This is a genomic window from Paraliomyxa miuraensis, assembly GCF_026337845.1.
Taxonomy (GTDB): Bacteria; Myxococcota_A; Polyangia; order Nannocystales; family Nannocystaceae; genus Paraliomyxa; species Paraliomyxa miuraensis.
This window is the reverse complement of the sequence record NZ_JAOVZF010000163.1, coordinates 1-57671: the sequence shown is the minus strand read 5'-3', so window position 1 is coordinate 57671 and position 57671 is coordinate 1. Positions and strand designations below refer to the sequence as shown.

The following is a 57671-nucleotide window of genomic DNA, read 5'->3' as shown; positions in this document are numbered from 1 at the left end:
CCCGTTGCGCTTCTTGTTCAGCAGGATGTCGTTGGCCTCGCCCAGCGACTTCATCTTGCCGGGCTTCATGCGCCGCTTCTTCTTCCAGAACCACTTGTAGAAGTTGGCGGGTTCCGTGTAGCCCTCGAGCGGCGGGGACTTGAACAGGCGGTAGAGGTTGTCCTCGGTCTGCACGAAGCCGAACGCACAGGCGGGGTCTCGGCAGTCGGCGCTGAACGTGACCCACAGGAGCGGCATCCCGTTGAGCTCCTCGATCTTGAGGATGAGGCCCGAGTCGGTCTTGGTGGTGACGTTCTTGATGCGCAGTCGGGCCGAGGCCTCGCGGATCTGTCGGTCGACCTCGAACTGCTCGTTGGCTTGGCCCTCGACGTACACGGTGACCAGGCGCTCGCTGGTGTAGACGCGCAGGGGATCGACGCTGCCCTCGGTCTGGGTCTTGACCTTCTCGAGCTCTTCGGGCTTGAGGGCGAAGCGCTTGGCACAACCACCCGCGGCTGCGAGCGTGAATGCGGCGAGCAGCACGGCGGCCGAGCGACGCGCTCGGGGGCGTTGGGCAGAGCCTGGGAAGGGAGCGCGCATCGGATTGGAGGTTGACCCGATCGGCGGGGGTCCGTCAAACGTTCGGGATCGCGACCGGATGCTCGATCGGGGCCCCGGGGGCTGCGGCCCGGGAGGGCCAGCGGAGGCCGCGCGCACCTGGCGAAAACGGCCAGAACGGCCGGGGATTGGTAGATCGTGGCGCCGAGCGATACAACGGGAGTCGGTCCATGATCCGGATCTCCATCGCCGAGGCGGGGAAGAGCCCGCAGCTGCTGACCTTCAATGCGTCGGCGATCACTCTAGGTCGCGCGAGTCAGCACGAGCTGCCCTTGACCGGCAAGGGTGTATCGAGCACGCACTGCCGCATCCTTCGCGAGGGCGAGGCCTACTTCGTCGAGGACCTCGGCTCGACCAACGGCACCTATGTCAATCGGCAGCGGGTGCATGGGCGACAGGCGATCGGTCCGCAGGACGAGGTGGTGCTCGCGGTCTATCGGCTGCGCGTGCTGGTGGATGCCGAGTCGGGCGCGATGAGGATGCCGTCGGCTGCGGTGCCGATGGCGACCCCGATGGGTTACGCACCACCACCGATGGGAGCATCGGGCGCCAGCCCGGTGATGCCTCTGCATGCTTCGGGGCCGTCGCTACCGAGCTCGAGCCCGTCGCTTCCGAGCTCGAGCCCGTCGTTCGCCGGCTCGGGCCCGTCGCTGCCGGGCTCGGGACCGTCGCTGCCGGGCTCGGGCCCGTCGCTCGCCGGCTCGGGTCCATCGGGGGCGATGGGGCTGGCGGCGGGCAGCGGTGCCGTGCCGGTGATGGGCCCGAGCGGCCGCAGCCAGATCACCCCGTCGTCGGCCGACATGGCATGGGGGCGGGAGTGGGAGCAGATCGACAAGCTCGCCAACGCATGGCTGGCGTCGGGCAAGGGCGCCGATCACCTCCTGCGCGGAGAGAAGCTGGCGCACGCGCGCAAGTGGCTGGCGCAGGGCCGCGGCAAGCAGCCGCCTCCCAAGCCGCTGCACCGCGACTTCATCCTGTCCGGCGCGCGAGCTCGCATGCTGCGCGGGCTGGGCGGCACGATGGTGGGCGCGGTCGTGCTGGGCGGGGTGGGAACGGGCATCTTCTTCGCGGTGCAGCCCACCGAGTCCACCGGCGGCGATGGCGAGCAGACGGCCAAGCTCGACGTGGGCTCGGGCTCGGGTCCGGTCGAGGTCGTGGACCCGCGCAGCGCCGAGGCCTCGGCCGAGCTGGCCACGCGCGCGAGCGGCGAGGGGGATCCGGTGGTGGCGGTGCTGCTGGCCGCCGAGGCGACCAAGCGGCTGCCGCCCGAGAGCGCGACCCCGGACGCGCTGGCGTTCGAGGTGCTGCGCGCCACGCTGCGAGACCTGCCGGGACGGCCGCTGCGCGGGCCCGGAGGCGAAGGGCATCTCGGCCCGGTGGAGCGCGTGGCCCTGTCTCCCGACGGACACTGGGCGATCACGGCGGGGAACGGCGGTGGCACCGGCGGCGGCAACGATGTGTACCTCTGGAACCTCGATGCCGCGGGGGTGATCGAGCCCAAGTCGCTGGCCGGGCATCCGCGTGGTCTGACGGGCATGGCGGTGAGCGAGGACGGGCGCTGGCTGGTCACGGCCGATGCCGACGGGCTCGCGATGCGCTGGAACCTGCTCGATCGCGATCCGGCGGCGACCAGCGTGCGCCTCGAGGACCACCGTGCGCCGATCAGCGCGCTCGACCTGAGCGCGAATGGGCGCTGGCTGGTCACGGGGGACGAGAGCGGACAGGTCAAGGTGTGGGACCTCGACATGCCGAGCCCCAGCGCGTCCACGCTGCCGCGAGGGCACGAGGGCAAGGTCACCGGGGTGGCGATCAATGCCACCGGCAATCGCGTGGTCTCGAGCGGCGAGGACATGACCGCGCGCAACTGGCGGGTGGTCGACAGCCGCGGCAAGAATCCGGTGGTGGTGCTCCACGAAGAGGTGGTGGTCACCGCGGTCGGACTCGCACCCGATGACCAGTGGGCGGTGAGCGGGGGAGCGGATGGCGTGGTGCGGCTGTGGCCGCCGACGAGCACCGTGCCCACCCGCAAGTGGGAGCTGCTGTCGGGCCACAAGGGGGTCGTCTCCACCATCGACGTCAGCGCCGATTCCTCCATGGCCGTGAGCGTGGCGCAGGACAAGGACCTGTGGATCTGGGACCTGCACGCCAAGGTGCCGTCGGCCTCGTCGGTGCGCTTGTCGGGCCACACCGCGCGGATCCACCAGCTCGCGCTCTACTCACCGCCGCCTGGGCTCGCGCCCACGCGCCGGGTGCCCGCCACGGCGTTCACGGCCAGCGAGGACGGCACCGCGCGGAGCTGGGACCTCGACCAGCGCAAGGTGGGGGCGTTCTCGCGGGTGTTCTCGGGCCACCGGGGAGGCATTCGCTCGGTGGGGGTGTCGGGCGACGGCCAGTGGGCGATCACCGGGGGTGCGGACCGAGTGGCGAGAGTGTGGGACTGGCAGTCGATGCCGGTGTCGTCCGAGGCCGAGGAGGGCCTGCCACGGCTGGGCAGCGCCTCGAAGGTGGGCCGCGGGCACACCCAGCCGGTGGTGGCGGTGGCGGTCGATCCGTTCGGCCGGCGCATGATCACCGGCTCGGCCGACGGCACCACGCGCATCTGGGACATGCGGCACCCCACGCGGCTGCGGAGCCTGCCGCTCTCCGACGTGCACACCGATCGCGTGCGTGCGGTGGCGACCTCGACCGACGGCCAGATGGCGGTGTCGGGGGACAACGCGGGGCGGCTGGTGCTGTGGGACATCCAGGCGGAGAGCCCCAGCAGCCGTACCCTCATGGGGCACTCGGGTGAGATCGGGATGGTGGAATTCACCCCCGACAGCAAGCGCTTGATCTCGGTGAGCACCGATCGCACGGCGCGGGTGTGGACGATGGGCGACGACCCCGAGAGCTCGGCCGCAGTGCTCTCCCACGACGACGAGGTCATCGTGCTCGCGGTCTCGGGCGACGGCCGCTGGCTCCTGACCGGCACCCTCACCGAGGCCGTGCTGTGGAATCTCAATGGCTCGCTGGAGTCTCCCGAGCGCACGTTCAAGGGGCACGAGGACGACCTCAAGACGGTGGCCCTGAGCGCCAACGGGCGCTGGGCCGCGACCGGCGCCAACGATCGCAAGATCCTCTTGTACGACCTCGACAAGGGCAAGCTGGCGGGCAAGCTGCGGGGGCACGAGGGCGTGGCGGGGGTGCTCTCCTTCAGTCCCGATGGTCGGCGGCTGGCCTCGGGCGCAGATGACCGGTCGATTCGCCTGTGGGACCTGACCTCGGACCATCCCGACGAGGGCTCGCTGGAGCTCACCGGCCACTCGGGGGGCATCAGCGATTTCGAGTGGAGCCCCGATGGCCGCTGGCTGATATCGTCGAGCAACGACGGCACCATCCGCCTGTGGGACACCCGCAAGGACCCCGTCGACATGATGGAGACCGCGGTGGTGCTCGAGGGCCACTCGAACTTGATCCCGAGCCTGGCGCTGGTGACCAAGGAAGGCCGCATGACCCACGTGGTCTCCGTGAGCTACGACGGCACGGCGCGGCTTTGGCCATTCGAGGTCGACGACTCGATCTCGCTGGCGTGCACTGCGGCGGGTCGCAGGCTCACCGAGGACGAGTGGAAGGAGCTGGTGGGCGGCAAGTACCGCACCGCCTGCGACTGAGGCTCCCTACTTGCGCCGCAGCACCAGGTCGACCTCGACCGGCCGGGTGCCCACGCGGACCTCTTGCTCCGCCTCGGCGTACCCGGCGGCCCGCGCACGCACGGTGTAGCGCCCGCCCTTGGCCATCAAGCGATCGAAGCGACCGTCGCGAGGGCGCGCGGTCCAGCGCTCGCCAAAGCGTAGATCGATCTGGTCGATGACGACCTCGGCCTCCACGGGCTTGCCGGCCTCGTCGCGTACGTGGCCCGAGATCCGCATGCCCTGATCGACCCGCTCCAGCAGCCCCTGCCACACGGGACGGGTGGCGGCGACGGCCTCGGTGCGAATGGTCAGCTCGGGGTTGTGGTAGGCGCCCTCGAGCAAGAGCGCCACCGTGCCGTGCTCGTGCATGTACCAGTCCTGGTCGCTACCGGACACGGGATAGCCGGCGGGCGCCACCCGGTAGGGCTTGCCGTTGCGCTGGGCAGGGGCGGCCGCGGCCAGCTCCTCGGCCACGGTCCAGGCCGCGTTGGGGCGCGGGTTCTTGGTGCCATCGACGTTGTAGGGCACGTAGATCACCCGGCCGATCGTGTGGAACGAGATCGAGGCGGCGAAGCGCTGGCGCTGGGCCAGGGCCATCATGGCCTGGGTCTCGGGCTCGGAGCCGGGGCTGGGCCCGCGGTGGTACTGGCTGGTGATGGCGGGGCTGCCGGCGGTTCCCGCTCGCGCGCCCCAGCCGAACGGATAGTTGCGGCTGAGGTCCACACCCTCGAAGGGATCGACGCTGCCGTCACCGCTGCCGTCGCGGCCGTTCTTGCGGATCACCCACTGGGAGCGCTCGATGAAGTAGGCGTTGCCGTCGGGGTTGACCATCGGCACGCACCAGATCTCGAGGCCATCGACCCAGCGGGTGACGGCGGGATCGCGGCCGTAGCCCTCGAGCAGGCCCTGCACCACGTCGAGCGCATACTCGGTGCTGAGCAGCTCGCTGGCGTGGTGCATGGCGTTGAACAGCACCGCGGGCTCGTCCTCGTCCTGCTCGGGGTGATCGGAGATCTTCAGGCCCCAGATCGGGCGGCCTCCGTGGGTACGGCCGAGCTCGTGCAGCTCGCTGATCTCGGGATAGCGCTCGTGGTAGGCCCGCAAGAGCTCCTCGAGCAGCCGAGGATCCTTGTAGCTCTCGTCGACACGAAAGCCGCGAGCGGTGGGAGTGGGGGGCTTGCCGCGTCGCTCGCGATAGGCGGCGTCGAACAGGCCCCAGCCGGCCGTACCGTCGATGGCGGCGATGGTGACGTCGGTGCGCCGCAGCTGCTCGGCCTGCACGGTCGACAGCTCGAGCACGGCCTGGCGCGTGCCGTCTGGGGCCACGTGCTCGCCGGTGGCGTGGCGGCGCAGCGCCGAGGGGAGCTGCGGGAGCTGGTCGTGGGGGATGAAGGCGAAGCGAGTGTCACCGAACGGGGTGGTATCGTCGGCGCGATCGGGCCCCCCCAGCGATGGGTAGAGCCGCCGGGCGGGCACGTGTTGACCCACGCCGGACTTGCTGGCACGCGTGGTGTCCATCACCGAGAGCAGGGTGAGCGCGCCGCCCTGGGCCTTGGCGTGGATCCGCACCCCCACGCGCCCATCGGCATAGGTGGTGTCGTGGGCGGTCAGCGTGCCGAGCAGGGTGAGCTTGTCGCCGTCGTAGACGGTGGCGACCAGCTGCGGGCCCACGAGGTGTACGACGAACTCCAGCGTGCTCGGCGAGCCCTTGATCTTGACCGCGTCGCCCATGGGCTTGGCCACGCCGCGATCCCATCGCATCAGACGGACCTTGTCCTTGAGCACGCTCAGCTCGTAGCCGCACACGAGATCCCAGCCCTGACCGGCATGGGCGCGGACCATGAGGCCGAGGTCGGCGCGCTTGCCCGGCTGGATCCGGAACCTCACCAGGCCGTCGCCGATGTGGGCGGTGGCGCCCTTGGCGAGCCACCACGCGTTGGTGACGGTCTCGGCCTCGGCCCGGCGCAGCACGCCGTCGGTCTGCTCGAAGGTGCCCACGGTCTCGGCGGTCCCGGCCACCGCGGGGTCGCCCGTGCGGACGCGGCCGATCACGATCTCCTCGCGCTTGGCGTCGAAGTCGGGGAACGCGGTGGCCGGGGAGGGGGCCAGCCACAGGCTCGCGGCCAGCCACAGGCTGGGGGGCAGCCCCAGCCATCGAGGGATCCGGGAGCGCATCGCGGTCAGGATGCCACGGATCGGTCGAGCGTTGGCGGTCGCTTCCTACGGTTGATTGCGAGCACTGGGCAGCCCCAGCACGGTCAGCGCATCGTCGTCGCCGGGGATCCGCCCCTCGATCAGCGTCCACACGTCGTCGTAGCCGGGCAGCTGCAGGCGCTCGTGCAGCAGGCGACCCCACTGGACGTTGTGGTGCCACTTGGTCTTCTGGCGCAGGCTTCCGCCACCATCGGTGGTCTGCAGCACCACCGAGAGCCGATCGAACGGCAGGCTCAGCACGTTGCGACGGTAGGCCGGGGTCACCTCGCCGCCCCACGCGGTGGGGGCATTGGAGGTGTAGTAGATGCGCACGGGTACGCGCAGCTCGCGGGCTGCGGCCCCCATGGCTTGCATGGAGCCGTCGAGCAGCAGGTCGCCCGCCTTGGGCGCGAGGCGGCCTTGCTCGTAGAGGGTTCGGATGTAGCGGTAGTTCTCGTCGTTGCGCAGCCACCCGAACTCCGGGTGCGTACGGGAGCGGGCGCGCTGGGCCTGGAAGTAGCCGTGCAGCTCGGAGCGCGTGGCGCGGTAGCCCCAGCGGATCGCGTTGAACTGCGGGTGCTCCCCGAGCGCCTCGTCGAGGATGGCCAGGGCCTCGTGCTGGCCGGCCTCCGAGAACAGCGCCACGAAGTCGTCGGCGGTGGGCGAGGCGAGGATGAAGGCGCGCAGGCGCAGGTGGTTGTGGACCACGCGGGGGTCGTAGTCCATCACCCACGCCCACTGCGCGCGCGCGGCCGCGATGTAGCTGTAGTTCTGGTCGCTGCCGATGCCCACGTAGGCCCCGCCGAGGTTGCGGATGTAGCCCGCGAACACGAAGCCGCGCGGCTCGTTGGTCTGCAGGTACGAGAATGGATCGCGACAAGTGGGCTCGGAGCGGCCGCCCTCTTGCTGCGACTCGTGCCAGCCCTCGCGTACCTTGGGGGGGCAGATCTTCTTGTCCTCGACGGGATCGTCGGGCACGCGGGCGAAGATCTCGAGCTCCTCGTCGGTGGGAGGCTCGGGCAGCGGGAGGTCGGGTCGTGGCTGCTCGAGCAGCTGGGGCGGGAAGCGGGTGAGGAACGGACGGTCGGTGGCGCAGCGCAGGCCGGCGGTCGGCTCGGGGCTCGCGGCGCGGGCGGCCTCCTGCTCGGTGGGCACGCGCTTGCCGGACCAGGCGCAGTAGGCCCTGGCGCGTGCGGGATCCATGGGCATCACCCGCGTGTCGGCGGGGCCGGTCGACGCCGATGCGGCGCGGGGAGGCGCGCCGCGTCGGCCACGGCAGCCGTAGGCCACGTAACACGCATCGTAGTCGGCGAACGTCACCTCGCGCTCGTCGATGTAGAAGGTCGGAACGGTGGGCTCACCGTCGGTGGTGCCCGGGATGCAGCGCATGCCCGTCGGAGGCTCGACGCAAGGAGCCTGGGCCGACGCGAGCACGATCGCAGTGGTCGGTGACGGGGCGGCCGCGGCGAGCGGCGCGAGCTCGCTCGCCGGGCGATCGTCGGGGAGGTCGATCTCGAACTCGGCCTCGCCATCGGTCGGGGGTGGGTGTAGCTGCGAGCCGCTGCGTGCCTGCGTGATCTCGGCGGATGCGGGCTGTGGATCCACGATCACCCGAATCGGCCGGCCTGCGCTGGCCAGCACCGCACGGACGTGGCTCACCGGAGCATCGGGAGCGAGCGTCACCACCAGCGGTCGGGCGGGCTCGTCGAGCTCGGCCAGCGCCGCGGCGAGCTCGGGCAGCACCCGCGTGGGCCGCAGCTCCTCGTCGAGGATGCCGGGGGCGCTCGCGGGCCGGGCCGTCGCCACGGCGACGTCACCCCGCTGGATCTCGTCGCCGACGATCCGCACGATCGTGACGGAGGCCTCGGGCTCGGGGGGCACGGCCGCGCCCGCCTTGGGGGCGGCCTCGGGCTCGGGGGCAGGGGGCAGCGTTGCGGCCTCGTGGCACGAAGGCAGCAGGCCCGCGAGCGCGAGGGCGGTGAGCAGCGAGGAGCGGAGCATCGCGATGGGCTGTTCTTACCGCGGGCGCCTCGCGGACATCAAATCCCGCTCGAGCCGACCCCACCCTGGCCTCACAGCGCGTCCTTGGAGATGCGATTGTTGCAGCGCTTCTCGTACGGCGCGCACTTGAAGCGAACGTGCATGTGATGGGTGTGCCCGGGCGCGTGCATCACGATGCCCTTGGCGCTGTGCTCGTTGCGCGGCCACTGGATCGCGTAGTCGAGCTCTTCGTCGCTCACCCCGAGGTACCTGGCCGCGTTGTAGATGTTGGGCTGGATCTCGTAGGTGATGAAGATGTCCTGCACGGACTTGGTGTCGAGCAGCGCCTTGATGAGACCCCAGGTGGCGAACCAGTCGACCTCTTCGGGGTTGGGGCGGCGGCCGAATTTCTCGTCGCCCTCCTCGGTGAGGTACTTGGCCTTGAACACGCCGCGCAGGGTGGGCAGCCAGATGTCGATGTCGCGCCCCGCCTGGTGGGAGCGGTGCGGCGGGTAGAAGTCGCCGCCGCGCTGCTTGGAGATGTCGGCCAGCACCAGCGTGCCGTCGAAGTCCATGTCCTGGCGGAACTGCGCCACCGCCTTTTGTACGTTGGCGATGAGGAAGCCCGAGCCCCACATGATGTAGGGGTAGCGCCGGATGTAGAGCGCATCGTTGTCCGGGAGCTGGATCCCGTTCTCGAGGTTGCCCTGGTTGGGCGAGCCCACCGACTGCGCGTTGGTCTCGGGCACGTAGCTCGGGATCGCGGTGCGAGGCTCCTTGGGCTTGTAGGGGCGCGGGTCGACCCAGATCACGACCTCCTGCCCCCGCTTGAGCCGCTCGACGTCGGGGTTGTAGGCCCGCAGCTTCTTGGCCGAGACGCCGAAGCGCTTGCTGAGCTTGGTCCACGAGGTGTCCTCGGGCTCGAGCTCGTACTTGATCTGCTGCTGCGGCAGCGGGCGCATCTTGGGGCGCTTGACCTCGACCTTGGTGCCGGGCGGGAGCAGCTTGACGTCGGGGTTGAGCAGGTTCCACTCGGCGATCTGCGCCACCGACACGCCGTAGCGCCGCGCGATGTCTTCGAGCGATTCCTCGGGGATCACCTCGTGGACGATCTTCTCCTCGATGGCGACGCGTGGGCCGTCGCCTCCGTCGTCGCCGCCGTCACCGTCGTCGTCTCCTGCGAGCCCATCGTCGCCATCGTCGTCGCCGAGCCCGTCGTCCTCGTCGGGAGGCTCGGGCTGGGCGCCCCCGTCGGCGGCATCGGTCTGCGCTTGGTCGGCGACATCGTCACCCTCGGGCCACAGCACGACGACCCCGGTCACCAGCCCCCCCAGCCCCAGCACGCCCGCCGCGACGAGCAGCCCGCGCTTGGCGGCGATGCGCTTGTTGGCCCCCGCGCTGGCCTCGATGAACTCGCGCAGGGTCGGCGTGATCGCATCCTGGCGCTCGGGAGGGGTCTGGGCCAGCCAGGCCTTGGCCTTGCGCAGCTCGACCGGACGCAGGGCGAGGTGATCGGCTCGCCCTCCTTGCTCCCACTGCTCGGCGTAGCGTGCGATGCGGTTGTGCTCGTCCCGCCAGCCCCGATCCTCGCGCTGGATGAGGATGCGCGGTGCCCCGGGATCGAGCGGCACCGGAGTCGCGGCTGCCATCAGCTGGGTGGGTGGATGGGCTCGCACGCCGCTGAACACCACCTGCAGCAGGTACTGCCCCACGTAGACCCGATCGTGCTCGGCCAGCGGCTGCGATTGCTGCATCTGGGTCAGCGGCGCGTTGTTGACGAACGTGCCGTTGGTCGAGCCGCGATCGGCCACGGTGGTCTGGCCGGCGTAGACCGTGAAGGCGCAGTGGTGCGACGACACGCCCGCGCCGTCGAGCACCAGGCCGTTGTCGGGTGCACGGCCAATCGTGAGCTCGTGACCCTTGAGGGGGACGACGCGGACGCTGCCGTCGGGAGCGGTGACGCGGAGACTCGGCATGGGAGCGGCGCCGCAGGTCGGGGCTTGGGCGGGCGGGGAGCGGCGCACTGCCCCGAGCCCGTCGGGCCATCACATCTTGTAGGTATTCTTCTCGGTCTGCAGCGCTTGCTTGGAGGGCACGAAGCGAGCGTTGTTCTGGACCGCCGAGGCCACGCACTTGCCGAGGGGCGAGCTGCGGCTGGGACCGGTGGCGTTGGCCGAGAGCACCTGGCCGTTGCTCTTGATCGCCGCCTCGACCGTGATGCTCTGTCCCGGGATCGCGCCGTGGGTCTGGCCGCAAGCCTTGGCGGCCTTGCCCGCGCGTGAAAAGCCCTTGGACAGGTCCTTGCCGCTGCGGACGTCGACCACCTTGGCCGTGTTGTTGGTCTTCGGGGTCTTGGGGGTCTTCGGAGTCTTCGGCTCGGGACTGGTCTGCACGGACGAGCCGTCGTCGGCCGCCGCACCGTCGTCGCCTCCGTCGGCCGCCGCACCGTCGTCGTCATCGAGCACCAGCACGCCGTCGTCGGCCCCTTCGCCTCCTACGCCCCCGTCGGCCTCGGCCTCCGGGATGGGATCGGGCGGGGTGGGGTCGGGCGCGGGATCGGGCGTCTTGGTCTCGGGCTTGGGGTCCTCGTTGGCCTTGGCCACGACGGGCGTGGAATCGCTGGAGGACGTGTCGGCCTGCTCGCTGCTGGTGAGCAGCCATGCCACGAGGCCACCGAGGCCGATGGCGGCCACGGCCCCTCCGGCGATCAGCGCGATGAAGCCCTTGCGAGACGGAGCCTCGCCGTAGTCGCCCGCATAGGTGGGATCGCCTCCGAGGGGGGGACGGGTCTCGGGGTTCGGAGGGTTCGTGCTCGAGCCGAGGCCGAGCGGCGGGTTGCGGGTGATCGCGGCCGCACCCGGACCCGCGGGCAGCACGTCCTGCCCCATGCCGTCCATCATCATGGTGCCGCCCGGCGCGTCCGAGCTCCACCCGATGGGCCCCTGCACGCCCGGCTGGTTCATGAAGTCCGGCGGGGCGCTGTCGCCATCGAGCAGCAAGGTGCCGCCCCGGCCCTCGGGGGGCTGGCTGGGCGGCCCGTGACTGGCCTGCGGACCCAGCCACTGCGTGTGTCCGGGAGCATCGAGGGCCGGAGCGCCCGAGGGCGGGTTGGTCGCCATGAGCGGGGTCGAGTACGACATCCCCATCATGGCGCCGCCCGAGCGCAGCGTGCCGTCGGGTCCGAGCGCGAGCAGGGCCTCCTCGAACTCGGCCATGCTCTGGTAGCGGTCCTCTCGCTTCTTGGACAGCGCCTTGACGACGATCGACTCCACCATGGGAGGGATGCCGGCGTCGGGCGCCATCGTGCTGGGAAGCGTGAGCGGCTCGGTGAGGTGCCGCGACAGCACCCGCATGAAGTTGTCGCCGTCGAACGGCACGACGCCCGTGAGCAGCTCGTACATGAGCACGGCCGCCGCGTAGATGTCGGTGCGCTGGTCGGCTGGCTCGCCGCACGCCTGCTCGGGCGCCATGTACTTGGCGGTACCGAACACCGCTCCGGTGCGCGTGAGGCCCTTGTCGTTCTCGGCGTCGGTGACCTTGGCGATGCCGAAGTCGAGCAGCTTGATGAACTCGCGACCGTCGGACTTGTTGATGACGAAGCAGTTGGCCGGCTTGAGATCGCGGTGGACGATGCCCTTGTCGTGCGCGGCATGGAGGGCGCGCACGATCTGGAGCATGAAGTTCTGCACGCGGAGCCAGGGCATGCGGCCATCGCGTTTGAGGGTGCCCGCGAGGTCGCGCCCCTCGAGGTACTCCATGGCGAAGAACACGGAGCCGCCGGGGACGTTGCCGAAGTCGACGATGTCCACGATGTTCTCGTGCTGGATCATCGAGGCCGCGCGCGCCTCTTGGAGGAAGCGGTCGACGTGGGTCTGATCGCGGCACAGCTCGGGGTGCAAGACCTTGAGCGCCACCTTCTTGCGCAAGGTGACGTGCTCGGCGAGGAAGACGCTGCCCATGCCGCCGTCGCCGATGACCTTCTGCACCTGGTAGCGATCGGCGAGGATCGTTCCCACGAGGTCTTGCGGCGAGGACCACATGCCCTCTGGTGCTCCGCCGTCTACGGTCATGTTGGGGTCTTCATCCTCGGGGAGCCGAGCATACCGCAGATGCCCGCGGGTGCGATCGGCCGGCAAGCAGCGTTCGTGGGGCTCGACCCGCGACCGACGGGGCCCGTGGGTCGGGGCGGGTGCGATTCCCGGCGCGGGCTCGCTCCAAGGGGATCTCGGTCACGGGGGTGGGAGCCGCCCTCACAGGTCGGAGGAGAATTCGAACGAGGTGCCAGCCAGCGCCGCGCCGATCGAGGCCTCGACGCCGAGCTTGCCGTCCTCGTCGGTGCGGACGGTGAGGGCCACCGCTCCGCGGGGGCTGCGGGGGAGGAAGTTGGTGGAAGCCTCCGTGATCCGAGCCGCAACCTCCTGATCGGTGGCGTGCGGCGGGAGCTCGTCGCGGATCGACTTGGCGAAGCGGGCGGCGCGGCCGGCGAGGATGCGGCCGGGGAGCTGCAGGTCGTGACGCCCGCCCGCGTGGACGGTGGGCGCCGCGGCCAGACGCAGGCGATCGCTGCCACGCTCGCTGCCCAGCACCAGCACGCCGCGCTCGGCCAGCGCGCGCTGCTGATCCACGGTTGCGAGCCGCTGGGTGGCGATGGTCTGCCCCTGTGCCGACCCGTCCAGGGCGTACGAGGCGGGGCTCACCAGCGCGCCGGCTCGCCCGAACACCTGACCAGGACCACCGGTCTGGTTGACGCTGGCCGACAGCATCGCGGCCAGGCCCCACACCGGGCTGCCGAACACGACGCGGTGCGTCTCGCCGACCTCCTCGTTGGCCAGCACCACCGCATTCGATGCGGCAAAGAGCCAGGTGGTGGCGGAGAGCTCGCGCAGCTGCGCCCACGTCTCGGGCACCGGTGGAAGCTCGTCGTCTCCGAGGCGCGCACCGGTGGCGGTGTCGGGCACCTCGACGATGATCGGGACCGAGCGTTCCTCGCCGAGCTCGGCCAGGGCGCGCAGGATCTCGGGGCTCGCGATCGACAGGGCCACGAACACGGCGTCGGGCCGGTCCATCGGGGGCAGATCGAGGCGATGGCGCAGGCGGGAGACGAGCTCGTTGCCGTCGCTGTCGAGCATGTCGAGCGCGAGGTCGTCGGCGCCCGGTGCTTCGGAGACCACCATGCGAAGGCCCCGCCAGCTCGACTCGAGGGTGGCGATGGCCGGGCTCGCCATCACGTCGAGCGCGGTCGCATCGACGGCACGGCGGATCAGCCGAGCGACCTGCTTGGCGAGGGCCTTGTCCTCGGACTTGGTCGCGGGCTTGGCGTCGCCCTTGCCGCCGCTGCGCATGGCTCCCACGAACGCATCGAGGCCCGACTTGGCGGCGGCGGCGACGTCGCCACCCCCGGAGGTCGGCGCGAGATCGGCCTTGCCGAAGATCGCATCGACGGTCGTGCCTTCTTGCTCGGGGGTCGGGCTCGAGGGCGGCGACGCAGCAACGGGTGGTGGGGACGCGACGGGGTCGGGTGCGGGCTCTCCGTCGATGACGCGCTTGGTGGCGTCGAGCAGTGCCCCCTTGCCCACCAGCGCCTCGAGCTTGCGCAGCACGGGCTCGGTCGCGCCGCTGCGCTCGACCCCGTCGGCGAGCTCGCAGAGCCGCGCGAGCACGTCGATGCGCTTGACGACCTCGGTCAGGCGGAAGTCGCGGGGACGACCGAGCGCGAGGGTGATGCGGCGGGTCTGGCCCGCGCCCAGTCCATCGGGGATCTCCACGGTGGCACGCGGGCCGAGCCTGGACATGAGCGATTGGAAGCGCTCGCCCGAGGCCGCCGTGAAGCGGCCGGTGGGGGGCACGCTGAACGGGGCCGCGACCAGCCAACGCAAGGGGCGAGCATGTCCGACGGCGTGTGGCATCTCGAGGGCGACCTTATCCACGCCTGCGAACGCCTGACAAGACGGTCGATCGAGGAGGTGGATGTGGGATGTAGCGGAACGGACGTGCCCTGCGAAATCGAGCGCGCACCTTCTCGCCTCGCCGAGCGCCTCGCCGATTCGCGCTTGGTGGACCGTCTGGCCTTGGTATCGTTGCAGCACGGTGACGTTCGGTACGTTCGGGTCGGTCCGCCGGTCGGGCTCATGCGCGGGGAGGCAGGGGCGTGGCGCTGCTCGATGAAGCGGCGCTCGAGCTCGCGGCGCTCGATCGGGCCCAGATCGCGCGAACCGAGGCGGTGCCGGCGATCGCTCCGCTGCCGCCGGTGCACACCGTCATCTGGCCCGCCGATCGATTCACGCCCGAGACCGTGTCGCAGCTGGGCGTCGAGGCCTGGACGGCGCTGGCTCGCTACGGTCCCGACCCCTACAGCTTCGGCGAGGCGCTGGGCATCTACGGTGATGGGCACGAGTCGCCGCGCTCGTCGGTGCGGGCGGGACAGATGCGTCGCTATCGCGAGGACCCCCAGGCGCTGCGCCGCGAGGATCTCGCGGCATGGTCGTTGCTCGAGGTGCACGCGCGGGTTCACAAGCGCCTGCAGTCGCGACCGGTCGAGGACGTTCGCGTGGACTTCGAGGGTGGCTATGGCACGCGCGAGGACGTCGAGGAGGATCGGCACGCGGTCTCGGCGGCCGAGGCGATCGCGGTGGCGGCCGAGCGCGGCACGTTGTCGCCGCGGGTGGGGCTGCGGCTCAAGCCGCTGTCCCGGCACGCGACCGGTCGCGCGGTGCGAACCCTCGAGCTGTTCTTCGACACGCTGGCGGGCGCGATCAAGTCGACCATTGCCGTGGGCGATCGCCATGCTTGGCCGTCGTGGGGGGGCGCGCCAGGCGAGCTGGTGCTCACGCTGCCGCGGGTGTCGCTGCCCGAGCAGGTGTCCACCGCCGCGCGCCTGCTCGAGCTGCTCGAGACGCGGCACCGCTGGCCCCGCGGGCGCATTCGCATGGAGCTGGTGGTGGAGACCACGCCCGCGCTGTTCGACGAGGCGGGCCGCTGCGCGCTGCCCCGGCTGGTGCGGGCGGCCGGGGGGCGCTGCGTGGCGGTGCACCTGGGGAGCGAGGACCTGGCACAGGCGTGCGGTCTGGCCCCCGAGGTCGCCGATGGGCAGCACCCGCTCAGCGATCTCGCCCGGGGCCTGCTGCGGCTGGCGCTCGGCGGCACGCAGGTGACCCTCAGCGACGACACCACCGGCCCCTTGCCGGAGGGGCCGCATCCCGAGGACCCCTCGCTGTCGGCCAAGCAGCGCGCCGACAACCTCGCGGCGGTGCACCGTGCGTGGCGGCTGGGCCACGCCCAGATCCTCCATGCGCTGCGCTCCGGGCTGTATCAGGGCTGGGATCGCCATGGCAGTCAGCTCCCGGTACGATATGCGGCCAATCACCGCTTCTTCCTCGAGCGCTTCGACGACGCGGCGGCGAAGCTGCGCGAGCTGCTGACCCGCGCGACGTCGGCCCCCGTGCCCGATCGCCACGGGGACGATGCGCGACGAGGCCAGCGCTTGCTGGACTTCGTGCGCCGGGCCCATCGCTGCGGCGCCGTGGGGCGGACCGCGCTGGAGAAGGTGGGTCTCGAGCCCCACGAGCTCGACCAGCCGCGCTTCGTGGCCCTGGTGGCCGAGCGCCGTGAAGCCGCCCTCGAGGGCTCGGATCCGGAGCTGACGTAATCGTTTCTCTGACCAGCGCGTGGGCCACGAGACTCGTTGGGTGTGGCCTGCGAGTGGTCTATCCTAAACGTTGCGTAGCGGAACGTATGGGGTTGGATACGGCACACACGACCTTCGGAGCCCTCGGGCTCGCGCTCGGGCTCGCAGGGATCCTCGCGGTGGGGTGCACTCGGCTCAATGCGTCGCACTGCGGCAACCAGTCGGGCGATCTCACCTGCGAGCAGCGCGGCGGGAGCACGCCCTTTTGTGACAAGTGCGAGGCCGCCAACGATGGTTGTGTGGCCGAGCCGGTGACCGAGCTCGGCTGTGGCTTCGGGATGGGCAGCGGCTCGGGAGGGGCCAGCTCGGATGACTCGGGCGTGGGTGGCTCGGGCTCGGGCTCGGGTGGCTCGGGCTTGCAGACCACCGATGCCGTCGACTCGTCCGGCGATGGCGGTCCCGCGTGTGGCAACGGGATGATCGACGAGGGGGAGGAGTGCGACGGCGACACGCTGCCGGAGGACGCCACGTGTGCTTCGCAGGGCCATGGCGATGGCTTGCCCGTGTGCGCGCTCGACTGTGCCTCCATCGTCTATGCCGTGTGTCCTGGCTACTCCGACTGCGGCGACGGAGCGATCGCGCCGGGCGAGGAGTGCGATCTCGACAACCTCGGCAACGAGACCTGCGATCACTACCCCAACCTCACCGGTGACGGGCTCGCTTGCACCGAGCAGTGCACCTTCAACACCAGTGCATGCATGAGCTGCCAGGAGAACCAGCAGTCTTGCGATGCGGGAGAGTCGTGCTGTGATCCGCAGGCCGAGTGCAAGTCCACCCTGTTCATGGGCAAGCGCTGCTGCATTCCAGGGGCGCTGGGGGCCTGCTCATGATCGACGAGTACCTCGTGCCCGGCACGCTCATCGCCGATCGCTACCGGATCGGCACGATGCTGGGTGAGGGCAGCATGGGAGCGGTCTACCAGGGCGAGCACGTGCGGGTGGGGCGGGCCGTGGCAGTCAAGGTGCTGTCGCGGCGCTGGGGGGGGCAGCCCGAGGTGGCCCGCCGCTTTCGCGACGAGGCGCGGGCCGCCAGCGCGGCCGGCCACCCCAACATCATCGATGTGTTCGACGCGGGTGAGCTGCCCGACGGCCGCCCCTATCTGGTGATGGAGCACCTCTCGGGGCGCGAGCTCTACGACGTGATCATCGAACGAGGGTGCCTCGAAGTGGAGCGCGCGTGCCGAATCCTGTGCGACGTGGCGAGAGCCCTCGAGGCCGCCCATGCCGCGGGCATCATCCACCGCGATCTCAAGACCGAGAACGTGATGCTGGTGCGGCGCGGTGGCCAGGAGATCGTCAAGGTGCTCGACTTCGGGATCGCGGCCAACACGATGGGCGCGCGCGCCACCATGGCCGGTCAGGTGATGGGCACACCGGCCACCATGGCCCCCGAGCAGACTCAGGGCGCGCAGGCGACCACGGCGTTCGACGTGTATGCGCTCGGTGTGATGCTCCACGAGGCGATCGCCGGGATCACCCCGTTTGGCGGCCGCGATGGTCTCGACCTCATGGCCGTCAAGGTCAACGAGCCCGCGCCGTCCATCGCGACCGTGGTGGACGACCTGCCGGCGGACCTCGTGGCGTTGATCGACGCCTGCTTGGCACGCGAGCCCGAGGGTCGGCCTTCGGTGAGCGAGGTCGCGGAGCGACTCGACGCGATCGGCCGGCGGCGCCCCGCCGCCGGGCCCGGCATGGTCGCGCTGGACATGGCCACGACCTCGTCGAGATCCCCGCGGTGGATCGTTCCCGTGGCGGTGACGGCGGTGGTGCTGCTGGCCGGGGTGGGGGCGTGGGCATTGTTCGGCGCGGGGCACGAGGTCACGCCCGTGGCGGAGGCAAGGCCGGTCGACGCGGCACCGGTCGACGTCACGCCGACCCGGACGAAACCACCGGACGAGCCGCCGCCAGTGGTGGTGAGCCCGCCGCCGGAGGAACGGACCCGGCAGCCGCGGCCGACGAGCGATGGTGCTCCCACGCCCGATCCGTCTCCCAAGCTCGCGCCCGCGCCGGCCGAGCCCGCGCCATCCGAGCCCGCGCCGGCCGAGGAGGCGACCCCCTCCGACGACGCGTCCGCGTCCCACCGCAGTCTGTGCTGGCGCACGCGCAAGCAGGCGCAGCAGGCTCGCGAGGCGCATGATTGGTCGGGCGTGCTCCGCCACACGCGCGAGGGCTCGTGCTGGAGCGAGCAGCGAGCCGAGCGCGGGCGGCTGCGCACCAAGGCGTTCATGGAGCTCGGCCGCTGGAGCGACTGCATCGGGGCCAGCCGTGGGCTCGGCGACGAGCAGGTCGAGACGTGGCGGCGGGTCTGCGAGCGTCGACAGGAGCAGCCATGAGGATCGTGACGACGAGCATCGTGTCCGCCGTGCTGGCGCTCGGTCCGAGCCACCTCGTGGCGGCGGCCGAGCCGGCCTATGCACTGGCTCCCATCTCGGCTCCGGCCACGCGCCACGCCTCGGTCGACATCGACACCAGCGACATCGGCGAGGAAGGGCCGGTGGTCAAGCGCCGCATTCGGGAGCGGACCGACGTGGTCCTGCGCGCCGCTTCCGTGGTTCCCGCTCGCCCCGAGGCCGACGATCCGATGATCCACGTCGACGTCGATGCGCTGCAGGGCAACGAGCCCGGCTACCGCTTCGAGCTGTGGGTCTCGCGGGGAGGCGAGCCGGTGGGCGAGCGGCAGGCGATCGAGTGCCCCCTGTGCACCGAGAGCGAGGTCGTCGAGCGCGTCGAGGCGACCGTGGCCAGCGTGCTCGAGCAGCTCGATTCCTACGAGGTGGTGGCGAGCCCCGAGCCCGAGTCCGACCCCCAGCCCAAACCCGAGTCCGATCCCGATCCCGATCCTCCCGCGTCATCGGATCCACCCGCCAACGACCCGCCACGCGCCAAGCTCTCGGGCCTCGGCAAGGGCGGCGTGGCGATGTTGGTGGTGGGCGCGGCTGGGCTGGGGACCGGGGCGGTGCTCGTGGCCCTGCCGCCCAAGGTCGAGCCCGAGGATCCGCTCTACGAGACCACGACCCACCCGCCGGGCTTCGTGGCCCTGGGCGTGGGGGCGGCCGCGGTGATCTCGGGCGTGGTCATGCTGGTGGTCGATCGCAAGCGCGCCCGGAGGAGCGCCCGCACGAGCACGGCCACGCTGGTGCCGAGCCTGCGGCCGGGTGGGGCGGGGTTGGTGCTGCGCGGGGCGTTCTGAGCGTTTGGCCTATCGCGCGTAGCGGGCCTCGTACACCACGTCGGCCGGCAGCCGCGGCGAGAACGTGCGGGCGGTGATGACCAGCTGCCCCTGCTCGTCGATGCGATGGGTTCGCTCGCCGCCGCCCTGATCGGTCACCACCTTCGACACCAGCGCGTCGGCCTCGATGCGCAGCGAGGCCTGGGCGTCGTCGCCGTCGGACGTCGTGGTGGGTCGCTCGCGGCCGTCCGCCGAGCACACGAACGGCTCGGGTACTTCACTGCGGGTGATGGTCACGATGCCCCGGTCCTCGGCGATCGACAGGACCGCGTCGATGCGCACGGTCTCCTCGAGGCGCGAGCGGGCCACGCCGCGGATGAGCGAGCTCATCGACTCGGTCGCCTGCTCGACCGCCTTCAGCGCGGCGTCCTGCTCCTGCGCGCCGCCCACGTGCTTCCACGACCCGACCAGGCGCTCCATCGTGGCGCGCTGCGTCTGGTCGAGCTGCACCGGCTCGTGCTCGACGGGGGAGGCCTCGGACTTGCCGCACGCGGTCCCCAGCAGGAGTGCGGCCAGCCCCAGGCGGGCCCACGACGAGACACGAACCAAGCTGCTCATGCCACGGAGGATATCAGTCTCCACGCTCGGCACACGCACCCGTCGGCTACTCCACCCGCTCCATCACCGCGCCCGCACCCAGGCCTCCCGCGGCGCAGATCCCCAGCAGTGCGGTCTGCTTGTTCCCGTCGGAGAGCTCGTTGGCCACCGTGGTCACCATGCGCGCGCCCGTGGCTCCGAACGGGTGCCCGATGGCCACCGAGCCGCCGTAGAGGTTCAGCTTGGCCGGGTCCACGTCGCCGACGGCCTCGTCGCGGCCGAGCCGGGCGCGGGCGAAGGCGCGGCTGCCCAGCATCTTGAGCACCGACAGCACCTGGGCCGCGAACGCCTCGTGCATGTCGACCACGTCGATGTCGCCCAGGGTCATGCCCGCGCGGTCGAGCGCCTTGGGCATCGCGAGCGCCGGTCCCATCAACAGCTGATCGGCGGGGTCGACCCCCACGTAGCTGAAGCTGCGGAACGCCGCGCGCGGCCGGTAGCCCAGGGCGCGCGCCTTGTCCTCGCTCATCAAGAGCACCGCTGCCGCCCCGTCGGTCAGCGGGCTCGAGTTGCCGGCGGTCAGCGTGCCCTTCTTGGCGAACACCGGGCGCAGCTTGGCCAGCGCCTCCACGCTGGTGTCGGCCCGCACGAGCGTGTCGGCGGTCACCGTGCGCCCATCGGGTGTCTCCACCGCCGTCACCTCCTTGCGCAGCCGGCCCGAGGCAATGCCCGCGGCGGCGCGGTGGTGCGAGCGCACCGCGAACTCGTCCTGCTCCTCTCGGCTCACCTCGTTGCGGCGCGCCATCTCCTCGGCCGCCTCGCCCATCACCTGCCCGGTGGTGCGCTCGGCGATCTTGGGCATCTTGGGCAGCACCTCGGTGATCGGCATCAGCTGCGAGAGCACGCCCAGCACGTCCATGGGGGTGGCCTTGCCGAAGGCCAGCGGGGCCAGGGCGTGCACCACCTTCTGCGGGAGCTTGAGCTCCGCGTTGCTCGTGGAGTCCGAGCCGCCCGCGATCATCACGTCGGCATCGCCGCGCTCGATCGCCGACACGGCCGAGGTGATCGCCTGCAGGCCCGATGCACAGGCGCGCGTCACCGTGTGGCCCTCGACCCGCGCGGGCAGCCGCAGGTCGAGCGCGATCTCGCGAGCCACGTTGGGGGCGAGCCCGGGCAGGATCACGCCGCCCCACACGATGCCGTCGAGCTCGTCGCGGGGCAGCTCGGTGCGTCGCAGCAGGGCCGCCACCGCGGCATCGCCCAGCGCGATCGCATCCATCTTGAGCAGCTCGGAGAATGCCTTCACGAACGGGGTTCGCACCCCCTCGATCACCACTGCGCGTCGCTTGCTGTCGCTCATCGTCTCGCTCCTGCTCCCTGGCCAGCTCTGCTCAGGCGCCTACCAGCGCTCCACCGCACACCCGAAGCACGCGGCCGGTGATCCCGGCCGCGCCCGGCGTGGCCAAGAACGTGATCGCCTCGCCCACGTCCTGGGGCAGGCCGCCCTGCCCCAGGCTCGAGAGCCGGCGGGCCGCCTCGCGGATCATCACGGGGATCGCCGCCGTCAGCCGCGTCTCGATGAAGCCGGGGGCGATCGCGTTGACCGTGATGCCCCGGTCCGCCAGCTCGCTCGCCAGCTTGGTGGTGTAGCCGATGATGCCGGCCTTGGACGCGGCGTAGTTGGTCTGGCCCATGTTGCCCGCGATGCCGGCGATCGACGAAAGCAGCACGATGCGGCCCCCATCGCGCATGGGCCCCGCGCCGCCCTGGCCGAGCAAGGCCTCGGTGATGCGAACCACCCCCGCGAGGTTGACGTCGATCGTCTGATCCCACAGCTCGGGCTTCATGCGCGCCAGGGTCTTGTCGCGGGTGATGCCGGCGTTGTGGACCACCACGTCGACCCCGCCGTGACGCTGCCGCAGATCGTCCGCGATGCGCTGCGGCGCGCTCGGATCGCTGACGTCGGCCAGCAGCACGCTGCCGCCGATCTTGCGCGCCACCTGGCTGCACAGCGCGTCGTCCTGGGGGCGGTCGAGGCAGACCACGTGGGCGCCCTCGGCCGCGAGCAGCTCACAGGTCGCCGCTCCGATCCCGCGCGCGGCTCCGGTGACCAGCGCCACCTTGCCCTGCAGCGACTGCACCATGGGGATCGAGCCGGGCGCCATCGCGCCGGGCCAGGCCGCGCGCGCGTCCACGTGCACGGGCTGTCCCGAGATGAACGCCGAGCGCGGCGAGAGCAGGAACCGCAGCACCGGCTCCACGCGCGCCTCGGCTCCCTCGGCCACCGTGAGCAGCTGGGCGGTGGAGCCCCGCTTGCCGACCTCCTTGGCCAGGCTGCGCACGAAGCCCTCGAGCGCGGCCGCCGTCGCTGCGGCGCGTGGGGTGCCGGCCGCGGAGGCCGGGCGTCCCACCACCACCACGCGACCACAGTTGGCGAGGCGATGCCCCAGCGGGTGGAAGAAGTCGTGGAGCGCGCGGAGCTGCACCGGGTCGGCGAGCCCGGTCGCGTCGAACACCATGCCCTGGCCGCGGAAGCCATCGGGCAGCTCGGAGAGGTCGATGAAGCGGGCGGGTCGGCCGTAGGCCTCGCCGGGCTCCGCGAACGGCTCCCGCAGCGAGGGCTCGCCCACCAGGTGCACGTCGGCGCCGGCCTTGGCCAGCGTCAGCGCGATCGTCGGGGCCATCGCGCCGCCCGTGGCCGCGCCGTAGACGATGGCATGGTCGTGCAGCGGGCGCTCGGGGTAGGGGCCCTTGGCGCGGCGCAGCGCCTGCGGCATGGGCACGGGCAGGCCCGCCGTCTTGATCAGCTTGCGGGCGGTGGGGTTGCGCGAGAGCTCGAGGAGGAAGTCGCTCATGGTGGAACCTCAGTCCTTGGGGAGGGGATTGGTCTCGAAGGTGCCCACGAGGTAGGCCGGGCCGCCCGGTGCATCGCCGACCCACAACGAGGTGTCCTTGGCGTACAGGCCCACCTTGGCCGGCAGCGTCAGCGGCTTGGTGAACTTGACGTCGAAGACCCGGAGGGCGCGCACCGAGCCCGCGAACAGGGTGCGCTGCAGGCCCTCCATTGCACGCGCCATGGTCGAGAACCCGTGCAGGATGGTGTTGCGGAAGCCAAAGGCTCGCGCGTAGGGGGCGATCCAGTGCACGGGGTTGAAGTCGCCGGTCAGCTTGGCGAAGTCGAGGCCAGCGTCGGCCGACAGCCGCCAGCGCTGCAGCTCCTCGGCGTCACCGGGCACGCGGGCCGGCTCGCGCCTGGCCGCGGCGGCTTCGCCCTTCTTGCCCTTGCCGCGGCCCAGCGGCACCACCGCGTAGAGGTGTCCCACCACCGCGTTGGGTACCGCCCCCGTGCCCGTGACCACGCGCTGGTGGATCACGGCGCGGCGACCGTCGTCGTCGATCCCCTCGAGGCGCGCACGGGCGTGAAGCGCCTCCCCTGCGGGCAGCGGGCCGTTGATCTCCAGCCGGCACCCGCCGTTCAGCACCTTGAACAGCGGATAGGGCAGACCCTGGAGGGTGCGCGACGCCAGCGGAAAGCCCCACTGCGGGAAGAAGTGCGCCGGCACCTGGCCGCGGTAGGCGGCGGGATCGCCTCCCACGTGGCGAACGTAGGCCCGCAGCAGCTCCGACGGCCGCGGTACGATGGTGGCGGTGATCTCGGGCCCGGGCACCTGCGGCGTGGTGCCGTGGGGCGCCCGGCCCAGTCGCTCGTCGAGCTGCTGCCGGATGGCCGACGCGGCGACCGAGGCCAGGGTGGCGATGACGGGACCTTGCTGGAGGACGTGCTTGCTCGAGACGGCCATGGTGGTGGTACCCCCGAATCGACTCGTGTGGATGGACGGGCGGTCGTCGGGCGGCGGCCGTCGTCACTGGTCGTCGTTACTGGTCGTCGTCACTGGGCCGCGCGAGCCGAGTCGTCGCGCTCGCGCGTCCGCAGGGCGAGGCGCTCGAGCAGCCCTTGCCCGGTGTTGACGATGAGATCGTACTGGTGGCGGGCGCGAGGCTCGGCTCGCTCGAGGTAGCGCTCGAGCACCTCGATGCGCTCGGGATGTGCGTGCGCCTGCTCGAGCAGCACCTCGCAGATCGCCACGTCGGCCAGGAGCTGGGTGAGGTGCTCGGCGTGCAGCATGGCGTAGGAGAAGTCGCGCTTGGGATCCCAGTCCTTGAGGAACGCCTGCGGCCACTCGGTGAGCGGACGGTCCTGGACCGCACGCAGCTTGTCGGTCGCGGTGCGGCGCATGAGGTGCTGCTGCGCGTCGAGGCCGAGCACCTGGAGCTTGGCCACCCTGCGCTCGTGCGCGTCGCGGGCCGACAGCGCGCGCCAGCGGGCCTGGGCCAGGCGCTTGACGAACTCCTGGGGCGCCTTGATGATGCCGCCGAGCGTGTCCTTCATGGCCATCAGCGCCTGGATCTGGCTCGTGCCCTCGTAGATCGGCATCACCATCGCGTCGCGCAGCAGCTTCTCGGCCCCGTACTCGGTGGTGTAGCCGTTGCCGCCGTGGATCTGGACCGAGCGGCGCGCCATCTCCACCGCCTTCTCGGCCGCGAGGTACTTGATGAGCGGGGTCACCCGCCGCGAGGCCGACTTGTGGCGCCGCTGCAGACGCTCGAATTCCCGCCGACGCTCGGGCTCGATCTGGATCGCGATGTCGAGCTTGGCCGCCATCTCCTCGTGGAACCCCCCGTACATCGCCAGCGCGCGCAGCCCCTGGATCTCGGTGCGCATCTGGTCGAGGTAGTCGGCGATCATCTCGTGCTGGTCGATGGTCTTGCCCATCGACGGGCGCTCGGCCGCGTAGTCGCGCGCGAGCCGGTAGGCCGCCTCGCACAGGCCGATCGACTCGAACCCCACGCCCAGGCGCGCGTTGTTCATCAGCTGCAGCATGTACTTGAAGCCCTCGCCGCGCTTGCCCAGCAGGTGCGCGGGCGCCCGGTCGAAGGTGAGCGCGGCGGTGCACGAGCCGTGGTGACCGAGCTTCTCCTCGGCGCGATCGAGGGTCACGATGCGGGTGCGGTTGCCGTGCTCGTCCTCGGTGTAGGCCGGCACCAGGAACATCGACAGGCCATCGAGGCCCGCCATGGGATCGGAGCCGTCGCCCGGCTTCTCGGTCCTCGCGATCACGAAGTGATACTTGCCGTGGCCCGAGGTGATGAAGATCTTCTGCCCGGTGACGAACCAGTTGCCGTCGGCGTCCTGCTCGCCCACCGTGCGCAGGCGGGCCATGTCCGAGCCCGCGTCGGGCTCGGTGATGTCCATGCAGCCCCATGCCCGGCCGGAGAGGATCTCCTCGATCTCCTCGGCGAAGCGGGTCTCGACGATGCGATGGTTCTCGAAGGTGGTGCTGCCCTCGCGGATCGAGAAGATCAGCATCGCCAGCGCCATGCCCCCGTGGAAGCCGTGGTGGGCCATCACCGAGACGTCGGCGCGGGCCATCAGCTCGCACACCACGAAGTAGAGCAGCAGCGGGCAGTTCATGCCGTCGAGCTCGCGCGGCACGTTGAGCCGGTGCAGGTCGAGCTCGCGGATCCGTTCGAACAGCTCGTCGAGCTCGGGGGCTCCCACCGCCTCCCCATCGACCACCACGACGCCCGCCGTCTCGATCGCCTTGGCCCGCGGAGCGACCTCCTCGGCCGCGAACTTGCCCACCATGGTCGCGATGTCGCGGTAGAGCTCCACGGCTTCGCCGACGCTCTTGGGGCCGTCCTCGTCCCGCAGGCCTCGCTCGGTGATCTCGACCAGCGGGCCCCAGTCGATGCCCTTGTCGAGGTAGAACAGCAGGTCGTCGTTGTCTTCGAGGTAGTTGGCCATGGGTGAGTGGCGGGGGCGGGTGACGGGAGTGAGTGGCGGGGGTGGGTGAGAGGTGACAGGACGCGTGCCTACTCCGAGGCCTCACGATCCTCGCCCCCCTTGGGGGGCAGCTCGGCGGTGGCTTGCTCGATGGCGGTGGCGGGGGGCTCGGTACGCATGAACAGCCCCGCGCGAGCCACTCGCAGCAGCTCGACCACGTAGCGCGTCGTCAGCTCGCCGCGATCGGTGCTCGGGCTCGCGGGCATCAGCGCGATGATGCTGTCCTGCAGCGCCACGCCGCACACCATCAAGGTGATCATGTGGACGACGTAGGCCTCGGGATCGATGTCGGGGTGGACCCGCCCCTGCTGCTGACCCTTGCGGATGTAGTCGCAGATGATCTTGGTCCACGGCTGCACGTGGGTCTCGATGAGCGGCTCCATCTCCTCGGGTCGATCGAGCAGCTCGCGCAGCAGCAGGCGGGCGCGGTCGGGGTCGGTTCGGAAGAACTCGATGGTCTCGGTCGCGACCGCCTCGAACTGCTCGTGTCCCGACGTGGCGGCCTTGAGCAAGCGTGGCACCACCTCGTTCCAGTGCCCCAGCATGTTCTCGAGCACGCCGCGCCGCAGGTCGTCCTTGGAGTTGAAGTGGTAGAGCAGCGACGGCTTGCGAATGCCCACCGCCTTGGCGATGTCGCGCAGCGAGGCCCCCACGAAGCCCCGCGCGGCAAACAGCCGGGTGGCGTGGGCGAGGATCTGCTGCGTGATGTCGGCCCCTTTGGAACGCTCGGCGGGCATGGTGGCAAGGAGACCACGGCTGGACTACCAACCGTTCGGTTGTTCTCTACCACTCGGTAGACAGGCCGTCAACGCCGAGATTCGTGCGAACTACGCGCAATCCGGGGCACGTGGCCAAGTGGCCCCTATAATGGCGGCGTATGAGCCTCGTGACCGATGCCCTGCACCTGGCGTACCGCGGTCAGCAACGCTCGCTGCATGGGGCGGCGGCGGCGGTCCAGCGCCTCACCCGACGCGTCGCCCTGGGCGACGACCGCATGCCCTCCCGAGCCCAGCAGCGCGACCTTCGGCGGAGCTTCGAACGCTTGCTCGAGCGCGATCAAGCCAACGTCGAGGCCGGGGTCTATCCCCGCTCGCTGCTGTTCCAGATCCCGTACATCACCTACGCACGGGCGCTGCCGCGTCTGGTCCGAGACTTGCCCAACGTCGTCCGCCGCATGAGGCGAGCCGACTACAAGGACCTGCCTCGAGACGTCGACCTCGAGCGGTATCCGCCCTACTACCGCCGCACGTTCCACTGGCAGAGCGACGGCTACCTCAGCCGCCGTTCGGCCGAGCTGTACGACGTGGGGGTGGAGTTCCTGTTCGGCGGCACGGCCGATGTGATGCGCCGGCAGATCATCCCTCCGCTGGTGGCCCATGCCCGCACCTGCCCGCGACCCCTGCGAGTGCTGGAGGTCGCGTGCGGCACCGGTCGCGCGGGCGAGCAGCTCCTGCGGGCGCTGCCCGATGCCGACTACACGGGCGTGGATCTCAGCCCCTACTACCTCGACGTTGCACGCGAGCGGCTGGGCCGTCGTGGTCGAGTCGCGCTCGTCCCCGCCAACGCCGAGGCGCTGCCGCTGCCGGACGCGAGCTTCGACGCCGTGTGCAGCGTGTACCTGTTCCACGAGCTGCCGCGAAACGCTCGGCGCCGGGTCTTCGCCGAGATGTACCGCGTGCTTCGTCCCGGCGGGTGCCTGGTCATCGAGGACTCGATCCAGTCCAATGACACCGGGGGGCTCGACACGTTCATGGCGCGCTTCTCCGCCGAGATGCACGAGCCGTTCTACCGCGAGTACCTCGGCGACGAGCTCGGCTGCGCCCTGGCCGAGGCGGGCTTCGAGGTGGACGGAAACGAGCGCATGTTCCTCTCCAAGGTGGTCAGCGCTCGTCGCCCCGCATCGCCGACCGGGGCGGAGTGAGGGCGCTGCCGATCCCGTAACGTCGCGCACATGAGCACGCTACGGTATCATTTCGGCGGAGCGTAGTGCTTTCCATGACCTGGCAGCTTCGAGCTACCGCGGGCCCCCTCGAAGGCGCCGTCTACGTGCTGAGGAACCGAGCCATCCTCGGACGCGCGGGGGATTGCGACATCCAGATCATCAACGACGGTGTTTCCCGCAAGCACGCCAAGATCGTCGATGAGTCCGGCCGGCACGTGCTGGTCGATCTGCGCAGCAACAACGGCACCTTCGTCGGCGACGCTCGGGTCGAGCGCCACGTGCTGCGGCCGGGCGACGAGTTCCGCATCATGCGGAGCCGCTTCGTGTACGAGGTCATCCCCGAGGGCGAGGAGGAGACGCACTCGGACGTATGGGCGGTGAAGGTCACCAACGGCCGCACGTTGCGCCGAACCCTCGACTTCGAGCGGACTCCTCCGCAGTCCAAGACGCGCGAGACTCCGCCCGATCCCGATGTCTCGCCGTCGGCCTCGGCGGCTCGTCCCGTCGCGCGAATCTTCGAACGAAGCCGGCTCACCGCCCTTCGCCACGATGGATCGCCGTATCGCGGCGACCTGGTCGGAGACATCCTCATCTATCGCGATCTCCAGCTGCGGATGACCCGGCGGGACGTGCTGTCTCCCGTCGAGCAAGGCTTGCTGCGACGGTTCACCGAGGTGTTTCGGCAGACCCCGGACGACCCCAGCCCCTACGCCGGGCTGCGCCGCTTCATGCGGTTTCGCTGCCGATTTCCCGCGCGCGTGCGCTGGCTCGAGGGCTCCAACGAGGACTCGGCGACCGTGGTCGTGCTGGACTTCGGCGTGGGCGGAGCCAAGCTCAACTGGCGCGATCACCCCATGGAAGAGGGCGTGGTCGCGTGGCTGGTCATCGACGTGGCCCAGGGGGCGCGCTCGCGGACGTTGGTGTTTCCCACCCGTGTCGCCTGGGTGACGGGGACCGAATTGGGCCTTCAGTTCGCCGGCGTCGCGGAGTGGGAGGGCCTGCCCGCCTGAGGTTCTGCAGCGTCGTCGGCCGAGCCAGGCGAAATCGATTTCGCGCGTCGACGAACGAATTGCGGGCGTGCGGCCGGGCGCCCGAGACGAGCGTCTTGGGCGGGGGCTGATAGACTCTTGCTCCCCCTCGGCGTCCATGCCACACGTGCTGCGCGCAATCTCCGGCTCCCAGGTGGGGGCTCTCTACGTGCTCGGCGAGCGCACGCTGGTCGGCCGTGCAAGCGATTGCGACATTCAGATCCTCCACGAGGGGGTGTCGCGGCACCACGCTCGGATCTCGTGCGAGGCCGACGGCAGCGTGGTGCTGGTCGATCTCTCGAGCGACAACGGTACGTTCGTCGAGAGCGAGCGAGTGGAGCGTCACGTGCTCGAGGAGGGCGAGGTGATTCGCTTCATGCGAGCCCGCTTCGTGTTCGAGAACCGCGACGACGACGTGGTGACCTCCGAGGTGTTCCAGCGCAAGGTCACCTCGGGTGACTCACTGCGTCAAACCGTACCGCACAAGCGGGAGCTCGCGGCGATCCGGGCTCGCATCACCCAGGGGCTCGACGGCATGGTGGGCGAGAACCTACGGGCTCACTCCCGACCGCAGGCCGCGGCACCAGCCCCCTCGGGCGCGCGGCCCGGTGCCGCCTCGGCGGCCGTGCCTCCGGAGCGTTCGACGGGAGTCGAGACGCGCTCGCGCACCAAGGAGTATCCGGCGCTCTCGGCCGAGGACGCGATCGACCCCGCGTCGATTCGTCGGCCGACCCCGACCACGCCGCCTCGCGGCGACGAGCCGAGCGCGACCGGGCAGGAGCGCTGGCCGCAGCATCCGAGGCATCCCAGCCCTACCAGCCATTCCAGTCATCCCAGTCGGGAGGAGGCCTCGGTCATTCGCGACCGCCGGCCACGTGGCACGGGAGGGCGTGGCATCGATGCGAGTTCCACGCAAGGCCTCGTGGGCACGTACGCCGAGGGGCGAGGACGCCGGGATCGGATCACGGCAATGCCCACGTCATGGCTGCAAGCCACGGGTACGGCCAGCCCGACCCGATCCGAGCGAAGCCACGGCATGGCCCCCGACGGCCCTTCGGGACGCATGGCCCCCGCCGCGCCGGCAGGAGTGGAGCTCGGTGCCGCCGACGCGGTGCAACCTCCTGCCGCGCTGGGAGGAGGATGGGTTCGCGTCCCTCGGCCGCTGATCACTCCGGGCGGCATGCGCCCGGGGGCCACCGCCGCGGGACTGCCGAGAGTCGAGCCATCGCACGCCCCGATGCTGTCCCCGATGCTGACCCCGACGTCGGCTGGCCCGGGGAGCATCCCTCCGCGCAAGGGCATCACCGCGGAGTACGGTGCGATCGTCGATGGACCCCGACTCGCGTCATGCCCGGCGCCAGACCAGGGAGCCGAGGTCGACGCGATGACGACGGTGCCCAGCGTGCGTCGCGTCGACCGATCCGGCGGCTCGGGCACGCCGACCGAGGAGGTGCCCGCGGTCCACGACCCGGCCCCCGCTCCGGTCGCCGCCGACGACGACGACGAGCTCGACGCACGCACGCGGCCGCGGATCACCCGAGCCAAGCGATGGACCCGGCACGCCCCGACGGCCATCGCCTACGAGGACACGCTTCGAATCCAACGGGATGCGGCCCCCGAGGAGGGCGATGGCCCCGCCCCCGAGGAGGGCGATGCTCCCGTGCGCGCCCGCTCGAGCCCATCGGAGAGCATCGCGGTGCCCGGGGAGCCGGTGCCCGGTGGCGATCGCGAGCACCGACGCCGCGAAGGGCTCGAGCGGCTGGCCGAGATCGTGGAGTATCGCGAGCTGCGAGCGCGTGCGCTGCTGGGGCGAGCGCTCGGGCCGACCGCCACCGAGCGCTGTGCCGAGCTCGAGCGCCAGCTGGAGCAGCGCCCCCCCGGAGGCGACGAGCGGGCGGCCATGCGTCGCTACCATCGCTTCGTCTGCGCCGTCCCGGCGCTGCTCGTGCCGCCCGAGGGCATGGTGGCCGGGCCCGCCGCGGTCAAGATCGAAGACCTGAGCGCGGGAGGTGCCAGGATCACCCATGGCGATTGCTCGCTGGTGGCCGGTGACGTCGTGTCGCTCTCGGTCGAGCTCCCCGAGGCCAACGCCGTCGCGCTTCCCGAGTCCTCGGCGCGCGCCATCGTGCTCGACGCCCGCGTCGTGTGGTCGCAGCCGCACGAAGCCGCACTGGGTCTGGTGTTCGTTGGCGCGCCTCGCTATCGCGCACCGTCGTCGGGCTGAGCGCGCACCGCAGAACTCGTCGAGGATCGCTTGGAGAGCGCCTTGCGGATCTCCTTTCGTCGCGCCTTCAACAGGCGCTCGCGGGTCTCGTCGGCGCGCTGCGTGGCGCGCTCGAGCTCGGCGTCGACGCTCGTGCGGGCTTCGTCCTCGAGCTCGGAGAGCGAGATCATTCCCTCCACGTAGCCGGCCAGGCCCCCCTTCACGTAGTGACCGCCCTCGATCATCAAGCCCGTGTCGGTCTTGCGCACCACGCCGGCCGTCATGCCCAGCGCGTCGGCCACGGTCCACGCCTGCATCTGCTGCTCCTCGCTGCGCTGGCGTCGGAGCTGGCGCTTCTTCTGCAGGGCGCGGTCGAGCTGGGCTTGCAGGCGCACCGTGGCCTTGCCGCGAGGGATCGAGAACAGGTCGTCCTCGGGAAATTCTTCGCGCAGCTCGTCGTCGACGTCGGGCACGAAGTCGAACGCGTCGAAGCCCGCGAGGAACGCAAACACGGTCGCCAGCGGCAGGCGGTGGTGCATGGCCAGGCGTGCCGCGCCCGGGCCCTCCGTCAGCCGTTGCCAGGCCTCGGGGTCGACGAGCTGGCTCCCCGCCGGCCCGGCCTGACCGTCACGGAGGCGGCGCAGGGTCGGCAGGTCGTTGCTCGCCACGAGCTGCTTGGCGACCACGCCCACCCACAGCGTTCCCGGTGCCTCCGGAAGCGTGATGACGAAGCCGCCGATCTCCTCGGCGGCCTCGATCCGAACCGAGGATGGCATGCCCTTGTCGTGGTCGCGTTGCTTGGCCACGACTTCCTGCAGCAGCGCCTTGGCCTTGGCCTCGTCCTCGACTCCCACCGCCACGATGCCGCCCAGGGTGCTGGCGAAGTCCTTGGTGCGCGCCTTTGCGGGCAGGGGGCGGGAGGTGAGGGCAAAGGTCGCGCGGCCGTCGAGCAGGGGCCGTAGCTGGCGGTCGAAGTCCAGGCCCAGCCCCTTGCGAGCCTCCTCGTTGACCTCGGCATACGAGGCTCCGGCCGCCAGGGCGGCCTGGGCGAACAGGTCGATCGCCACCCCCACGTCGAGCTCGCCCGACATCACCAGCTGCGGCGCGTCGGTCAGCGCGGCCAGGGCGGCGGGAGGCCGAGGCGAGTCCACGAGCAGGTCGCGAAACGCCGCGTCGGGGCCCAGGGCCAGGTGGATGCGGCCTCGTAGGCCGCGATCGTCCGCGTCCACCGCCAAGCCGATGCCCTCGATCGCGCCCAGGGTTCGCGACAGCAACAGCTCGGCGATCTGCTGCTCGCGCTGCCGTCTCGCCATGAACGCCTGCTGCTGCTGCAGGCTCTGCTGGATGCTCTCGAGCTCCTCGGTCGAGGCCCCGCGCTGACGGGCCTCGGCCAGCATGCGACCCTGGTCGGCCAGGGCCTCCTGCTCGATGCGGCGCGAGTGTTCGAACGCATCGGCCACGAGCCCCGCGACGTCGAGCAGGCCCTGCAGATCGGCCTCGTGGGGCAGGCCGGTGTGCGCGCGCTGCATGGCGTGGGCGTGGGCCAGCGACTGCGCCGGGTCGATGCGGGCGATCTCCCTGGCGTAGTCCGGCATGCCCTGGCGATGGCGATCGACGAGCACCAGCGCGGCCATGCGGTGTCGCAGCACCAGCGTGACGTCCTCGGTCAGCCGCTGCAGCGTGGCCTCGCCCGCCGCCTGCGGGCTCTCCAGCTTCAGGCCCCGCGCTGCGAACAGGCCTCCGATTCCGTCGAGCATCCGCTGGGGGTCGGGGGCGCCGCCGAACAGGACCACCGCCTCGTCCTGGAAGCTCAGCACGGCAAGGCCCATGGGGGCGGTTGGGTCCAACCCCAGGGCCGCCAGCTCGTTGGGGTCGAGTAGGTCGTGGCCGATGTCCCGCTCCATCTCGGACACGAGGCGCTCGTAGTGCGAGGGAAAGCGGCCCATGATCTGGTCGCGTCCCCACACCTGGGCCAGCCGCTGCGGGCTGCGGGCCATCAGCATCACCCGGGCGCGGGCGGGGACGAGCTCGAGGGGGTGGGTCGGATCGGCGGCCGGGGTGGGCTCGCGCGGTTGGGCCGCGGGAGGCTCGGGAGCCTCGGCGTCGGATGGCGTGCTGGGCCCGGGGCCGGGACGTTGGCACGTGGCCAGGACCAACGGCAGCAGGAGCCAGCGAACGGATGGCATGGGCATCCCTTCCTTTATACGGCGACCCGGAGCGCGATCGGTGCCCCCGTGGCTGTCTGCGCGCCTACCAAGGCAAAGGGGCCCCGAAGGGCCCCTCTCAAGCCCCCCTTGGGGGGCACCTGGCTGTTTGCTGTCTACCGGCCAGCGGCTCTAGCCACCCGAGCCCGAGCCACCGCCCGAACCGCCCGAGCCGCCCGAGTCACCCGAGCCGCCCTCGGTCTCGCCACCGGTGGGCAGGGGCTCGTCTTCATCCTTGCAGGCCGGCTTGTTCTCGACGCTGAACTCGCCGTTGCAGAACTTGCCGTCGTTGGGCCACACGCGGCCGTTGGCATCGATGAACGGCAGGTTCTCGGGGTCGAAGTCGAACTCGCAGAGATCGCACTTGTCGCCCAGGCCGTCGTAGTCCTGATCCCAAGGCGGTAGGAAGCACATCTTGTCCCACAGGGCCTCGAGGTCGTCACCCACGTCTTCGGGGGTGAGCTTGGGGTTGTCGCGCGGGTCGATCCCGGCGAGCACTTCGTCGCAGCCCTCGGGCGGGGTGAGCACACCCGGCGAGACGGCCACGGTGGTGGGCAGCTTGCGGCACACCCCGGCATCCTCGTCCGTCTCGCTGCACTCGACCCGGACCGGTGCCCCGGTGGGATCGAGCAGCGGCGGGGTCGGCTGCGGCTCCCCGTCGGCGCGCGGCGGGAGGTTGATGAACAGGTCGCCATTGTCGCCCTCGAACAGCTGCACCGTGCAGCAGTACCCGTTGGCCGCGTACTCGTAGAACGAGAACGGTCGGGAGTCGGTGCGGCGCTCACACGACGAGTGCGTCTCACAGGCATTGCCGATGAAGTCGCCGTCGGTGTCGTCGCCCTCCTGCATGGCGCCATCGGCCACCTGCAGCGGGTTCTCGGTGAACGGGCAGGTGTCGCAGACGTTGCCCACGCCGTCGCCGTCGGTGTCGAGGTGGTCGCAGACGCCGAACGCGGTCTCGCACTTGCGGCTCGTGGGGCAGTCGGCGTCGGACATGCAGGTGATGAGCTCGTCCTGAGTCAGCGCCACCGGCTGGCGGGGGCACGCATCGACCACGTTGGACAGGCCGTCCTGGTCGAAGTCGTCGTCGGGGCCGAGGCCGATCGGCCCGGCGGCAAAGTCGTTGGGCATGGTGCCGTCGCAGACGTCGCCGACCATGTTGGCATTGGCATCGAGCTGGCAGAGCACGCCGTCGTCGTACTCGATGGGGTCACCGATCGACCACGGATTGCTCGGTCCGTACTCCTCGCAGTTGGGCGTGAGCACGCAGTTGTCGCAGACATCGCCGATGCCGTCCTGGTCGCTGTCGTCCTGGAACGGGATGTTGCGGACGGTCATGTAGCCCATGGGGGCTGCATCGTCCTCGTTGTAGTTGCGCGACGCCTGGCGGCAGGTATCGCACTCGTTGCCCACGCCGTCGTCATCGGAGTCGGCGGTGTCGTCGGACGAGCCCGGACGCGTGGGGCACAGGTCGATCACGTCGCCGAAGCCGTCGCGGTCGATGTCGCCCTGGTCGGGGTTGAAGAAGTCCGGCGCGTTGTCACAGCTGAGCTGGACGGTGTCGAGGTCCTGGTCTTCCTTGCACTTGGGCTGGTCGACCGTGAAGTCGTAGAGATGGTCGGGGGTGGAGGCGCCACCGGTGATGAGCGGCATGCCGCAGACGTCCCAGAACGCCTGCTGGTACTTGACGGGGTCGGACATCTCCGACCGGCTGCTCAGGCCCGGGACCCACACGCGGTAGCTGATGCCCGTGTCGAGCACGGGGCCGAACACGGTGGGGTCGATCTCGAGGCCCACCTCGCCGATCGCCTGGTTGCCGACGTCGACCGTGATGCAGGGAACCAGGCTGTCGTTGGCCTCGAGCTCCTCCTTGGTCTCGGCGCAGCCGGCACCACCGGCAATCAGGGTGATGAAGTCGTTGGGGTAGGCGAGATCCCGGTCGATCTGCCAGATCTGGATCTTCTCCAGGTTCTCCGGGCTCATGTCGTACTTGTTGGAGAACCGGATGGAGAAGTCGTTGCAGGCGCCGATGCGGAGGTTGTCGCTCGGGAAGCCGCTGCCCGGCTCCACGTGGAACTCCGGGGTCTGGAAGGTGTAGCTGGCCTTGCCCGCGAGGGTGTTGCCCACCTTGTCCTGGACGAACTGGCCGCCGTCCTCGGGCACCTTGAAGTGCACGGTGTACTCGGAGCCCGAGCACAGGCCGCGGTCGTAGTCCTCGATGTTCTCGGGGGCGAACGTGTCGTTGGCTCGCCAGCCGTCCTCGATGTTGCGCTGGCCGATGAGCCCGCGGTCCTCGGCGCACGACTCGATGTCGGCTCGGGGCACGCCGCCCACGTCGGCGGGGCGCCACTCGAAGCCCTTGATGGCCGGGTCGTAGACCACACCGCCCACGCGGGACACGAACTTCACCGCGTACTGGTTGGCGCGCTCCTCGCGGGCTCGCGCGGAGTCGCCGTTGCTGGCGATGTCGTCGGCCTCGAAGCAGCCCACGCGCACCGCATCGAGGCAGTCGGCGAAGTCCTCGTCGCCCTGGACGTTGCCCCAGGTGGTGCCGCCCGAGGGGCAGATGCAGTTCTTGGTGTTCTCGGGCAGGGTGTCGTTGCGGTCGTAGATGCCGACCGGCCTCACGTTCTGGAAGAACGGGTCGCAGGCCTCGGAGGTGGCGCTGTCCAGGCCGTCTTGCAGCGATGCCTGACAGCACTCGGCCGCCACCATCGTGCCGTCCTCGTTGTGATCGCAGAACGCCAGCCGGGTGTTGGCCGGAGCGGTCGAGCAGTTGTTGCCGTTCTCGTCGCACAGCGCGTCGAAGCTGGCGCGCGAGCGCAAGCAGGCCCCGGCGCCGCGGTCGGAGAAGCGCTGATCGGCGCAGTAGCCCTCGACGGCCTCGGTGGACGGATCGGCGTCACCCAGGGTCTGGGTGTCGGTACGGCAGGTGACGAACCACTCGGCCACACAGGTACCGCCGGTGCAGTTCTCCGGGTCGGCCTCGGGCGAGCACGCCACGCCCTCGGCGGTGCGGCCGATGCAGTCGGTGCCCGGCAGGTCGCGGCCGTTCTCGCTGCGGCACTGGGTGTTGCTGGTGCACGGCACGTTGGCGCGCTCGAGGAACCCGGGCCGGTCGCTCGGGAAGGTCTCGCGCAGCCGGTCGTAGTACGGCGTGGCGTAGGTCCCGGGCTCGCAGGAGGGATCGCTCGGGGGGCAGTCCCAGTAGTACTCGTAGGTGAGATCCTGCTCGCTACGGTCGGTCCAGGGGATGAAGTCGGCGCACTGGCTGAAGATGTCCAGCGTCGGGTCGCAGAGGATGGCGGTGCCGGCGTTGGGGTTGCGCAGCAGCCCCGCGTCTTGCAGGTCGCGCAGGCTGGCCCCCTCGGGCGCGGGGCCGGTCAAGCCGTACTTGGCCACGCCGGTCGACAGCAGGAAGTCGCAGCGCGAGCAGCAGGTGTCGGGGCCTTCCTCGGGCGTGTCGCAGGAGCTTCCGCCCACCGTCCAGCGTCCGGGATAGGACTTGAAGGTCCCTTGCTCCTGCATCTTGCGGGGCAGGCCGTTGGGCCCGACCGCGTTGCAGGGGTTGGTCGTCGGATCCTCGTAGCTGGTGTGATCGAAGGCGATCCCCTCGCCGCGGAGGTTGTCGATGCACGAGAGGTTGACCAGCCGCGTGATGAGGTCGGGCTCCTCGGTGGCGCCCTTGACGAAGTCACCGTTGAAGCGGGTGATCGGCCCCTCGATCTCGAGCACCTGGTGCTTCCAGTCGTAGACCTCGAACAGCTGCGGGTTGTCGGGCCGCTTGCGAACGAGCTCGATGGACGTGGGGTCGAGCAGGTTGTTGAACACGAACTCGATGCCGAACGCCGTGACGAGCGGGGAGATCTTGCAGAACTCCTCGGTGCCGCGGGGCGACTCGAGCGCCTGCTCGGTCTCCTCGCACGGCCCGATCTCCTGGATGAAGTAGGAGCCCGAGCTGAAGTCGGCCGGACAGTCGCTGCCCTCGCACTGCGGGTTGAGGACGTTGATCTTCCGCGAGGCGTAGTTGATGCCCGAGATGCTCTCGAGCACCAGGTTGTCCGGATCGCAGATGCCGCAATCGGAGTCCTCGATGCACCCCGTAGCGCCCACCGAGACCCCGGTCAGCAACAGCGCTCCAGCGACCATCCGCCGCGCGCCCGAAATGCCCTTCGCTGCCTTATTGGTCATGAACCCTTCGTCCGTTCTCGGACCTTCCCCGTTGGGGGTCGGTGACCGGCGTAGCCTACGATACGAGGCCTGTCTTCGTACACACCCCAGGCGGGCCCCCGTCGAGGTCCCCGTCGAGTCTAGGAGAGGTGGGCCAAGGTTGAGGAGGGTACCGGGAGCATCGCGACCCGGTCATGTGTGCGAGTTACCGCGAAACCCCCGCGGACGGCAACGGCCGTGGTACGGATCCCTTGCACGTCCCGAAGGAGTACGCGCTCATGGCGCGATCTGCCGGGGGGTCAGGCAGCCCGAGGCCGCGCCAGCAAGCCCTCGGTGAACGCGATCCACAGGCCGTTCTGGTAGGCCGCGTCGATCTCGGCCACCTGCTGGGGATCCGACTCGTCCTGAACCACGTTGCGCTCCTCGAACCAGTTGCGAATGAGGGTCAGCAAGGCGACCAGCACGAAGCGGGCCGGTAGATCCCGTCGCAGGTGGCCGGCGGCCTGGAGGTCCTCGACCATCGCCTCGCCTTCGGTGTGGAGTTGCAAGAGATCGTCCGAGAGCTTGGCGGGCTCGTCGAGCTCGAGCCAGGCGACCAGCCGCAGCACGTCGGGATGGGTCGACAGGAAGCGGAAGTAGGCGTCGATGGCGGTCCGAAGCCCCGTGGGCTCGGCGGTCACCGCCTGGATGAGCTGCCGCTGCTGCTGTACGTACTGCCCGAAGGCATGCCGGCGGACCTCGGCCCACAGGGCATCCTTGGGTCCGAAGTGGTGGTGGATGAGGCTTTGAGTGACCCCGGCCGCCTTGGCGATGTCGTGCATCGACGTACCGGCATAGCCGGTCGCCGAGAAGCACTCACGGGCAGCATCGAGGATGGAGCGCCGCGAAGCGGCAGGATCGGGTCGTCGTGTCATTGTCGATCGTGGGGGGCAAGCCGATCAAAGAAGGAAGGGAATCCTAGCGCAAAACGCGCGGATTGCAAGGGATAAGTAAGGGGCGAGCTGGCCGTTTGCCGCACCGCAAGCCCGAGCCGGTGCCGGGCGCCAAAGGCAAGCGCCACGAAATGGCTCCCAACACCCCCTTTGGGGGCGAGCTGGCTGCGCCGCAAGCCCGAGCCGGCGGCGGGCGCCAAAGGCAAAACGCCACGAAATGGCTCCCCAACGCCCCCCTTTGGGGGCGAGCCGACTGCACCGCAAGCCCGAGCCGTTTGCCGGGGCGCCAAAGGCAAAACGCCACGAAATGGCTCCCCAACGCCCCCCTTTGGGGGGCGAGCTGGCTGCACCGCAAGCCCGAGCCGGTGGCGGGGGGCTAAAACTAAAACGCGCACTCGACGAGCATCGCCGTGATGTTGTCCGTACCGCCGGCTTCGTTGGAGCGGTCGATCAGTTCGCGGACCGCCGATTCCGGATCGGGGGAGGCCAGCACGATGTCGAGGATCTCCTCGTCCTCGAGCATGCCGCACAGGCCATCCGAGCACAGCATGTAGCGGTCGCCGTCCTCGATCTCGATCTCGCAGAGGTCGACCTCGACCGAGTCACGCATGCCCAGGGCCCGGGTGATCACGTTCTTGTGGGGGAAGTCGCGGATCTCCTCCTCGGTGAGATCGGGTCGTGCATCCTTGTAGTCCTCGAGCAGCGAGTGATCGCGCGTGAGGGCCTGGATGCGCCCGCGCCGAATCAGGTAGCAGCGCGAGTCTCCGACATGGGCCACGTAGGCACGGTCGCCGTTGAGGCTGAAGGCCACCACGGTGGTGCCCATGCCACGCTGGCTGCGGTGCTTGGAGGCCGCGTGGTTGATCTTGGCGTTGGCCAGCCGGATGGAGGACACCATCCGGTTCTCGGCGTAGCTCAGCGTGTTGTCGTACGGGAACGGCCAGGGAGCTTCGGGATCGCGGGTGATGCGATAGAACTCGCCGATGATGTCGGCCGACATCTTGCTGGCGATGTCCCCGGACGCATGGCCACCCATCCCGTCGGCGACGATGAACAGACGCTCGTCCTCGATGAGGGCGAAGTAGTCCTCGTTGTGGGCACGGACCATGCCCACGTCGGTGCGGGCGGCGTAACGGATGCGCACGGCGCGGGGATGATAGCAAACCCGGCGCCCCGTCGACCCCTCCCCATCCGTGCCAAGACCGGTCGGGCCGGCCGAACGCGCGGTGGCGTCCCCGCGGTGGACCCGCCAAGGTAGGATGAGGGAGATGGACGGAGGCCCACTCGAGGGGGACGAAGAGACCCGCCGTACGGCGCTCCCCGAGCTGTTCCTCGAGCTGTCGACCGACGGGACCATCCTCGCGGTGCGCGGACGCCGGGTCGAGGACTTCGGCATCGATCCCAAGGGCTCGGTGGGTCGGCGAATCTCCGATGTCCTCAGCCCCTCGCAGGCCGACGCGATCCGGGATTGCGTCGAGCGGTCGATCCGGACCGATTCGGTGGTGTTCACCGAGCACGTGAGCTCGGCCGGCGGCCGGCGCCGCTTCTGGCAGGCCCGCACCATCCCGCTGGGCCCCGACCGGGCGATGCGGATGGTCATCGACATGAGCGAGCAGCTGCGCTGGCACCAGGCGCTCGAGCGGAGTGAGGCGCGCTTTCGTCAGCTGGTCGAGCAGGCAGTCGACGGGATCTTCGTGTGCGACGAGGACGGCCGGCTGGTCGACGTCAACCGCCAGGCGTGCGACAGCCTCGGCTACTCCCGCGAGGAGGTGCTCGAGATGAACCTCGTGGAGCTGTGCCAGGGCCTGGAGATCGAGATGCTGTGGGAGATGCTCGATCGCCTCGACCCCGGCCAGTCCGAGACGCACGCGGCTGCGCACGTGCGCGAGGACGGCAGCACCTTCCCCGTCGAGCTGCACCTCGGGCCGTTCTGGGACTCGGCGGGCGAGCCCCGGATCCTGGCGCTGGCGCGCGACGTGACCGATCGCCAGCGGCTGGAGAAGGCGGCGCTCGAGGCCGCCGAGCAGGAGGCCCGCCGCATCGGGCGAGATCTCCACGATGGCCTGGGGCAGCACCTGACGGGCATGGCCTTCCTGGCCAAGGGGCTCGAGCGCAGCCTCAACGAGCGGGGGCTGCCCGAGGCGGCCGAGGCCCGCGAGATCGTCAAGCTGGTCAAGGAAGCGGTCGGGCACTCGCGGGCCCTCGCGCACGGCCTGGCGCCGGTCGGCGTGCACGGCACGGAGCTGACGCCGGCGCTCGAGAACCTCGCCGAGCGAACTCGCGAGGTGTTCGGGATCGACTGCGAGTTCCAGGGCGAGCAGGTGGCGCGCGTGCCCGACGACGCGACCGCCACCGCGTTCTACCGCATCGCTCAGGAGGCGACCAACAACGCACTCAAGCACGGCAAGGCCTCGCGGATCACCATCCGCCTCGAGACCGACGCCGACGAGTCCCTGCGCCTGACGATCGAGGACGACGGGATCGGCCTGCGCTCGTCCCGGCCAACCGGTGATGGCCTGGGTCTGCGCTTGATGAAGCTGCGGGCCGAGACGGTGGGCGCCAAGATCGTCATCGAGGACGTCGACGACGACGGGGGAACCCGAGTGGAGTGCGTCTTGCCCAAGGGCGCGGTCGGTCGGGATCGGTTCGCGAACCTGCGGTCGACATCGTCGCCGCTGCCGGCGGCACGCTCGGTCGGCGACGAGCCCGAGAACGAGGATCCGAGCGCCTAGCCGCTGGGCATCGGCGGCCGGGCCGGGAGTCATCGCCTGCGATGGCTGCGGCCGATGGCGCTTGCGGGGTCGTGTCGTCGGCTCCAGGCCCGAGGGATGAAGGCGGTTCCGGACGGTGAAGACCCTGTTTTGGGCCGCCCCGTGCGTCGGGATGCACCGTCGTCCCGGGGGCAGCTTGCCCCGATGGGGCGGGGTGCTACGAATGCCCAGGATACGTGCAGGAGGTCACTTGCGAGCGGTCGCTCGGGACGTCCCAGTGTGAGCCACATGGGGGCTTCCTTCACGGCGCGCCGACTCGAGGCTGCTATATTCGTGACGCACGAGGGGTCAATGAACGAAGCAACGACAGAGGTAGGCACCCAACCGCAGGACGATCGAGTCGGGGTGCTGATCATCGACGACCATCCGCTGGTCCGTCAGGGCTTGGCTTCACTCATCAACAAGAGCCCCGATCTTCGGGTGATCGGTCAAGCTGCCGACTCGCAGGGGGCGCTTGCGCTGATGGCCGAGCAAGAGCCCGACGTGGCGGTGGTCGACCTCTCGCTCGCGGGCGGCAGTGGGCTCGACCTCCTCAAGGAGATCGGCCGACGCCATCCGTCCGTGATCGCGCTGGTGCTGACCATGCACGACGAGCTGTTCTATGCGGAGCGAGCCTTGCGGGCGGGGGCGCGGGGCTACGTGATGAAGGGCGAGGAGACCGACGAGGTCATCGAGGCCATTCGACAGGTTCGCAAGGGCGAGATCTACGTCAGTGAGCACCTGCGCAGCACCTTGATCCAGCGTGCGGCCGAGCCCGGTCCCAACGCGCCGACGTCGGCCGTCGAGAGCCTCAGCGATCGCGAGCTCGAGGTGTTCGAGCTGGTGGGGCGAGGGCAGCCCACGCGGGAGATTGCCAAGCAGCTCTCGGTGAGCGTCAAGACGGTCGAGACCCACCGCCATCGCATCAAGGAGAAGCTCGGGCTGCGCTCGGGCACCGAGATGGTGCGGTACGCGATTCGGTGGGTCGAGCGTGAGGCTGGGAATCCTGCTTAGCCCCCCGCGTCCAGCGGTAGGCAAGCAGGCGGCGAGATTGCCCCCCGAAGGGGGGCATGGTTGGTGGGCGACCGAGGGGGTGTGCTGTGTTCGCCCCGCATGCAGCGGTAGGCAAGCAGGCGGCGAGGTTGCCCCCCGAAGGGGGGCATGGTTGGTGGGCGACCGAGGGGGTGTGCTGTGCTCGCCCCGCATGCAGCGGCCTGAAGGACCATGGTTGACAGCCGAGCGGGCGCTGCGGTAGCCGCTCGACGGGACGATGCATGTCTTGCAGTTCCGCGGCTTCGCAGGCCTAAGCCTGGCCCTGGCGTGGCCCTCGTTCCCCATGGCGCACGCACGACTCGATGCCGCGCCTGCACAGGCGCCGCTCCAGGCGGATGACGAGAGCTCCGCCGTGACCCCCAACGACGACCCGGCGGAGGCGAACGCTGGAGCACCCGTGGAACTCCAGGCGAAGCGCCCGCGGTGGACCCTCCAGATCGATCCACTGACCACCGCGCTCGGCTACGTTCATCTCCAGGTCGAGCGTGCCCTCGGTGATCACGCCTCGATCTACTTCGGGCCCTCGCTCCGCCTCTTCAATGGCCTCCTCGACCTCGACGCGACCTCCAGCTACCGCGGCTATGGGGTCGAGCTGGGTGCTCGCTGGTTCATCCGCGGCGGCGCGCCGAAGGGCTGGTGGGTGATGGCCCGCGGGGTGCTCGCCTACCTCCGCGCGGACTCCGGTGTGACCAACGTCGGCGGCTACGTCAGCGCGCTCGGCGGATACACGGGGATCCTCCGCGGGTGGTTCGTCCTGAGCGGCGGTCTCGGGGTCCAGTACATCCACTACACGGTCGATGGGCTCGGCACCCGGACCTTCTTCCCCGCCGCCCACACGGCGCTGGGCGTCGCCTTCTGAGTCGGCGGGGCGTGGGCCCGTCGGCGCATGAGGGGACGATGCTACGCTGCGGTGGACGTGCCTCGACCTCGATTCGAGCGACTGCCGCCGGAGCGCCGCGAGGCGATCCTCGATGCGGCGGCGGCCGAGGTGGGCGAGCATGGATTCGCGCGGGCGTCGTACAACCGCATCATCGAGCGCGCCGGGCTCTCCAAGGGCGCGATGTACTACTACTTCGACGACAAGCAAGACCTCTACGCGACGGTGGTGGAGGATGCGGTCGCGCGGCTGTTCGATGCGCTGCCGTCGCTGCCGGAGGTCGGCGGACCCGCGGAGTTCTGGGCGAGCATCGAGTCGCTCACGCTGTCGGCGTGGTCGAGCATGCTCGCGCAGCCGCGGGTGTCGATGCTGATGCCGGCGCTGCTCGATCCGCGGGTGTCGGCCGAGGCGCCCGAGCTGATGGCGGCGGTGCACGAGCGCGCGGCCACGTGGATCCAGGGCGTGCTCGTGCGCGGGCGCGAGGCGGGCGCGGTGCGAGACGATCTGCCCGATGATCTGCTGCTGGCGGTCACGCTGGCGGTGGGGGAGGCGATCGATCGCTGGGTGGCGCGGCGCTTGCTGACGGCGTCGGCCGGTGAGGCCGACATCGGAGCTGCGATGGGCGAGGCAGGCGAAGGGCCGACGCCGGCCCTGGTGGGCACGCTGGTCGATCTGCTGCGGCGCGTGGTCGCGCCCGCATAGCGGGCCGACAGCCCTGCTCAGGCGTCGTGGACCTTCTCGGCCACCGCGAGGCGCTCGGCGCTGAAGACCCGGGCGAGCCACGGGTTGCCGGGATGGTGCACGGCCCACTCCGCGTTGCCGGAGTCCTCGCGCATCACCAGACCATGCGCGGCGAGACGCTCGGCGAGGGCCTCGGTGGTCATCGCTCCGTAGAGCGACTCGCCGAGCGCGGCGAAGCCGGCCTTGGTGAGAGCGCCGAGCCCGGGAAGATCCCACGGCACCAACTCGGGCACGGCGTAGGTCACCAGCAAGCGGCTGCCGGGGGCCGAGCGATCGCCGACATCGGCGAGGGTGGCCTCGATCGCGGCGGGATGCAGGTAGGGGGTGACGCCCTCCCAGATCCAGGCGGTGCGCACGGTGGGGTCGTGACCCGAGCTGGCGAGGCGCTCGGCGAGGGCGTCGCGCTCGAAGTCCACCGCAACGAAGCGCACGTCGGCCGCGAGCGCAGGGCGCTGGGCCACGCGGCGCTGCTTGCCGCGCTGGGTGGCGGGATGGTCGACCTCGAACACGGTCACCCCTCGCAGCGTGGCCAGCCGCCACGGCCGAGCGTCGAGCCCGGCACCGAGCACCACGAGCTGGGTGGCGCCGGCGGCGATGGCCTGCTCGAGCGCCTCGTCGATGGCGGCGCGGCGGAGGCTCACGTGATCGACCATGCCCAGGGTCGCCACGCGCAGCGCGGTGCGAACGGCCGGGGGCGCATGGGCGGCGGCTACCCAACGCAGCGCGCGGCCGAGCGGCGGCGGCAGCAGGTCGGGGGCGATGGGATCGACGTGGTCGGAGTCCGTGCCGATGCCGCGCGCGACGGCGACGGCGACGGCGGTGAGGCTGGGCCAGCCTTCGCGCATGGATGGGATGCTAGCAGCGCAAGCCTTGCGGTGTCGTATCGGACGTGCGCGGCCCGGCTTGGTGTGCCGCGTGAGCGAGTCCGGCGTTGACAGCCTGGGGTCGCGCCTTACGTTCGGGGCCACGAACCGGATCCCGGCCCCCAATCCCGGCGGGTGCGGGCGCGAGGCTCGAGAGCAACCACCCACCACGGTGGGCCGCTGGCCGGGCTGGCCAGGCGAAGGAGGCGGCGCGATGGCGAGGATCATCGGCATCGACCTGGGTACGACCAACTCGGTCGTCAGTGTGATGGAGGGCGCGGAGCCCAAGGTCATTGCAAACGAAGAAGGCGGGCGGACCACGCCCTCGGTGGTCGCGTACGAGCCCAGCGGCAACGTGCTCGTGGGGCAGCAGGCGCGACGGCAGGCGATCACGAACCCCAAGAACACGATCTTCTCGGCCAAGCGCTTCATCGGGCGCCGCTTCGACGAGATCGGCGACGACGCCAAGCGGGTGCCCTACACGGTGACCAAGGGCAAGTCCGGCGGTGTGGTGTTCGAGGTCCAGGGCAAGCAGCTCTCGCCGGCGGAGATCAGCGCCAAGGTGCTGGCCAAGCTCAAGAAGGCAGCCGAGGACCACCTGGGCGAGCCCGTGAAGAAGGCGGTGATCACGGTGCCGGCCTACTTCAACGACGCGCAGCGCCAGGCCACCAAGGACGCCGGGCGCATCGCGGGGCTCGAGGTCGAGCGCATCGTCAACGAGCCCACCGCGGCGGCGCTGGCGTTCGCCCGCGAGCAGGCCAAGGACGATCGCGAGCGAATCGTGGCCGTCTACGACCTCGGCGGCGGCACGTTCGACATCTCGCTGCTCGAGATCAGCGGCGACGTGGTCGAGGTGATCGCGACCGGGGGCGACACGCACCTGGGCGGCGACGACTTCGACGATCGCGTGATCCAGTGGCTGTTGCAGACGTTCGAGGCCGACACCGGCCTCGACGTCTCGAAGGACGGGCTGGTCCTGCAGCGGCTCAAGGACGCGGCCGAGAAGGCCAAGATCGAGCTATCGCAGGTCTCGGAGACCGAGATCAACCTGCCGTTCCTCACCGCCGATGCCACCGGGCCCAAGCACATGCAGGTCAAGCTGTCGCGGGCCAAGTTCGAGTCGCTGGTGGAGGACCTGGTCGAGCGCACGCTCGGGCCTTGCAAGCAGGTGCTCGCCGATGCGGGCAAGACCCTGAGTCGGATCGACGAGGTGCTGCTGGTGGGCGGGTCCACCCGCGTGCCGCTGGTGCAGCGCAAGGTCGAGGCGTTCTTCGGCCGGGCGCCCAACCGCTCCGTCAACCCCGACGAGGTGGTGGGCCTGGGGGCCGCGGTCCAGGGCGGCGTGCTCGCGGGCGAGGTCACCGACATGCTGCTGGTCGACGTGACCCCGCTGTCGCTGGGCATCGAGACGCTCGGCGGCGTGATGACGGTGCTCATCCCGCGCAACACCACCATCCCCACGCGCAGGTCCGAGGTGTTCACCACCGCGGCCGACGATCAGCCCTCGGTGGAGGTGCACGTGCTGCAGGGCGAGCGCAAGATGGCGGGTGACAACCGCACGCTGGCCAAGTTCGGCCTCGAGGGGATTGCACCGGCGCCGCGCGGCACCCCGCAGATCGAGGTCGCGTTCGACATCGACGCCAACGGTATCGTCAACGTGTCGGCGAGGGACGAGGCCACCGGCAAGGAGCAGACGGTCAGGATCACGGCCGGCTCGGGGCTCTCGGAGGCCGAGATCCAGCGGATGGTCGAGGACGCCAAGCGCCACGAGGCCGACGACGAGCGGCGCCGGGCCGAGGTCGAGCGCCGCAATGGGCTCGAGGCCCTGGTGCTGCAGACCGAGGCGCTGCTGCAGGGCGAGGTCGCGGGGCGCCTGGGCGCCGCCGCGAGCGACGATCTGCGGACGGCGCTCGTCCAGGCCAAGGCGGCGCTCGACAGCCACGACGACGCCAGGGTGAAGGCGGCGTACGAGCGGCTGACCAGGGCATCGCACGCGGCGGCCGAGGGGATGTACGGCCCGCCGGAGGCGAGCGCGCCCGAGGCCGGGGCCGCCAATGCGCATCCCGACGACGGGGTGATCGACGCCGAGTTCGAGGAGAAGGCGAGCTGAGGAGGGCGGGGCGATGTCGGGGCCACGCGCCCCGGCATCGCCCCTACCGGACCTGTCCCGGCGCCACGCGCCAGATGTCGTCGGCCCGCTGCCGCACGCGCTCGCGGATCTCCACGAACTCGGGCTCGGTCGCGAGCGGCTCCAACACGGGGCAGCGCTCGAGCCAGTCGGCGTCGACGAGCAGGCCGTCCTCGTCGGCGAGGGCGAGGGCTCGCAGCGCGAGGGCCGTGGCTCCGCGCCAGGCCAGCAGCTCCACCGCCAGCTGTCGCCACGTGGTGCGCAGCCGGGGGCTGGCCGCCTGGCCGCAGGCGACGTCGAGCGTGGCCGACAGCGCCTCGTTCGTGACGGTGTCGTCGAGCACCATGCGGCAGGGCTCGAACACGAGCTGGGCCTGGCCGGGGAGGCTCTCGGGCCACCGCACGGCGCGGGCTCGCTGGAGATCGCCCCTCCACAGGGCCACGCGAACCTCGAACAGGTTGATCACGAAGCGCGGCACGATGGGGCTGGCTCGCATGCGCTCGAGTAGCTCGTCGAAGCGGTCGTAGTCGCCGCGCAGCGCGTGGTAGCGCAGCATCGAGGTGCCGCCGCCCAAGCCGATCGTGGGGTCGAGCTCCTGGGCCAGCCGCAGGTGCTGCACCCCCTCGCGCGAGCGGCCGCCGTCGCACTGCAGCAGGCCCAGGTACTCGTGCGCCGCGGCACAGGTGGGGGCGATCCGCAGCGCGCTGTCGAGGTGCTGTGCGGCCGCGCGGAAATTGCCGCGGTTGACCTCGAGCCGGGCCGCCGCCTCGTGGGTCTCGGCCACGTGGGGAGCACCGTCGAGGGCGCGCGCGACCGCGGTGCGGGCAGCCTTGGCCCAGTGCTCTCCGTCGGGGGTTCGCGCCACGAACCAGCGCCGCACGGTGGCATCGGCGATCGCTGCGAGCGGCAATACGAAGGAGGGGGACGCGGCGTGGGCGCGTTCGAAGCACGCGATGGCCAGCTCGAGCGCGGCTCCGGTCACGTCGGGGTCGCGCGCCATGGCACGCCCTCGCAGGTACTGCTCGATCGCCTCGCCGGAGGCCCTGGTGCCGTCGTGCAGCGACAGCTCCACCCGCAGGGCCTCGGCCACCCGCTTGGCCATGCGGTCCTGCAGCTCGAACACGTCCTCGAGGGGACCCGCGAAGCGCTCGCTCCAGCGCTGGAACCCGGTGTCGACCTCGACGAGCCGCGCCACGATGCGGACCTCGGGGCCGCTGCGCTGCACCGTGCCGTCGATGACCGATCCGACCCCGAGGGCGCGGCCCATCGTGCGGGCATCTCGTTCATCGCGGTAGCGCTGGGTGGCCCCGCTGGCGGAGACCCGCAGCCCGCGGGTCATGGCGAGCAGATCGATGAGCTCGTCGGTCAGCGCGTCGGCGAGGTACGCCTCGTCCGGGGGGCCGTGGTAGCGAAACGGCATCACCGCCAGGGTGTGCTTGCCGATCGCGGTGGAGGCGAACAACGTACCCGTGCTCGAGCTGGCCTCGCCGGAAGCAGCACCGCCGGGTTCGTCCTGGATGCGGGTGCGCAGCGTCTCGAGTCGCTCGGCCACCGCGGCGGCGCTCGGAGGTCGATGGTCGGGCTCGCGGGCGAGGCACTGCAGCACCAGCTCGGCCAGCGAGTCGGGGAGCTTGGCCCGGGTGCGGGGATCGGGCGGCGTGCCCATCATTCGAGCCATCGCCACCTCGATCGGGCCGTCGCCCGTCCACGGGACCTGCCCGGTCAGCATCTCGAACAGCATGACCCCCAGGGCGAAGAGATCGGTGCGGCCGTCCTGGGCCAAGCCCAGCACCTGCTCGGGTGCCATGTAGGCGGGCGTGCCGGACATCGGGGCGCGCTCGACGGTCTGGCGGTTCGGATCGAGGGTGGCGTCGGCACCCGATCCGGCGGCCGGCGGAGCCACCGTCGAGAACGCCACCCCGAAGTCGGTGATCACGGCCCGGCCCCCGGGCTCGACCAACACGTTGCCCGGCTTGAGATCGCGATGGACCACGCCCACCTCGTGCGCGGCGTCGAGGCCCCAGCACAGCTGGAGCGCGAGGTCGACCGTGTCGCGGACGGAGAGGACGGGCCGTCGATCGAGCTGCTGGCGCAGGCTCTCGCCGTCGACCAGCTCCATGGTGATGAAGCTGCGGCTTTGGTGCTCGCCCAGGTCGAAGGTGCGGGCGGCATTGCGATGGGTGACCTTGCGAGCCAGCCGAACCTCTCGCCGGAAGCGCTCGAGTGCATGCGCGCTGCTGGCCACGAGCAGCTTGAGGGCGACCCGCTCGTCCACGACCGTGTCATGGGCTGCGAGCACCGTGCCCATGGACCCGCGCCCGATGCGACGCTCGATGCGGTAGCGGTCGGCGAACAGGTCGCCGGGCGCGGGCTCCGGCTCGGCGTCCGGCTGGGCCCTGGGCACCGACTCGCCCTCGGCGAGGGTCTCGATCTCGTGCGGCTTGCCGACCACGTTCGGGGCGAGAGCCTACTATGCTGGCGGCCCCTTCGGGGTGCCGTCGCCGTAGGTCTGATCGAGATACCGGACGATGTCGGCCGACTCGAACATCTCGCGGCCGGTGTTCGGATCGGAGAGCCACGGCACCATCATGCGACCCGAGCGCTCGCGAAAGGCCCGGCGCTCCTGGCTGCCCTTGCCCACGTTGACCAGCTGGTAGGGCAGCTCGAGCTCGCACAGCGCCTCGCGAACGATGCGACAAAACGGCGAGGCCTCGAAGGAGTAGAGCAGCAACGGCTGCTCGGGGGCCCGCGCGGGCCGGTAGCGCATGCCTCGGACCCCGCGCACCACGCTGGCCACCGAGCCCAGCGGCACCGAGACGTCCGAGCGCAGCCACCATGGCGCGGAGCGATTGCCGTAGTGCCGATAGAGGTACTCGATGATGTCGGCCGACTCGAACATCTCCTCGCCGGTGTTGGGGTCGACCATGTACGGGAACTGGGTTCGGCCCTTGGCGGTCACCTGGGGGCGATAGGTGGGGCCGCCCTTGGGGCACGGGTAGATCGTGGCCCGCAGGTCGAGCATGGTCAGGGCCTCACGGACCTTGCGGCAGAAGGGACAGGCCTCGAACTCGTAGATCTCGATGGGTCGCTCGGGACGCGGGCCGGCATGGGAGGCCGTCAGGCCCAGGCCCAGGCGCAGCACGGAGGCCGTCCAGGAGGAGGTGACGTCGACGGGGCGCGGGAGGGGCATCGGGGAAAGTCTCGGACGAGTCCCTACGGTACGGCGGCGTTGGCGGTTACGTTGGTCGGGTGCTCCGACGCGCGAAAGGTCACGGACCCGCGGTCAGCTCCACGCTGCCGTCCGGGGCGATCCGCTCCGCCACGTCGCGCCCCAGCTCGCTCTGGGCGTCGAGGTGGAATGCCGCCTCCTCGTTCATGCGGCGCCCCTCGGCCTCGACCGTGGCCAGCAGCCCCGCCTTGTGCCGATAGTCGACGTGGACGTCGAGGTCCCTGCGCTCGAACGCGGTCTGGCGCTCGAGGAATTCACGGCGCTCGGCCAGCCGACGCTCGTGGATCCGGCGGGCGTCATCGGGCGACTCGAGCACGTGCGGGACCAGCACGACCAGGAGGTTGACCTTGTCGCGGCTGCGCTTGCGCTGCTTGAACAGCCAGCCGAGCACGGGGATCGAGCCGAGGCCGGGGAGCTGGCGCGTGGTGATCGTCTCCTTCTCCTGCACCAGGCCCCCGAGCACCACCGGCTGGCCGTCGCGAGCCACCACCTCTTCGAGCTCGAGCAGACGCTTGGTGGTGGTGGGTCCGCCCGCGCTCTGCTCGCCTTCGATCACTTCCTGGTTCTCGATGTGGATGTCGAGCGACAGGGCTCCGCCCTCGCCGACGTGGGGGGTGATCTCGAGCTTGAGCGCGACGTCCTCGCGGCTGTAGGTGGTCTGGGTCTGGGAGCCGAGCGTCCCGGTGCCGCTGAAGGTGTTGGTGCCGGTGGGCACGGGGATCTTCTTGCCGATCTCCATGCGCGCGGTCTTGTTGTCGGCGGTGTACATGTGCGGGTCGGACACGATGTTGACGTCCTCGTGCTGCTCGAGCGCCTGGATCATCACGCCGAAGGCGGGGAGATCCACGCCGGTGCCCAGGAACTCGCCCGAGCCGATGATGCCCGGGCCCAGCACGCCCGCCGCGAGCCCGGTGAGCACGCTGGTGTCGAGCACCGTCGAGCGGAGATCGCCGGGCGAGCTCGACACGAAGCCGAGCCCGCCGCCGTCGGTCGAGCCGCCGTAGTGGGCGGAGACGTCGGTGCCCACGCCGTGCTTGGCCGACAGCTCGAGGATGTAGGCCTCGATGTAGACCTGCCGCCGCTCGCGGTCGAGCGCCTCGACCACGCGCCGCAGCGACAGGAAGTCGCGGTGCGAGGCCATGATCACCAGCGAGCGCGTGGCTGGATCGGCGGTGACGTGGATCTCGCCGCCGATCGACACGCCGGACATCGAGGGGCTCGAGCGAGGAGGCTGGCCGCTGGCGGCGGCGCTGCCCCCACTGTGGGCCTGGCCGCGGCTGCTGGTGGGCAGGCTGGCGAGCACCGCGGCCACGTCCTCGGGGTCGGCGTGGCGCAGCGGCAGCACGAACAGGGTGCCGCCGTCGTCGGGGACCTCGACGTCGAGGCGCTCGATCAGCCGTCGCACCACGGGGAAGCCGTCGCGGGGGGCGGTGATCACCAGCGTGCGCGTGCGCTCGTCCGCCGTGATCGCGGTGATGCGGGGCTCGGCGGCGTCGCCGGGCCCGGTGCTCGCGGCGGAGCCCCTGGTGCCCTTGTTGGGGGCCGCGGCCGCCTGGGCGCGGCCGAAGGTCTCCTGCACGATCCGGACGAGCTCCTCGGGCTCGGCGTGCCGCAGCGGGTGCAGGAAGATCGCGTCGGCCTCGGTCGGATCCGGGAGGTCGACCTCTTCGATCACCTTCATCAGGCGGGCCACGCTGCTTCCCGTGTCGGTGATGATCACCAGGTCGCCGACCGCGGCGACCGTGCCGCGCTCGCCCTTGAGGTGCTCGACCACCGCGAGCACCTCGTCGACGCGTCCGTCGTGGCGGGGTCGGTAGAGCTGGGTGACGAAGCGATCGTGCACGGGGGCGTCCTGGCCGGGCTCGTACACGGGGAGCACGCGTCGGGTGGCGTCCTTGGACTCGACGACCTTGTAGTAGTCGCCGGTCTGCTCGACGGTCAGGCCCATGGTCTCGAGCGCGGCGTGGAAGGCCGCATGGGCCTGCTGCATGGTGACGGCCTCGGGAGCGATCACGGTGACCTTGCCGTCGCGGATGCCCGTGCCCCAGATGAACTTGCGGCAGGTGACGCTGCTCATCCAGCGCACGAGGTCGGTGAGGCGAGCCTCGCGCTCGAGCGTGATGCGAAAGCGGGACGTGAGCGGCTGCTCTCGACAGCTGTCGTGAGGGCCGATCGCGGGGAGCTCGGCGCTCGGGCTCGGGTCCTCGCTCATCGGTGCGTCCGGTGGTGGCGGGGCGGCGCGCGCGGTCGCGGACCACGAGCCGGACCAGCCGAGCGCCAGCACCAGCACCCACCATGGCAGCCGCCACCAGGGGCGGCTGCGTCGCGGTCGTGGGGGCGGGCGCCGGGGCGCGGTCCCGCGTCGAGCCCAGCGCTCCGACGACGCGCCACGGCGACGCAAGGGACGAGGCCACGAGGATCGGGACGATGATGGCTCGCTCATGCGATCGAGGCCGTAGCAACGGGCGCGCCGGAGCGACCGTGGCAGCCATCTCGCAGACTTGCGGCGCAGGCTCGCCGCCGAGCCTCGATCGCGCCCGCCATCGCGACGGAGGCGACGAGTCCCGCCTGACGTCTCGTCATGACATCGTGTCCTGCGGGCCGAGGCCGAGCCGCGAGGGCACGGTCGGCATGCACGTCAGCGCCGGGCTTCTTCGCGGATCCGCTTCTTGCTCGCCGCCCAGCTGCAGATGGGACACCGCGTCGGATCGTGTCCGCGTGCGGGACAGTGCTCGCGACCGAAGAAGATGATCTGCAGGTGGCGCCGGTTCCACGTGTCGCGCGGGAACACCCGCTGGAGGTCGTGCTCGGTCTTGACGACCGTGCTGCCGTCGGAGAGCCGCCAGCGCGCCGCGAGCCGATGGATGTGGGTGTCGACCGGGAACGCGGGAACGCCGAACGCCTGCGACATCACCACGGACGCGGTCTTGTGTCCGACGCCCGGCAAGGCCTCGAGCGCCTCGAAGTCGGCCGGAACCTCGCCGTCGTGGCGCTCGAGCAGCAGCGTGGCCATGGCCTGGAGGTTCTTGGCCTTGGTGGGGGCCAGCCCGATCTCGCGAATGAGCTGGGCGATGGTCGTCACCGGGAGCTCGGCCAGCCGCCCCGGGGTGGACGCCTTCGCGAACAGGCCGGGCGTGACCTCGTTGACCTTCTTGTCGGTGGTCTGCGCGCTCAGCATCACGGCCACCAGCAAGGTGAAGGGGTCGCGGTGGTCCAGCGGAATCGGGGTCTCGGGGTAGAGTTCGTCCAGGATCCTGCCGATTCGCTCCGCTCGCTCGGCCCGTCGCATCGGCCCCGGTCTGCCACGAAAGCGGTGGCCACGTCACCCCCTGGAGGCCAGCGAACGGCGCCAATCGTCCCGGCGCCCGTGTGTGAGGCGAGGCCGGCGGCGTGGGAGCATTGGCCCGGGGGGCGGGATCCACTTGGGTCGCCGGTCACGGTATGCTCTCGCACCCGTGCCCGCTCCTCGCCTCACGGCTTCACTCGAGCCCGGCGGCTCCACCCCATCGGAGGCCTCGTCGTGATCTGCTGGAGCTGCCAGACGGCCAACCCGGCGGAGGCCAAGTTCTGCGCCAGCTGCGGTAGTCCGCTCGTGGCGGATCCCGAGACCGAGGGTCCGTGCCGGGAGTGCGGCGCTCCGCTGCCCCTCGATGCTCGGTTCTGTGGCAACTGCGGCACCCCCGATCCGCTCGCCGACCTCGCGCCCGATCCCGCAGCCAACCCTGCACCCGATCTCGCGCCCGACCCCGCACCCGATGCGCTCGCGCTTCCCACGGAGATCCTGGACGTGGAAGAAGAGGACGAGGCGACCATGTCGCGTCCGCAGCTCGAGCAGGTGCCGGTGATCGCGACTCCCGGGCCCAAGTCGCGCGAGCATCTTCGAACCGAGCCGGCCAAGGTCGCTTCGGCGCGCACGCTGGCCGAGCGGCTCGGCCGAGGCCCGGTGGCTCCGGTCGGCGTCTACTCCAAGCAGGGACCATCGCTGCGCAAGGCCGAAGGGGCGGTCGGTGCAGGGCCCGGCGCGGGTCCAGGCCCCAAGCCCTCGGCCATTCCGCCGCCGCCCACGACCCTGCGCAAGGCAGGCCTGCCCGCTCGCCCCGTGCCGGGCCCCAAGGTCGATACGCATCAGAAGCTGCCCCGCCAGGGGCTGCCCGAGCGCGCGCTTCCGGGTCCGCCGCCCATGCCCGCGGGGCCTCGCAACCCGCAAGGCGCTGGGTTGGGGGTGAGGCGAGCCGCGCCCGGTGAGGCTGCGCCGTCCAGCGCGATCCGTCCCGAGGGCGTGGGCCGCCGTCCGCCGTTGGGTCGCGCGCCCGGAGCCGCCGGCCCGTCCAAGGCCCCGTTGCCGAGCCCGAGCCCGGGCGAGGCCGCGGCGCTGCTGGCTGCGCCCAAGGGCTGGCCGGACCTCACCGACGAGATCGCCGAGGTGCGCTTCTCGGCGCTCCAGGGGGTCGACACCGGGGTCCTGGCCGAGTTCGAAGCCCTGCGGCGCAAGCATCCCGGGCATCCCGACGTCGAGGCGCTGGCGGTCGAGCTCGGCATCGGCCCCGGAGGCTCACCTGCGGGCAAGGCCCCGCCTCGGGGCCGCTTTCCCGCCGCCGCGCCGGTCGAGTCCGACGGCCCCTCCCGGCGGGCCGGCGCGCCCGAGTCTGCTCCGCTCGACACCTCCGACGAGCTCCTGGGCATGGAGCCCGGCGAGCTCGACGAGCTCGACGAGCTCGACGAGCCGGATCCCGGCGATTCGATGACCGATCTCACCCTGGTCGATCGCTTCGATCTCGACATCGACCTCGGCTCGTCGGACGACGTCGAGCCGGAGGACGACGAGTTCGTCGATCGCACCCTGATGACGCCGAGCCCTCGGCCGACCGCGCCTGCGCCGGGCGCGTTGCCGGGGCCGCTCGAGCCACGCTCGCTCGTGGAGCGCGGGGGTACCTTGCCGCCGGGCTTCGAGCTGGTCGACGACCGGCGCAGCACCACCCTGGCGCCGGGCACCGACCATCTCGACGACGACGAGCGCAGCACCACCCTGCCGCCCGGTGGCTACGTGATCGAGCGCGAGGAGCCCACGCTCGCCGGGGTCTCGTTCGATGCCGACCGTGCGTCCACGCTCGCGGGACTCGCCTACGATCATGAAGATCCGCCCACGCTGGGGGGCGGGATGACCTTCGATCTCGAGGAGCCCACGCTCACCGACATCGATGCCAGCGCGCTGTCGTCGTTCGGTGCCGAGGAGCCGTACGACGGGGCTGGCGGCGAGCCGTCGCCCGAGCCCGGCATGCTGGTGCCCGACCGCGACGCGGCCGAGGCGGCCGAGGTCTCGGGCACGTTCAACGTGGCCGACCTCGGGCTCGACGACATGCCCGATCTCTCGATGGGTCTTCCGCCCGAGGACGTGGACGCGCCGGGGCAAGCGACCAACGAGAGCACCGTGGTCTCCCGCAATCCGGTTCCGCCCGCGCCGTATGGCCAGACGGCCGCCCCGGTGCCCGTGCTCCCGGTGCTGCTGGTGATGCTGGGACCGCGGGGCGAAGCGGTGGCCGAGGTTCGCATCGAGCCCAACACCTACCTCGACGTGGGCCGGCAGCCCGGCACGCCGTGGGCCGAGGATCGGCGCATGCAGCCCTTGCACGCGCGCCTGTTCCCCGGCCCCGGAGGGATCGTGGTCGACGACTTCGGTCAGCCCTACGGGGTGTACTCGCAGATCTTCGACACCATCGCGGTGGACGATGGCGACGAGTTCAAGGTCGGGCAGGCCCGCCTCGCGCTCCAGCGCTTCAACGGAGCGGACGGGAGCTGGGGGCAGCTCACGCTCGCACGGCACGACTCGTCCGTGCCCGAGTCGGTGGTGCTGACCAGCAACGAGATCATCCTCGGGCGCGAGGAGGGCGACGTGGTGTTCCCCACCGACACGTTCGTCTCGGGCGATCACTGCCGCTTCGTTCGCGAGGGACACGCGGTGTATTTGGAGGATCTGGGCAGCTCCAACGGCACGTACGTGCGCGTGCGGGCCGGGCAGTGCGTGGCCTTTGGGGGGCTGGTGTTGATCGGGCACACGCAGTTCGAGGTGCACCCGGGGTAGGCGGGCAGTGGGTAGGCGGGTTCGTTCCGCCGCGGCCAGTGAGCACGGGCAGGGCAGGCGCTGCGGCCGGCGCGATCCGAATTGATCGAAATCGACGACTCCATCTTGCGCGGGTTCGTCGGGGTGTCAGCTCGGAAATGTGGGTGATGCTCGATCTGCAATGATGATCGTGTGGATGCTCGGCGGACTCGGCGGATGTGTGACCGAGGAGCGGGAGCGCAGTGAAGAGCCGACGAATGCAGCGGCCGAGCGGCTTGGCTTCGTGGTCGATGGGCTCGAGCGGGCGAGCCAGGGCTGCGATGGAACACCGCTGCCCGCCTGCGATGGGCCGTTTACCGGAGCGGCGTGCGATCTACCGTGTTCGTTCGCGCTACCTGGTTTGCCGCCGCTCGAGTGTGGGATCGATCGTACCTGCCACTCCGACGGCAGCACGTACGGCCTCGCCGCTCGCAACGCCGTCTTGTATCCCGCCTCGGCCGATGATCCCGACGAGGCGATCCAGGCGGATTTCGAGGCGTGGATCGTCGAGCATCCCGCGGATCTCGGTCTCTCGGCGGGGCTGACGGCGGATGATCTCGAGCTCCACCGCATGAGCGACTTTCGCTCGTCGGCCGGAGCGCTGACGATCCTTCGCTTCTCGCAGACGTACCGCGGGATCCCGGTGCTGGCGCCGGATGGGATCGTGACGCTGGTCTACGGACCGGAGGGAGCAGTGTCGATCACGGGCGCGATCATCGATGGGCGCACGCCGTACGAGCACGCGGAGGCCCGGGTCCATGCCGCCAAGGCGATCCACTCGATGAAGGTCCACGCGGGCGCGCAACTGAACGAGGCATCCGCACAAGCGCTGGAGGTCGTACACGCCACGCCCGTGGCGATGCCCATGACGCAGGCGATCGGCTGGGCGGGCTTCGTGCGACGACCCCAGGGGTCGATGCTGGCGCGGGTGATCGTGGACGCGGATCCGACGTTCCCGGGGGCGGTGCAGCCGCTATGGAGCTTGCGAGAGCTGGCCGTGTCCGGGCTCCCGGACACGCAGGGGATCACGGTGCGCACGGTGGACGGCGGCGGCGATTTCGTGTCGCCGGAGTACACCGACCTGGACGTGCTGACGACCGGGACGGCGCTGTTGGGATCGGTGGAGGACGCGACGCTGGAGATCCAGCTCGCAACGGAGCGGGTGGTGCTGCTGGCGCTCGGCGGGGAGTCGATGAAGGGCCAGAGTCTGGTCGCCCACGCCGCGCGTGTGCTCGAACCCACCGGTACCTTCGCCGAGAACACCGAGCCGGAGCTCGCCGCCCAGTCGGCCTATCACCTGGTGCAGAGCTGGTACGACTTCATCGACGCCTTCATGACCGACCCGGTGACGGGGTCCAAACGCTGGCACTCGGCGAATCTGGTGTACTCGAACGGGATGTACCCGAGCAACACGCCGCCGGGGACGTATTCACCGCGGGTGCTGGTGTTCTCGAACACGAGCTCGGCCGACTGTTCGTTCTTGGGGGTGGCCTGCGCGGAAGCGTCGGGATACAAGGCAGGGAAGCCGGACGCCTTCGCGTTTCCGGAACTCGTGCACGTTCCAGCAGGTGCCTCCAACCAGGAGACGACCGGCAGCATGATCCTCCCCGGCGAAGGGACCAGCCCGAGCACCTTCGCCCACGAGTTCGGCCACATCGTCGACCTCTTCACGGGCGGTGGCATCACCGCAAAATTCACCCCCGACTGCGGCGACCTGTG

General features: G+C 70.7%; 36 protein-coding genes (1 of these 36 running past the window's edge). 15 read left to right on the top strand and 21 right to left on the bottom strand.

The features are described 5' to 3' along the window. A protein-coding gene (locus tag OEB96_RS40450; RefSeq protein WP_266222278.1) for a hypothetical protein crosses the window boundary here: on the bottom strand, nt 1-579 show its 5' portion. It extends 87 nt beyond the left edge of the window; only the first 579 of its 666 coding nucleotides appear in the window; it begins with the start codon at nt 577-579; its stop codon lies off the left edge, out of view. A 188-nt stretch (nt 580-767) separates the two neighbouring features. Here OEB96_RS40450 and OEB96_RS40445 point away from each other — a divergent pair, with 188 nt between their 5' ends. Continuing rightward, nucleotides 768-4247: an FHA domain-containing protein gene (locus OEB96_RS40445; protein WP_266222277.1), complete on the top strand. Its 3480-nt coding sequence runs from the start codon at nt 768-770 to the stop codon at nt 4245-4247. A gap of 6 nt (nt 4248-4253) precedes the next feature. Here OEB96_RS40445 and OEB96_RS40440 read toward each other — a convergent pair whose 3' ends face one another. The 5 genes from OEB96_RS40440 to OEB96_RS40420 all read right to left on the bottom strand — a co-directional run bounded on the left by OEB96_RS40440 (nt 4254) and on the right by OEB96_RS40420 (nt 14317). Next, the gene (locus tag OEB96_RS40440; RefSeq protein ID WP_266222276.1) at nt 4254-6443 is read right to left on the bottom strand and encodes a M14 family zinc carboxypeptidase; all 2190 of its coding nucleotides are present in this window, start codon (nt 6441-6443) and stop codon (nt 4254-4256) included. A gap of 45 nt (nt 6444-6488) precedes the next feature. Continuing rightward, nucleotides 6489-8462, bottom strand: a complete 1974-nt coding sequence (locus OEB96_RS40435) for an LIC_10091 family protein (RefSeq protein ID WP_266222275.1) — start codon at nt 8460-8462, stop codon at nt 6489-6491. Nucleotides 8463-8533: 71 nt separating this feature from the next. Further along, complete coding sequence (locus OEB96_RS40430; protein ID WP_266222274.1) at nt 8534-10417, bottom strand: penicillin-insensitive murein endopeptidase; 1884 nt, start codon at nt 10415-10417, stop codon at nt 8534-8536. Nucleotides 10418-10486: 69 nt separating this feature from the next. After that, nucleotides 10487-12511, bottom strand: a complete 2025-nt coding sequence (locus OEB96_RS40425) for a serine/threonine protein kinase (RefSeq protein WP_266222273.1) — start codon at nt 12509-12511, stop codon at nt 10487-10489. A 180-nt stretch (nt 12512-12691) separates the two neighbouring features. Further along, on the bottom strand, nt 12692-14317 hold the full coding sequence (locus tag OEB96_RS40420) for a type VI secretion system contractile sheath large subunit (RefSeq protein ID WP_266222272.1): 1626 nt from the start codon (nt 14315-14317) through the stop codon (nt 12692-12694). Nucleotides 14318-14589: 272 nt separating this feature from the next. Between OEB96_RS40420 and OEB96_RS40415 the strand changes: the two genes are divergently transcribed. The 4 genes from OEB96_RS40415 to OEB96_RS40400 all read left to right on the top strand — a co-directional run bounded on the left by OEB96_RS40415 (nt 14590) and on the right by OEB96_RS40400 (nt 19314). Beyond that, a complete protein-coding gene (locus OEB96_RS40415; RefSeq protein WP_266222271.1) occupies nt 14590-16086 on the top strand; it encodes a DUF6986 family protein in 1497 nt (498 codons plus the stop codon). A 92-nt stretch (nt 16087-16178) separates the two neighbouring features. Next, complete coding sequence (locus tag OEB96_RS40410; protein WP_266222270.1) at nt 16179-16955, top strand: hypothetical protein; 777 nt, start codon at nt 16179-16181, stop codon at nt 16953-16955. Next, a complete protein-coding gene (locus OEB96_RS40405; protein ID WP_266222269.1) occupies nt 16952-18457 on the top strand; it encodes a serine/threonine-protein kinase in 1506 nt (501 codons plus the stop codon). Before OEB96_RS40410 ends, OEB96_RS40405 begins: the two co-directional genes overlap by 4 nt. Continuing rightward, entirely contained in the window at nt 18454-19314 is an 861-nt protein-coding gene (locus tag OEB96_RS40400) for a hypothetical protein (RefSeq protein WP_266222268.1), read from the top strand. The genes OEB96_RS40405 and OEB96_RS40400 overlap by 4 nt, the downstream gene beginning before the upstream one ends. 9 nt (nt 19315-19323) lie before the next feature. Here the strand turns inward: OEB96_RS40400 and OEB96_RS40395 are convergent, their stop codons facing one another. From OEB96_RS40395 to OEB96_RS40370, 6 genes are all read right to left on the bottom strand, one after another. Next, nucleotides 19324-19911 (bottom strand): hypothetical protein, encoded by a 588-nt coding sequence (locus OEB96_RS40395; RefSeq protein ID WP_266222267.1) that lies wholly within the window; start codon nt 19909-19911, stop codon nt 19324-19326. Between the two features lie 46 nt (nt 19912-19957). Then, nucleotides 19958-21250: an acetyl-CoA C-acyltransferase gene (locus tag OEB96_RS40390; RefSeq protein WP_266222266.1), complete on the bottom strand. Its 1293-nt coding sequence runs from the start codon at nt 21248-21250 to the stop codon at nt 19958-19960. Between the two features lie 31 nt (nt 21251-21281). Continuing rightward, nucleotides 21282-22745: a 3-oxoacyl-ACP reductase gene (locus tag OEB96_RS40385; RefSeq protein ID WP_266222265.1), complete on the bottom strand. Its 1464-nt coding sequence runs from the start codon at nt 22743-22745 to the stop codon at nt 21282-21284. A gap of 9 nt (nt 22746-22754) precedes the next feature. Further along, nucleotides 22755-23690, bottom strand: coding sequence for a MaoC family dehydratase (locus OEB96_RS40380; RefSeq protein WP_266222264.1), 936 nt, complete (start codon nt 23688-23690; stop codon nt 22755-22757). Nucleotides 23691-23779: 89 nt separating this feature from the next. Beyond that, a complete protein-coding gene (locus OEB96_RS40375) occupies nt 23780-25696 on the bottom strand; it encodes an acyl-CoA dehydrogenase family protein (RefSeq protein ID WP_266222263.1) in 1917 nt (638 codons plus the stop codon). Between the two features lie 68 nt (nt 25697-25764). Beyond that, complete coding sequence (locus tag OEB96_RS40370; RefSeq protein ID WP_266222262.1) at nt 25765-26472, bottom strand: TetR/AcrR family transcriptional regulator; 708 nt, start codon at nt 26470-26472, stop codon at nt 25765-25767. 140 nt (nt 26473-26612) lie between these two features. On the opposite strand from OEB96_RS40370, the gene OEB96_RS40365 reads away from it, so the two are divergent. From OEB96_RS40365 to OEB96_RS40355, 3 genes are all read left to right on the top strand, one after another. Then, nucleotides 26613-27656, top strand: coding sequence for a class I SAM-dependent methyltransferase (locus OEB96_RS40365; protein WP_266222261.1), 1044 nt, complete (start codon nt 26613-26615; stop codon nt 27654-27656). 74 nt (nt 27657-27730) lie between these two features. After that, the gene (locus tag OEB96_RS40360) at nt 27731-28687 is read left to right on the top strand and encodes an FHA domain-containing protein (protein WP_266222260.1); all 957 of its coding nucleotides are present in this window, start codon (nt 27731-27733) and stop codon (nt 28685-28687) included. Nucleotides 28688-28823: 136 nt separating this feature from the next. Further along, nucleotides 28824-30929 carry an FHA domain-containing protein gene (locus tag OEB96_RS40355; RefSeq protein WP_266222259.1) on the top strand — a complete coding sequence of 702 codons (2106 nt, stop codon included), beginning with the start codon at nt 28824-28826 and terminating at the stop codon, nt 30927-30929. On the opposite strand, the gene OEB96_RS40350 is transcribed toward OEB96_RS40355, so the two are convergent. The 4 genes from OEB96_RS40350 to OEB96_RS40335 all read right to left on the bottom strand — a co-directional run bounded on the left by OEB96_RS40350 (nt 30905) and on the right by OEB96_RS40335 (nt 39358). Continuing rightward, nucleotides 30905-33094, bottom strand: coding sequence for a hypothetical protein (locus OEB96_RS40350; protein ID WP_266222258.1), 2190 nt, complete (start codon nt 33092-33094; stop codon nt 30905-30907). The genes OEB96_RS40355 and OEB96_RS40350 overlap by 25 nt on opposite strands. Before the next feature lie 150 nt (nt 33095-33244). Further along, a complete protein-coding gene (locus OEB96_RS40345; RefSeq protein ID WP_266222257.1) occupies nt 33245-37303 on the bottom strand; it encodes a thrombospondin type 3 repeat-containing protein in 4059 nt (1352 codons plus the stop codon). 278 nt (nt 37304-37581) lie between these two features. After that, nucleotides 37582-38196 carry a TetR/AcrR family transcriptional regulator gene (locus OEB96_RS40340; RefSeq protein ID WP_266222256.1) on the bottom strand — a complete coding sequence of 205 codons (615 nt, stop codon included), beginning with the start codon at nt 38194-38196 and terminating at the stop codon, nt 37582-37584. A gap of 400 nt (nt 38197-38596) precedes the next feature. Next, a complete protein-coding gene (locus OEB96_RS40335; protein WP_266222255.1) occupies nt 38597-39358 on the bottom strand; it encodes a Stp1/IreP family PP2C-type Ser/Thr phosphatase in 762 nt (253 codons plus the stop codon). Between the two features lie 124 nt (nt 39359-39482). Between OEB96_RS40335 and OEB96_RS40330 the strand changes: the two genes are divergently transcribed. The 4 genes from OEB96_RS40330 to OEB96_RS40315 all read left to right on the top strand — a co-directional run bounded on the left by OEB96_RS40330 (nt 39483) and on the right by OEB96_RS40315 (nt 43596). After that, a complete protein-coding gene (locus tag OEB96_RS40330; protein ID WP_266222254.1) occupies nt 39483-40946 on the top strand; it encodes a PAS domain-containing sensor histidine kinase in 1464 nt (487 codons plus the stop codon). A gap of 384 nt (nt 40947-41330) precedes the next feature. Continuing rightward, nucleotides 41331-41978, top strand: a complete 648-nt coding sequence (locus OEB96_RS40325) for a response regulator transcription factor (RefSeq protein ID WP_266222253.1) — start codon at nt 41331-41333, stop codon at nt 41976-41978. Between the two features lie 322 nt (nt 41979-42300). Beyond that, nucleotides 42301-42876 carry a hypothetical protein gene (locus tag OEB96_RS40320; RefSeq protein ID WP_266222252.1) on the top strand — a complete coding sequence of 192 codons (576 nt, stop codon included), beginning with the start codon at nt 42301-42303 and terminating at the stop codon, nt 42874-42876. A 57-nt stretch (nt 42877-42933) separates the two neighbouring features. After that, a complete protein-coding gene (locus OEB96_RS40315; RefSeq protein WP_266222251.1) occupies nt 42934-43596 on the top strand; it encodes a TetR/AcrR family transcriptional regulator in 663 nt (220 codons plus the stop codon). A 17-nt stretch (nt 43597-43613) separates the two neighbouring features. Here OEB96_RS40315 and OEB96_RS40310 read toward each other — a convergent pair whose 3' ends face one another. Then, nucleotides 43614-44480: a class I SAM-dependent methyltransferase gene (locus OEB96_RS40310; RefSeq protein ID WP_266222250.1), complete on the bottom strand. Its 867-nt coding sequence runs from the start codon at nt 44478-44480 to the stop codon at nt 43614-43616. Between the two features lie 232 nt (nt 44481-44712). Here OEB96_RS40310 and dnaK point away from each other — a divergent pair, with 232 nt between their 5' ends. Further along, nucleotides 44713-46608: a molecular chaperone DnaK gene (dnaK, locus tag OEB96_RS40305; RefSeq protein WP_266222249.1), complete on the top strand. Its 1896-nt coding sequence runs from the start codon at nt 44713-44715 to the stop codon at nt 46606-46608. A gap of 43 nt (nt 46609-46651) precedes the next feature. On the opposite strand, the gene OEB96_RS40300 is transcribed toward dnaK, so the two are convergent. The 4 genes from OEB96_RS40300 to nth all read right to left on the bottom strand — a co-directional run bounded on the left by OEB96_RS40300 (nt 46652) and on the right by nth (nt 53144). Next, the gene (locus OEB96_RS40300) at nt 46652-49078 is read right to left on the bottom strand and encodes a serine/threonine-protein kinase (RefSeq protein ID WP_266222248.1); all 2427 of its coding nucleotides are present in this window, start codon (nt 49076-49078) and stop codon (nt 46652-46654) included. Between the two features lie 18 nt (nt 49079-49096). After that, the gene (locus OEB96_RS40295; RefSeq protein ID WP_266222247.1) at nt 49097-49816 is read right to left on the bottom strand and encodes a glutathione S-transferase N-terminal domain-containing protein; all 720 of its coding nucleotides are present in this window, start codon (nt 49814-49816) and stop codon (nt 49097-49099) included. Between the two features lie 79 nt (nt 49817-49895). Further along, nucleotides 49896-52067, bottom strand: a complete 2172-nt coding sequence (gene gspD / locus OEB96_RS40290; RefSeq protein ID WP_266222246.1) for a type II secretion system secretin GspD — start codon at nt 52065-52067, stop codon at nt 49896-49898. 426 nt (nt 52068-52493) lie between these two features. Further along, a complete protein-coding gene (gene nth / locus OEB96_RS40285) occupies nt 52494-53144 on the bottom strand; it encodes an endonuclease III (protein ID WP_266222245.1) in 651 nt (216 codons plus the stop codon). A gap of 231 nt (nt 53145-53375) precedes the next feature. Here nth and OEB96_RS40280 point away from each other — a divergent pair, with 231 nt between their 5' ends. Together OEB96_RS40280 and OEB96_RS40275 are read left to right on the top strand one after the other, a co-directional pair. Then, the gene (locus tag OEB96_RS40280; protein ID WP_266222244.1) at nt 53376-55934 is read left to right on the top strand and encodes a zinc-ribbon domain-containing protein; all 2559 of its coding nucleotides are present in this window, start codon (nt 53376-53378) and stop codon (nt 55932-55934) included. A gap of 175 nt (nt 55935-56109) precedes the next feature. Further along, on the top strand, nt 56110-57671 hold a 1562-nt coding region (locus OEB96_RS40275), incomplete at its 3' end, for a hypothetical protein (RefSeq protein WP_266222243.1).

Bases quoted from the DNA above. Each gene is read 5' to 3' on its own strand.
- OEB96_RS40435 (WP_266222275.1), bottom strand. From the start codon at position 8,462: ATGCTCCGCTCCTCGCTGCTCACCGCCCTCGCGCTCGCGGGCCTGCTG.
- OEB96_RS40350 (WP_266222258.1), bottom strand. From the start codon at position 33,094: ATGCCATCCGTTCGCTGGCTCCTGCTGCCGTTGGTCCTGGCCACGTGC.
- OEB96_RS40375 (WP_266222263.1), bottom strand. From the start codon at position 25,696: ATGGCCAACTACCTCGAAGACAACGACGACCTGCTGTTCTACCTCGAC.
- gspD (WP_266222246.1), bottom strand. From the start codon at position 52,067: ATGAGCGAGGACCCGAGCCCGAGCGCCGAGCTCCCCGCGATCGGCCCT.
- OEB96_RS40370 (WP_266222262.1), bottom strand. From the start codon at position 26,472: ATGCCCGCCGAGCGTTCCAAAGGGGCCGACATCACGCAGCAGATCCTC.
- OEB96_RS40425 (WP_266222273.1), bottom strand. From the start codon at position 12,511: ATGACCGTAGACGGCGGAGCACCAGAGGGCATGTGGTCCTCGCCGCAA.
- OEB96_RS40385 (WP_266222265.1), bottom strand. From the start codon at position 22,745: ATGAGCGACTTCCTCCTCGAGCTCTCGCGCAACCCCACCGCCCGCAAG.
- OEB96_RS40380 (WP_266222264.1), bottom strand. From the start codon at position 23,690: ATGGCCGTCTCGAGCAAGCACGTCCTCCAGCAAGGTCCCGTCATCGCC.
- OEB96_RS40400 (WP_266222268.1), top strand. From the start codon at position 18,454: ATGAGGATCGTGACGACGAGCATCGTGTCCGCCGTGCTGGCGCTCGGT.
- OEB96_RS40365 (WP_266222261.1), top strand. From the start codon at position 26,613: ATGAGCCTCGTGACCGATGCCCTGCACCTGGCGTACCGCGGTCAGCAA.
- OEB96_RS40355 (WP_266222259.1), top strand. From the start codon at position 28,824: ATGCCACACGTGCTGCGCGCAATCTCCGGCTCCCAGGTGGGGGCTCTC.
- OEB96_RS40395 (WP_266222267.1), bottom strand. From the start codon at position 19,911: ATGAGCAGCTTGGTTCGTGTCTCGTCGTGGGCCCGCCTGGGGCTGGCC.
- OEB96_RS40345 (WP_266222257.1), bottom strand. From the start codon at position 37,303: ATGACCAATAAGGCAGCGAAGGGCATTTCGGGCGCGCGGCGGATGGTC.
- OEB96_RS40360 (WP_266222260.1), top strand. From the start codon at position 27,731: ATGACCTGGCAGCTTCGAGCTACCGCGGGCCCCCTCGAAGGCGCCGTC.
- OEB96_RS40295 (WP_266222247.1), bottom strand. From the start codon at position 49,816: ATGCCCCTCCCGCGCCCCGTCGACGTCACCTCCTCCTGGACGGCCTCC.
- OEB96_RS40445 (WP_266222277.1), top strand. From the start codon at position 768: ATGATCCGGATCTCCATCGCCGAGGCGGGGAAGAGCCCGCAGCTGCTG.
- OEB96_RS40405 (WP_266222269.1), top strand. From the start codon at position 16,952: ATGATCGACGAGTACCTCGTGCCCGGCACGCTCATCGCCGATCGCTAC.
- dnaK (WP_266222249.1), top strand. From the start codon at position 44,713: ATGGCGAGGATCATCGGCATCGACCTGGGTACGACCAACTCGGTCGTC.
- nth (WP_266222245.1), bottom strand. From the start codon at position 53,144: ATGCGACGGGCCGAGCGAGCGGAGCGAATCGGCAGGATCCTGGACGAA.
- OEB96_RS40430 (WP_266222274.1), bottom strand. From the start codon at position 10,417: ATGCCGAGTCTCCGCGTCACCGCTCCCGACGGCAGCGTCCGCGTCGTC.
- OEB96_RS40440 (WP_266222276.1), bottom strand. From the start codon at position 6,443: ATGCGCTCCCGGATCCCTCGATGGCTGGGGCTGCCCCCCAGCCTGTGG.
- OEB96_RS40390 (WP_266222266.1), bottom strand. From the start codon at position 21,250: ATGAGCGACAGCAAGCGACGCGCAGTGGTGATCGAGGGGGTGCGAACC.
- OEB96_RS40340 (WP_266222256.1), bottom strand. From the start codon at position 38,196: ATGACACGACGACCCGATCCTGCCGCTTCGCGGCGCTCCATCCTCGAT.
- OEB96_RS40330 (WP_266222254.1), top strand. From the start codon at position 39,483: ATGGACGGAGGCCCACTCGAGGGGGACGAAGAGACCCGCCGTACGGCG.
- OEB96_RS40320 (WP_266222252.1), top strand. From the start codon at position 42,301: ATGGCGCACGCACGACTCGATGCCGCGCCTGCACAGGCGCCGCTCCAG.
- OEB96_RS40310 (WP_266222250.1), bottom strand. From the start codon at position 44,480: ATGCGCGAAGGCTGGCCCAGCCTCACCGCCGTCGCCGTCGCCGTCGCG.